The 56,516-nt window shown below is 47.9% G+C and carries 57 protein-coding genes, 1 pseudogene, 1 riboswitch and 1 other annotated feature; of the genes and pseudogenes, 51 read left to right on the top strand and 7 right to left on the bottom strand.

The window, feature by feature from the left end:
- From L696_RS0123715 to L696_RS0123665, 10 genes and pseudogenes are all read left to right on the top strand, one after another.
- Positions 1 to 781 (top strand): TlyA family RNA methyltransferase (locus L696_RS0123715; protein ID WP_049827512.1); only part of this gene is annotated, 781 nt, incomplete at its 5' end.
- Between the two features lie 154 nt (positions 782 to 935).
- Positions 936 to 1,412 carry a hypothetical protein gene (locus L696_RS0123710; protein WP_025685864.1) on the top strand — a complete coding sequence of 159 codons (477 nt, stop codon included), beginning with the start codon at positions 936 to 938 and terminating at the stop codon, positions 1,410 to 1,412.
- Positions 1,413 to 1,428: 16 nt separating this feature from the next.
- Positions 1,429 to 1,878 carry a transcriptional regulator AhrC/ArgR gene (gene ahrC, locus L696_RS0123705; protein WP_025685863.1) on the top strand — a complete coding sequence of 150 codons (450 nt, stop codon included), beginning with the start codon at positions 1,429 to 1,431 and terminating at the stop codon, positions 1,876 to 1,878.
- A gap of 58 nt (positions 1,879 to 1,936) precedes the next feature.
- Positions 1,937 to 3,655, top strand: coding sequence for a DNA repair protein RecN (gene recN / locus L696_RS0123700; protein WP_025685862.1), 1,719 nt, complete (start codon positions 1,937 to 1,939; stop codon positions 3,653 to 3,655).
- A 123-nt stretch (positions 3,656 to 3,778) separates the two neighbouring features.
- Entirely contained in the window at positions 3,779 to 4,939 is a 1,161-nt protein-coding gene (spoIVB, locus tag L696_RS0123695; protein ID WP_025685861.1) for a SpoIVB peptidase, read from the top strand.
- A 216-nt stretch (positions 4,940 to 5,155) separates the two neighbouring features.
- The gene (gene spo0A / locus L696_RS0123690; protein WP_025685860.1) at positions 5,156 to 5,959 is read left to right on the top strand and encodes a sporulation transcription factor Spo0A; all 804 of its coding nucleotides are present in this window, start codon (positions 5,156 to 5,158) and stop codon (positions 5,957 to 5,959) included.
- Between the two features lie 597 nt (positions 5,960 to 6,556).
- Positions 6,557 to 8,257 carry a methyl-accepting chemotaxis protein gene (locus tag L696_RS0123680; RefSeq protein ID WP_025685858.1) on the top strand — a complete coding sequence of 567 codons (1,701 nt, stop codon included), beginning with the start codon at positions 6,557 to 6,559 and terminating at the stop codon, positions 8,255 to 8,257.
- 660 nt (positions 8,258 to 8,917) lie between these two features.
- Positions 8,918 to 9,127, top strand: a complete 210-nt coding sequence (locus L696_RS32180; protein ID WP_025685857.1) for a hypothetical protein — start codon at positions 8,918 to 8,920, stop codon at positions 9,125 to 9,127.
- A gap of 589 nt (positions 9,128 to 9,716) precedes the next feature.
- Positions 9,717 to 9,839: pseudogene (locus L696_RS32175) on the top strand (S26 family signal peptidase); the annotation flags it as partial.
- A 66-nt stretch (positions 9,840 to 9,905) separates the two neighbouring features.
- Positions 9,906 to 10,310 (top strand): hypothetical protein, encoded by a 405-nt coding sequence (locus tag L696_RS0123665; protein WP_025685856.1) that lies wholly within the window; start codon positions 9,906 to 9,908, stop codon positions 10,308 to 10,310.
- A gap of 100 nt (positions 10,311 to 10,410) precedes the next feature.
- Here L696_RS0123665 and L696_RS0123660 read toward each other — a convergent pair whose 3' ends face one another.
- Entirely contained in the window at positions 10,411 to 11,187 is a 777-nt protein-coding gene (locus L696_RS0123660) for a sporulation protein (RefSeq protein ID WP_025685855.1), read from the bottom strand.
- A gap of 170 nt (positions 11,188 to 11,357) precedes the next feature.
- Positions 11,358 to 11,954, bottom strand: coding sequence for a thymidine kinase (locus tag L696_RS0123655; protein WP_025685854.1), 597 nt, complete (start codon positions 11,952 to 11,954; stop codon positions 11,358 to 11,360).
- 231 nt (positions 11,955 to 12,185) lie between these two features.
- On the opposite strand from L696_RS0123655, the gene L696_RS0123650 reads away from it, so the two are divergent.
- The 6 genes from L696_RS0123650 to lipB all read left to right on the top strand — a co-directional run bounded on the left by L696_RS0123650 (position 12,186) and on the right by lipB (position 18,326).
- On the top strand, positions 12,186 to 12,398 hold the full coding sequence (locus L696_RS0123650) for a hypothetical protein (protein ID WP_025685853.1): 213 nt from the start codon (positions 12,186 to 12,188) through the stop codon (positions 12,396 to 12,398).
- A gap of 127 nt (positions 12,399 to 12,525) precedes the next feature.
- Positions 12,526 to 13,947 (top strand): dihydrolipoyl dehydrogenase, encoded by a 1,422-nt coding sequence (gene lpdA / locus L696_RS0123645; protein ID WP_025685852.1) that lies wholly within the window; start codon positions 12,526 to 12,528, stop codon positions 13,945 to 13,947.
- Positions 13,948 to 14,087: 140 nt separating this feature from the next.
- Positions 14,088 to 15,116, top strand: coding sequence for a thiamine pyrophosphate-dependent dehydrogenase E1 component subunit alpha (locus L696_RS0123640; protein ID WP_025685851.1), 1,029 nt, complete (start codon positions 14,088 to 14,090; stop codon positions 15,114 to 15,116).
- Positions 15,117 to 15,118: 2 nt separating this feature from the next.
- The gene (locus L696_RS0123635) at positions 15,119 to 16,105 is read left to right on the top strand and encodes an alpha-ketoacid dehydrogenase subunit beta (protein ID WP_025685850.1); all 987 of its coding nucleotides are present in this window, start codon (positions 15,119 to 15,121) and stop codon (positions 16,103 to 16,105) included.
- Positions 16,106 to 16,193: 88 nt separating this feature from the next.
- Positions 16,194 to 17,585 carry a dihydrolipoamide acetyltransferase family protein gene (locus L696_RS0123630; protein WP_025685849.1) on the top strand — a complete coding sequence of 464 codons (1,392 nt, stop codon included), beginning with the start codon at positions 16,194 to 16,196 and terminating at the stop codon, positions 17,583 to 17,585.
- Positions 17,586 to 17,630: 45 nt separating this feature from the next.
- A complete protein-coding gene (lipB, locus tag L696_RS0123625; RefSeq protein WP_025685848.1) occupies positions 17,631 to 18,326 on the top strand; it encodes a lipoyl(octanoyl) transferase LipB in 696 nt (231 codons plus the stop codon).
- Between the two features lie 122 nt (positions 18,327 to 18,448).
- On the opposite strand, the gene prli42 is transcribed toward lipB, so the two are convergent.
- Positions 18,449 to 18,553: a stressosome-associated protein Prli42 gene (prli42, locus tag L696_RS30695; RefSeq protein ID WP_155985464.1), complete on the bottom strand. Its 105-nt coding sequence runs from the start codon at positions 18,551 to 18,553 to the stop codon at positions 18,449 to 18,451.
- An 85-nt stretch (positions 18,554 to 18,638) separates the two neighbouring features.
- Here prli42 and L696_RS0123615 point away from each other — a divergent pair, with 85 nt between their 5' ends.
- Complete coding sequence (locus L696_RS0123615) at positions 18,639 to 19,772, top strand: tripeptidase T (protein WP_025685847.1); 1,134 nt, start codon at positions 18,639 to 18,641, stop codon at positions 19,770 to 19,772.
- Positions 19,773 to 19,829: 57 nt separating this feature from the next.
- Here the strand turns inward: L696_RS0123615 and mciZ are convergent, their stop codons facing one another.
- Entirely contained in the window at positions 19,830 to 19,973 is a 144-nt protein-coding gene (gene mciZ / locus L696_RS29900) for a Z-ring formation inhibitor MciZ (protein ID WP_081750786.1), read from the bottom strand.
- 122 nt (positions 19,974 to 20,095) lie between these two features.
- Between mciZ and L696_RS0123605 the strand changes: the two genes are divergently transcribed.
- The 7 genes from L696_RS0123605 to L696_RS0123575 all read left to right on the top strand — a co-directional run bounded on the left by L696_RS0123605 (position 20,096) and on the right by L696_RS0123575 (position 25,713).
- Positions 20,096 to 20,707, top strand: coding sequence for an NUDIX domain-containing protein (locus tag L696_RS0123605; protein WP_025685846.1), 612 nt, complete (start codon positions 20,096 to 20,098; stop codon positions 20,705 to 20,707).
- A gap of 5 nt (positions 20,708 to 20,712) precedes the next feature.
- Positions 20,713 to 21,909 (top strand): endonuclease Q family protein, encoded by a 1,197-nt coding sequence (locus L696_RS0123600; protein ID WP_025685845.1) that lies wholly within the window; start codon positions 20,713 to 20,715, stop codon positions 21,907 to 21,909.
- Between the two features lie 205 nt (positions 21,910 to 22,114).
- Positions 22,115 to 22,768, top strand: coding sequence for a stage II sporulation protein M (spoIIM, locus tag L696_RS0123595; protein WP_025685844.1), 654 nt, complete (start codon positions 22,115 to 22,117; stop codon positions 22,766 to 22,768).
- A 102-nt stretch (positions 22,769 to 22,870) separates the two neighbouring features.
- Positions 22,871 to 23,362 (top strand): ferric iron uptake transcriptional regulator, encoded by a 492-nt coding sequence (gene fur / locus L696_RS0123590; RefSeq protein WP_049827511.1) that lies wholly within the window; start codon positions 22,871 to 22,873, stop codon positions 23,360 to 23,362.
- Between the two features lie 188 nt (positions 23,363 to 23,550).
- The gene (locus L696_RS0123585; protein ID WP_025685843.1) at positions 23,551 to 23,793 is read left to right on the top strand and encodes a YqzK family protein; all 243 of its coding nucleotides are present in this window, start codon (positions 23,551 to 23,553) and stop codon (positions 23,791 to 23,793) included.
- 67 nt (positions 23,794 to 23,860) lie between these two features.
- On the top strand, positions 23,861 to 24,808 hold the full coding sequence (xerD, locus tag L696_RS0123580; protein WP_025685842.1) for a site-specific tyrosine recombinase XerD: 948 nt from the start codon (positions 23,861 to 23,863) through the stop codon (positions 24,806 to 24,808).
- Between the two features lie 80 nt (positions 24,809 to 24,888).
- A complete protein-coding gene (locus tag L696_RS0123575; protein WP_025685841.1) occupies positions 24,889 to 25,713 on the top strand; it encodes a purine-nucleoside phosphorylase in 825 nt (274 codons plus the stop codon).
- An 88-nt stretch (positions 25,714 to 25,801) separates the two neighbouring features.
- Here the strand turns inward: L696_RS0123575 and L696_RS0123570 are convergent, their stop codons facing one another.
- Positions 25,802 to 27,013, bottom strand: coding sequence for an O-antigen ligase family protein (locus tag L696_RS0123570; protein WP_025685840.1), 1,212 nt, complete (start codon positions 27,011 to 27,013; stop codon positions 25,802 to 25,804).
- 168 nt (positions 27,014 to 27,181) lie between these two features.
- Between L696_RS0123570 and L696_RS0123565 the strand changes: the two genes are divergently transcribed.
- The 20 genes from L696_RS0123565 (at position 27,182) to ytfJ (ending at position 46,664) form a co-directional block, all read left to right on the top strand.
- Complete coding sequence (locus tag L696_RS0123565) at positions 27,182 to 28,840, top strand: glycosyl hydrolase family 28-related protein (protein WP_025685839.1); 1,659 nt, start codon at positions 27,182 to 27,184, stop codon at positions 28,838 to 28,840.
- Between the two features lie 213 nt (positions 28,841 to 29,053).
- A complete protein-coding gene (locus tag L696_RS0123560) occupies positions 29,054 to 30,247 on the top strand; it encodes a D-alanyl-D-alanine carboxypeptidase family protein (RefSeq protein WP_025685838.1) in 1,194 nt (397 codons plus the stop codon).
- Between the two features lie 96 nt (positions 30,248 to 30,343).
- Entirely contained in the window at positions 30,344 to 30,697 is a 354-nt protein-coding gene (gene spoIIAA / locus L696_RS0123555; RefSeq protein WP_014282157.1) for an anti-sigma F factor antagonist, read from the top strand.
- Complete coding sequence (gene spoIIAB, locus L696_RS0123550) at positions 30,694 to 31,149, top strand: anti-sigma F factor (protein ID WP_025685837.1); 456 nt, start codon at positions 30,694 to 30,696, stop codon at positions 31,147 to 31,149. The genes spoIIAA and spoIIAB overlap by 4 nt, the downstream gene beginning before the upstream one ends.
- Positions 31,150 to 31,160: 11 nt before the next feature.
- Positions 31,161 to 31,916 (top strand): RNA polymerase sporulation sigma factor SigF, encoded by a 756-nt coding sequence (gene sigF / locus L696_RS0123545; RefSeq protein ID WP_014282155.1) that lies wholly within the window; start codon positions 31,161 to 31,163, stop codon positions 31,914 to 31,916.
- A gap of 174 nt (positions 31,917 to 32,090) precedes the next feature.
- A complete protein-coding gene (locus L696_RS0123540; protein ID WP_025685836.1) occupies positions 32,091 to 32,744 on the top strand; it encodes a stage V sporulation protein AA in 654 nt (217 codons plus the stop codon).
- Entirely contained in the window at positions 32,744 to 33,166 is a 423-nt protein-coding gene (locus tag L696_RS0123535; protein ID WP_025685835.1) for a stage V sporulation protein AB, read from the top strand. Before L696_RS0123540 ends, L696_RS0123535 begins: the two co-directional genes overlap by 1 nt.
- A 26-nt stretch (positions 33,167 to 33,192) precedes the next feature.
- Positions 33,193 to 34,878, top strand: coding sequence for a spore germination protein (locus tag L696_RS0123530; RefSeq protein ID WP_025685834.1), 1,686 nt, complete (start codon positions 33,193 to 33,195; stop codon positions 34,876 to 34,878).
- A gap of 110 nt (positions 34,879 to 34,988) precedes the next feature.
- Positions 34,989 to 36,356, top strand: coding sequence for a diaminopimelate decarboxylase (gene lysA / locus L696_RS0123525; protein WP_025685833.1), 1,368 nt, complete (start codon positions 34,989 to 34,991; stop codon positions 36,354 to 36,356).
- A 163-nt stretch (positions 36,357 to 36,519) separates the two neighbouring features.
- Positions 36,520 to 36,954 (top strand): peptidylprolyl isomerase, encoded by a 435-nt coding sequence (locus L696_RS0123520; protein ID WP_014282150.1) that lies wholly within the window; start codon positions 36,520 to 36,522, stop codon positions 36,952 to 36,954.
- Between the two features lie 247 nt (positions 36,955 to 37,201).
- On the top strand, positions 37,202 to 38,215 hold the full coding sequence (locus L696_RS0123515; RefSeq protein WP_025685832.1) for a 2-oxoacid:acceptor oxidoreductase family protein: 1,014 nt from the start codon (positions 37,202 to 37,204) through the stop codon (positions 38,213 to 38,215).
- Positions 38,215 to 40,503: a thiamine pyrophosphate-dependent enzyme gene (locus L696_RS0123510; RefSeq protein ID WP_025685831.1), complete on the top strand. Its 2,289-nt coding sequence runs from the start codon at positions 38,215 to 38,217 to the stop codon at positions 40,501 to 40,503. Before L696_RS0123515 ends, L696_RS0123510 begins: the two co-directional genes overlap by 1 nt.
- 215 nt (positions 40,504 to 40,718) lie before the next feature.
- Positions 40,719 to 41,186: an IDEAL domain-containing protein gene (locus tag L696_RS0123505; protein ID WP_025685830.1), complete on the top strand. Its 468-nt coding sequence runs from the start codon at positions 40,719 to 40,721 to the stop codon at positions 41,184 to 41,186.
- Between the two features lie 67 nt (positions 41,187 to 41,253).
- Positions 41,254 to 41,427, top strand: a riboswitch (FMN riboswitch).
- Between the two features lie 335 nt (positions 41,428 to 41,762).
- Positions 41,763 to 42,428 (top strand): riboflavin synthase, encoded by a 666-nt coding sequence (gene ribE / locus L696_RS0123500; protein ID WP_025685829.1) that lies wholly within the window; start codon positions 41,763 to 41,765, stop codon positions 42,426 to 42,428.
- Between the two features lie 27 nt (positions 42,429 to 42,455).
- The gene (gene ribB, locus L696_RS0123495) at positions 42,456 to 43,148 is read left to right on the top strand and encodes a 3,4-dihydroxy-2-butanone-4-phosphate synthase (RefSeq protein ID WP_081750785.1); all 693 of its coding nucleotides are present in this window, start codon (positions 42,456 to 42,458) and stop codon (positions 43,146 to 43,148) included.
- 45 nt (positions 43,149 to 43,193) lie between these two features.
- Positions 43,194 to 43,658 carry a 6,7-dimethyl-8-ribityllumazine synthase gene (ribH, locus tag L696_RS0123490; RefSeq protein WP_025685828.1) on the top strand — a complete coding sequence of 155 codons (465 nt, stop codon included), beginning with the start codon at positions 43,194 to 43,196 and terminating at the stop codon, positions 43,656 to 43,658.
- A 173-nt stretch (positions 43,659 to 43,831) separates the two neighbouring features.
- Positions 43,832 to 44,626 (top strand): segregation and condensation protein A, encoded by a 795-nt coding sequence (locus L696_RS0123485; protein WP_025685827.1) that lies wholly within the window; start codon positions 43,832 to 43,834, stop codon positions 44,624 to 44,626.
- Complete coding sequence (scpB, locus tag L696_RS0123480; protein ID WP_025685826.1) at positions 44,595 to 45,197, top strand: SMC-Scp complex subunit ScpB; 603 nt, start codon at positions 44,595 to 44,597, stop codon at positions 45,195 to 45,197. Before L696_RS0123485 ends, scpB begins: the two co-directional genes overlap by 32 nt.
- 186 nt (positions 45,198 to 45,383) lie before the next feature.
- Positions 45,384 to 46,085, top strand: a complete 702-nt coding sequence (locus tag L696_RS0123475) for a DUF2953 domain-containing protein (RefSeq protein ID WP_025685825.1) — start codon at positions 45,384 to 45,386, stop codon at positions 46,083 to 46,085.
- 87 nt (positions 46,086 to 46,172) lie between these two features.
- Positions 46,173 to 46,664 carry a GerW family sporulation protein gene (gene ytfJ / locus L696_RS0123470; protein WP_025685824.1) on the top strand — a complete coding sequence of 164 codons (492 nt, stop codon included), beginning with the start codon at positions 46,173 to 46,175 and terminating at the stop codon, positions 46,662 to 46,664.
- Between the two features lie 99 nt (positions 46,665 to 46,763).
- Here ytfJ and L696_RS0123465 read toward each other — a convergent pair whose 3' ends face one another.
- A complete protein-coding gene (locus L696_RS0123465) occupies positions 46,764 to 47,480 on the bottom strand; it encodes a hypothetical protein (RefSeq protein WP_025685823.1) in 717 nt (238 codons plus the stop codon).
- A gap of 208 nt (positions 47,481 to 47,688) precedes the next feature.
- Between L696_RS0123465 and L696_RS0123460 the strand changes: the two genes are divergently transcribed.
- The 6 genes from L696_RS0123460 (at position 47,689) to L696_RS0123435 (ending at position 53,402) form a co-directional block, all read left to right on the top strand.
- A complete protein-coding gene (locus tag L696_RS0123460) occupies positions 47,689 to 48,951 on the top strand; it encodes a D-alanyl-D-alanine carboxypeptidase family protein (protein ID WP_025685822.1) in 1,263 nt (420 codons plus the stop codon).
- A gap of 40 nt (positions 48,952 to 48,991) precedes the next feature.
- On the top strand, positions 48,992 to 49,744 hold the full coding sequence (locus L696_RS0123455) for a nucleoside recognition domain-containing protein (protein WP_025685821.1): 753 nt from the start codon (positions 48,992 to 48,994) through the stop codon (positions 49,742 to 49,744).
- Positions 49,745 to 49,751: 7 nt separating this feature from the next.
- Positions 49,752 to 50,282: a spore maturation protein gene (locus L696_RS0123450; RefSeq protein ID WP_025685820.1), complete on the top strand. Its 531-nt coding sequence runs from the start codon at positions 49,752 to 49,754 to the stop codon at positions 50,280 to 50,282.
- 78 nt (positions 50,283 to 50,360) lie between these two features.
- Positions 50,361 to 51,119: a pseudouridine synthase gene (locus L696_RS0123445; protein ID WP_025685819.1), complete on the top strand. Its 759-nt coding sequence runs from the start codon at positions 50,361 to 50,363 to the stop codon at positions 51,117 to 51,119.
- A gap of 110 nt (positions 51,120 to 51,229) precedes the next feature.
- Positions 51,230 to 51,946, top strand: a complete 717-nt coding sequence (locus tag L696_RS0123440; protein ID WP_025685818.1) for a response regulator transcription factor — start codon at positions 51,230 to 51,232, stop codon at positions 51,944 to 51,946.
- Between the two features lies 1 nt (position 51,947).
- A complete protein-coding gene (locus tag L696_RS0123435) occupies positions 51,948 to 53,402 on the top strand; it encodes a HAMP domain-containing sensor histidine kinase (protein ID WP_025685817.1) in 1,455 nt (484 codons plus the stop codon).
- Positions 53,403 to 53,631: 229 nt separating this feature from the next.
- Here the strand turns inward: L696_RS0123435 and serA are convergent, their stop codons facing one another.
- Positions 53,632 to 55,224, bottom strand: a complete 1,593-nt coding sequence (serA, locus tag L696_RS0123430; protein ID WP_025685816.1) for a phosphoglycerate dehydrogenase — start codon at positions 55,222 to 55,224, stop codon at positions 53,632 to 53,634.
- A 263-nt stretch (positions 55,225 to 55,487) separates the two neighbouring features.
- Positions 55,488 to 55,739: a binding site (T-box leader), on the bottom strand.
- Positions 55,740 to 55,924: 185 nt separating this feature from the next.
- On the opposite strand from serA, the gene L696_RS0123425 reads away from it, so the two are divergent.
- Positions 55,925 to 56,512, top strand: coding sequence for a type II CAAX endopeptidase family protein (locus L696_RS0123425; RefSeq protein WP_025685815.1), 588 nt, complete (start codon positions 55,925 to 55,927; stop codon positions 56,510 to 56,512).
- The last annotated feature ends 4 nt before the right edge of the window (positions 56,513 to 56,516 follow it).

Genomic DNA, 56,516 nt, shown 5'->3' with positions numbered 1-56,516 from the left:
AAACCCCGCCATTATGGCAGGTCTAGTACTGGCCGACAGCGAAAGGATCGAAAAGGCGGGTATGAAGGTGCCTCGCGATAGCGAGCTTAAAGTAAAAGGCGCAGTGCATCCGTATGTAAGCCGTGGAGGATTGAAGCTGGAAAAGGCTATCCGTCAATTCGAGCTGGATATGAAGGGCAGGACGATGCTGGATATCGGGTCATCCACCGGAGGATTTACGGACTGTGCGCTCCAGCACGGAGCGGAGTATGTATATGCCATTGACGTGGGATATAATCAGCTGGACTGGTCGCTTCGTAATGACGAACGGGTATGCGTAATGGAGAAAACGAATTTCAGATATATGACGCCTGCGGATTTGAACGGTCCTGTGCCGAATTTCGCAAGTATTGATGTTTCTTTTATTTCGCTGCGAATTATATTACCTCCATTGCTTGCGTTGCTGCATCAGCCTGCTGACATTGTGGCTCTGATCAAGCCGCAATTTGAAGCCGGGCGTGAAAAGGTGGGGAAATCGGGTGTCGTTCGTGATTCCGCAACGCATAAAGAAGTGTTGCAAACCATCCTGACGTTCTCGCATGAGCTGGGACTTTCGCTGCAAGGATTGGCTTATTCCCCTATTACGGGTGGGGAAGGCAATATTGAATTTTTGGCCCATTGGCGTTTGGATAAGTCTGCTGGTGTAGACCCGCAACATGAAAATGTTGATTTCCGTCCGTTAATTGACCTTACTGTTCAGGAAGCGGGTCAGACCTTCAATAATGGTCCATCGCGTAAGTAACATTCAGGGGTTCTCAAGAGTTCTGTGAACTTAAGGGAACCTCTTTTTGGTGTGAGGGATTGATCAACGAACTCACGTTCGCATATAATGAGATATACAGGAGAAAAGGGATTTTACCTTCTGTCCTAGAATATGTCCATGAGGTGATCGATTCATGGATACGCGATATGATACGGTTATCATTATTGTGATCGGCGTAATATTAGCGGTATGGGCATTTTATGGCCTGCGCACCTGGTTAAAGGAGCCGGGACCGCTTGTGTTAAAGACGATACCGATTAACGAGGAGATGGACGAAGGGCCTGCTGTGGATTTGCTGGAAGACGCGGGTTATGAACTGGTGGGCGGAAAGATGAAAATACCGCTTGCTTTTAAAGTGAATGGACATACCGTGTATAGCCGTTTGTTTATAGACTATGTGGCTGTGCGAAAAGGTTCGACATATATGGTCAAAACGTCGCGTCGCAAGAGACCGATGGAGTGGAATGGTCCTGATTTGCGGGACAGGCTTCTGCCTTATCTACTGCTTTATCCGGGCTGTGTGGGCGTATTGTACGTTGATACGGACGATCAAAGTATCCGCCTTATTACATTGGTGGAAGACATCGAAGAAGAGGAATATGAAGAGTAATCCATAGGAGGATTTTATGAAGGGTCAACGACATATTAAAATCAGGGAAATTATTTCACAACGGGAAATTGAAACGCAGGACGATCTGGTGGAAGCTTTACGCAAGGCTGGTTTTCAGGTCACTCAAGCTACCGTATCTCGGGATATCAAGGAACTGCTGCTTATTAAAGTTCCGATGGATGATGGCAGATATAAGTATTCGATGCCCTCAGATCAGCGATATAACCCGGCGCAGAAGCTGAAACGTACATTGGTGGATAACTTTTTGCATATTGACTATACGACCAATCTGATCGTGATGAAGTGCTTGCCGGGGACGGCAAATTCGATTGCAGCATTACTGGACAACATTGAATGGTCTGAAATTATGGGCACCATTAGTGGCGATGACACCATTTTGATTATTTGCCGTTCGGAAGAGAACAGTGAGACTATTGTGAATCGTCTTATGGGCTACATTTCCTGAACACATTTCTCAGGCTTATTAGACGTTTGAATTCGTACATCATAGAGGTGAAAGAACGATGCTGGTCACTTTATCTATACGAAATTTGGCAGTCGTAGAGGCTGTCGATGTTCATTTTTATAAAGGGTTCCACGTATTGACTGGGGAAACAGGCGCGGGTAAATCGATCATTATTGATGCTCTCGGTCTGATTGCTGGAGGCAGAGGTTCCGCTGATCTGGTCCGTTATGGATGTGAAAAGGCAGAAATGGAGGCGCTGTTTGAGCTTCCTGTAAAGCATCCGGTCTGGGCAACGCTAGAAGAACAAGGAATCAAAGCGAATGCGGAAGAGCATCTATTAATTCGGCGGGAATTGACCGTACAAGGCAAAAGTTCATCACGGATTAACGGACAAATGGTTAATTTAACGATGCTGCGCGAGGTAGGAGAGCAACTCGTCAATATTCATGGTCAGCATGAGCATCAAAGTTTGCTACGCGCAGACCGCCACCTGACGTTGCTGGATACGTTCGGTGATTCGGTCATCGGTCCGGTCAAAATGCTCTACAGAGAGCGTTATAATGCTTTTGTCAAAGCGGAAAAAGAAGTGCGGGAGCTGCAAAGCTCCAGTCAAAAAGCCTACCAGCTATTGGACATGTACCGGTTCCAATTGGAGGAAATTGCTGCTGCTGAGCTTAAATTGGGAGAGGATGAATTATTGGCAGAAGAACGGGTCAAGCTATCCCATAGTGAGAAAATGATGGATGGGATATCAGGAGCCTACGAGCTGCTAAGTGGCAGAGGCGGACTGGACATGATTAATAACGTGTTGTCCAGCTTGAATGATGTCCAAGGTTACGACAGCAAAAGCCTCCAGCCCATTGCGGAGCAGATTCAATCTGCTTTTTACCAGTTAGAGGATGCGGCGTTCCAATTACGCTCATACCGTGAGGATATTGAATTTAATCCGGGCAAGCTACATGAAGTGGAGCAACGGCTAAACCAAATTACCGGATTACAGCGAAAATATGGTGATAGTATTGAGCAGATTTTGGAATACTATAGCCGTATTGAGCAGGAAACCGATATGCTGGAGAATAAGGATGAACGGCTGGAGCAGTTAATTGCCAAGCGGGATGAATTGCTTTCGGATTTGCTCCAGATTGCAGAAGAGCTTACAGAAGCGCGTGAAATTTGTGCTGAAGAGCTGGCCGAGCAGGTAGAGCAGGAGCTAAAGGATCTGCAAATGGAAAGAACGTCACTCAAGGTACGTATTGATCCGATTGAAGATCCGCGCGGATACGAATATAAAGGTCGGCGGGTACGGCCAACCAAGCAGGGCATTGATAATGCGGAGTTTCTGATTTCACCGAATCCGGGGGAGCCGCTTCGTCCACTGGGCAAGATTGCCTCTGGTGGTGAGCTGTCCCGTATCATGTTGGCGATGAAAAGTATTTTTGCCCGTCATGATCAAATTCCGGTACTCATTTTTGACGAGGTGGATACTGGGGTCAGTGGTCGTGCGGCTCAATCCATTGCGGAAAAACTGTATCGTTTGTCTTCCGTCTGTCAGGTGTTCTCCATTACTCATTTGCCGCAGGTGGCATGTATGGCGGATCATCAGTATCTCATTGAAAAAAATGTTCATGACGAACGTACAATGACGCAAATTGAGGCGTTAAACGAGGACGGACGTGTGAAGGAATTGGCGCGTATGCTGGGCGGCGTGGAAATTACCGAAAAAACTTTGCATCACGCACAGGAAATGCTGAATCTGGCGGAAGGAAAGAAAGCCTGAAAAGAGCGGCTGGCGTAATGATTAACAGTTATAAAAGCCTGGGGGCAAGGTTACCTTATAGGTACGCAATTGGCGACCACCTTTACTCGTCAAGCGAAAGAAGCAAAGGGAGCGTGACAGCCATTGAATTTTTACTCCAGGATCAAATTGCTCGGTCTTTTGCTTGTTTTTCTTATTTGTTGTATCGGTAACGCCAAGCCTGTGCATGCAGCGCTGCCTCCACAAGCTTCTCTGGAATTATTCGGTTCCCATGTAGCGAAGACGACTCAAGATAGCGTGATTCCCGACTTGAAGGTGTATCCAGGGGGTCAGACGATTGGGGTCAAAGTAAAATCTTCAGGGGTGCTTGTTGTTGGTCATCATGTCATTCAGGAAAGTATGGACCGCAAGGTGTCACCTGGAGAGACGGCCGGGATTCGTCTCGGTGACCGGATCACCCATATGAATGGAAAACCGCTGGATAGCCTGACAAGGGTAGCGGAGGCTGTAGAGGAAGCAGGCAAGAACAAAAAGCCGCTCGACATCACGCTTTGCCGAGGGGAGCAGACGATTTCCACCAAGCTGACACCAGCTTATGATCGCGATGACAAAGCTTGGCGGCTTGGACTGTATATCAGGGACTCGGCTGCGGGTGTAGGCACCTTGACCTTTTACGCACCGGATCAGGGGGTATACGGGGCCTTAGGGCACGTTATCACCGACATGAATACCCAGACCCCCATTGTTGTGGGGAGCGGGGAAATAGTACAATCCAATGTGACGTCAATTGCGAAAAGTCAAAGTGGTGAACCTGGGGAAAAACGCGCACATTTTCTCAAGGATCATCGGGTGTTAGGTAATATTGAACGAAACACGAACTTCGGGATTTTTGGGAAGATGTCAGATGAGCCGCAATATGGTTTATATTCCAAGCCGATTCCTGTGGCACTTGCAAATGAAGTAAGGGAAGGACCCGCAGAAATTTTGACTGTATTGGAAGGTCAGCAGATTCAGCGGTTTCAGGCAGAGGTCGTACACATTTCTCAACAGGATAAACCGGCAACCAAAGGACTTGTTATCCGTATCGTAGATCCAAAGCTACTGGACAAGACCGGGGGAATTGTACAAGGGATGAGCGGAAGCCCAATTATTCAAAACGGCAAGCTCATCGGGGCTGTGACGCATGTATTTGTTAATGATCCGAAATCAGGCTACGGCTGCTTTATCGAATGGATGCTACGCGATGCAGGAATCATGCAGAATAACATAAGCTTCAAATCATCCTCGAATCTTAAGGCGAGCTAGTGGCCTTAAGATTTTTTTGTCGAAAGCCCAAGAATAAGCTCGTAATAGCAAGTTAAAGAATTAATTATAATGGAAACAATAAATAAAATAAATAAAAATAATTTTCGACAGAAGGAATTCATAATTCGATGTCGAAATCATATACTCCGACAAGAAATATTTATTTGCTGTAAACTGATATCCTAACTGAAGAACACTCAATAAGGAGGAAGTACATTGCAAAAAATTGAGGTATTGTTGGCTGATGACAACCGGGAATTTACGAATCTGCTTGCCGAATATATTTCCGATCAGGAGGATATGGAAGTTACAGGAATCGCCTATAATGGTGAAGAAGTGCTCCAACACATCGCAGAATCCCGCAACGTACCTGATGTACTTATTTTAGATATTATCATGCCTCATCTGGATGGTCTCGGTGTATTGGAGCGCTTGAGAGAAATGAACCTGTCTCCACAGCCGAAAATCATTATGCTGACTGCATTCGGTCAAGAAAATATTACGCAAAGGGCCGTACAGCTCGGGGCATCTTATTATATTTTGAAGCCGTTTGACATGGAAGTGCTTGCCAACCGCGTTCGTCAATTGGTGGGGCCACAATTAGTCAGCAGCAGTCCGTTGACCATTTCTTCCATGCGTTCTAATGTGGTTCCAATGGGGAAAACTAAAAACCTAGATGCCAGTATTACGGCCATTATCCATGAAATCGGTGTGCCAGCCCACATTAAGGGTTACCAATATTTACGCGAAGCCATTACGATGGTGTACAATAATATTGAAATTTTGGGTTCTATCACCAAAACATTATATCCGGCAATCGCCGAAAAATTCAAAACGACGGCATCTCGCGTGGAACGCGCCATTCGTCATGCCATCGAGGTAGCATGGACACGTGGCAATATCGACAGTATCTCTCACTTATTTGGATATACGATTAATATTTCTAAATCCAAGCCAACGAATAGCGAATTTATTGCGATGGTAGCTGATAAGCTGCGGATTGAGAATAAAGTGTCCTGAAAGGGTTAGAATGATTGATCCGAGATTAGCTATGTTAAACTGATAAAATTATATGTAGCATATCAATTGATACCGTTATTTATTGGGATTGTGAAAAATCCAATAAATAACGGTATTTTTAATACTGGTGAAGGCTAATGTTTCATAAAAAAAAGACTGGTAAACGGCTCATCTGTATAAAGGTTAAAAGAGACCAAATGCTATATGAGCCTAACGCAGTAAATATGCCAAAAATGATTAGAACAACTAAAGGAATCACACTAAGTGTAATTCCGGCAACGGCTAGTCCGCGACCAGAAGAAGATTTTCTTGCAACCATACCAAGTTACTACGCCTACGCTATTTTAGGGATAATCATAGAAGGAGTAAATGAGGTTTTTAAGCATTCCCCTTGCTATATGGCGGAACTATTGCTCGAGATCAACATAACACGTCCACGCTGTTTATAAAACAAACCTGAATCAGCTTCACTAATCATCACAAAGTAAAATTTTCCCTTTTGGAAACAGTTCTGAAAAATCTCTTTAGTTTGATATAAATAATGTGTTGATTCTTGTCGATATAATATTTACTAAAAAGAGATTGAGGAGCGAATATATGAAATTCAACATCCGAACAAAATTGTTATTAGGTTTTCTTACGGTTATTGTTTTATTGATTCTCATAAGTACAGTGTCCATCTCAAAAATGAAAAACTTAGGTGACACATCGATGGAAATTGATAGTCATTGGATGCCGAGTGTGACTATTCTGGGAACTTTAAACGGTGATGTTTCCGATGTAGAGCGGCTCTCATTGAATATAATTGTAGAACGTGACCCTGAGGAAGTGAAAAAGGTTGAAACTGAATACAATCAGGTTTTGAAAAAGGTCGAGAACGGCCGAAAAACATACGAGAAATTAATTGCTACTCCTCAAGAACGTGAAATGTATGATGATTTCTCCAAAAAATATTCAGAGTACCTGGATAAATTGCCAGAAGTGATTGCAGCGGGCAAAGCTAACGATTATGCTCAATCAAGCATTCTTCACAAAGAGTCTTATGCGCTATGGAATAACGCAAACGATATGATTATTAAGCTCATTAAATTGAATGCAGATGGATCAAAACTGACTACGAAAGAAGCAGTTGACAACTATATTTCAGGTAGACAAATGGTCATCGTTTTAAGCGTTGCAGCAGTCGTCTTGGCGCTGGTGATTTCTATCCTCATAGCGCAATCCATATCCAAACCAATCTTGCGAATCAGTCGCGCTGCTGAGAGAATAGCAGCAGGTGATCTGACGGGCGAGGAAATAACAGTGAAGAGCAAGGACGAGATCCATGCCTTGTCACATTCTTTTAATGCAATGGTTCAAAACCTGCGCCAACTGATTCAATCGGTTAGTAAAACGTCAGAGTTGGTAACTACTTCCTCAGAGGAATTGACAGCCAGCGCAGAACAAAATAGCCAAGCTTCCGCACAAATAACCGAGACGGTGCAAGAAGTAGCTACAGGCACGGCTCAACAGGTGGATATGGTTACGAAGTCATCCCAAGCTATTGAGGAAATGTCTATCGGTGTTGAACAAATTGCCATTCGTGCGCAAAATGTATTTGCATCTGCTCAGGATGCGGCCCACAAATCAGCTGAAGGTAACCAACTGATTCAACAGGCTGTTACACAAATGAACGCAGTAAATCATTCGATGAATGGTCTGGCTGATCTTATGGCTGGATTGGGAGAGCGTTCCGACGAAATTGGCAAGATTATTGATGTGATCACCAATATTTCAAGTCAGACAAATCTTCTTGCCCTGAATGCTGCAATTGAAGCAGCCCGAGCAGGAGAACACGGTCGCGGATTTGCTGTAGTTGCGGGTGAAGTGCGCAAATTGGCTGAACAATCGGCTTATTCTGCTCAACAAATTACGGAGCTTGTTGGGTTGATTCAAAAGGACACTGCCCATGCGATCGAGGCTGTAGCGTCCAATGGAAAAGATGTCATGACAGGTCGGGAAGTCGTGCAGAATGCAGGTGCATCCTTTGAACTGATTCAGGAAACCGTTAATAAAGTAGCGAGTGAGATTGAAGAGGTATCCGCTGGATCGGAGCAAATGTCTGCAAGTACGGATGAAGTCGTTGGCTTTGTCAGACAAATTTCAGCGATTGCCGAGGAAGCCGCAGCCGGAACACAGCACGTGTCTGCTGCAACACAAGAGCAACTGGCATCGATGGAGGAAATTGCTTCAGCTGCAAGAAACCTGTCTACCATGGCAGAGGACCTGCAAGGGCAAATCGGCAAATTCAAAGTATAATTGAGATCAACATAGTTTTAGATGGAACTCAGCAGAGACAGTGTGGGTGTAATAGCCCGCTGCTGTCTCTTTTTATTTTGTGAGGGGTGGTACAAGGGGCACATTGAGTTGATTGCTCTGACCAAGAAATATACGGAAAACGGGGACTACCATGTGTCCATGAAAACAGAAGGAAGCGGGTGACCCAAGAGATTATTAAAGACTTCGGATCGTTCGCGTTGCCATTTTTTAAACCATTTGAAGATGGAGAAGTGCCGACAGAGCAAAGTTTATAAAGTAGAGAATGAATCTAACTTTGAAAAAAGTTTAGCTAGGAATTAATTCTTATTATCCAAGTCATACCAATGAAGTGTCTTAATAACGAGGTTTCATTTTAGAAATAGATGTATTCTGTTATAAGCGAAGTGTAGTATTTTAGCTTGCTCCATGATTGTTTATCTTGATGCTATCGTGGGAGATAACTGTAGTCCTCCTGATTTTCACATGTGCAAAGTGATTATATATGCCGATTTGAATGAATGTCAATTATGTCCAAAAATTGAAGAGTGTTAACCAATATCCTATCATTCCAAATTCCAGTCTAAGCATGATAGTGTAAAGCTATATTAAGCATTATAAGTATAAGTAACAACAATACATAAACAGAAAAAGGTGAGTCTTTTGAATAACGACAAACATCCTGTAACTGAATTTGGATGGGCGATTAAGCAGAAGTTGGTTGAAAGGCATATGGATCAACAGACCTTTTGCAAGACTTATCAAATTCCAGCTTCCCGCTTGTCAAATCTTATACACGGCACCCGTAAAGCCAAGCGATACAGGAGACGGGTATCTGAATTGCTCGGTATTGATGATACATTTACCAAATAGGAGTTCAAAGGTAATTCGTTCTACATATTAAAAAGAGGAGTGTTATATATGATAGAGAATCCACACAAGCTTAAAGTACGTTCCCATTCTCACCATTGCCTATTCTGTAATAGTAAAGAGTCGATTGTTCTGTATAGAGGAATTGTGATTTGTGCCGAATGTTATCTGAAAGTCACTAAAAAACCTCCTGTAGTGGAAACTCCAAAGAAAATTAAGAAGGATTGAAAAAGATAGCCCAATAACCGCAGATGTGTTAATATATTGATAATTATGGTAAATGATGAATACTTTATGAATAGGTCATCCTCTCGGGGGTGACTGTTTTTGTTTGTATTTTGCAAAATTTAAACATGGATTGGGACTATCAATGTAAGTGATGATGTAAAGTCATACTCAGTGAATGGGCCTTCGATGCAGCCTACTATGATGGTAGGGGATCATATGGCTGTGGATAAGCATTATTATAAGGAGAACGATTTCCATAGAGGGATATTATCGTTTTTCAGAAGGATGATGTACAATTTGTAAAAAGGCGACTTACCTAACATGCTTAATTTCCTACTGAGAAGGTGAGTCGGATGTTGTACCGGAGGGTATGATTTCTGTGTTGGGAGACAATCGGATGAACAGTACAGACAGTCGTGTTCTCGGATATATTTCAATGAATAAGGTTATTGCATTGAACGGGATTCCGTTAGACGAAATAAAATAAAGCTTGTATTATACGGGCAAGTGGAACTAACCCAAATGAATTTAAAGCAAAGGCGGGGATGAAGGCATGTGGAATAGTCTAACTTGGGTGATCGTCGGCGTGTTGTTGGTGGCGTTGGGTTGGATTGTTATGGCATGGCGTGGTCGCAGCAGCAACAAACAAGTGAATGAACAGCGGGGCAGTAATGTCGTTGAATTTCGTCCTCGTAAGTCTGTCCGACAATCCCGCATCGGGAACGTGTCCAAGTCTAAGGTATCTTCCGGTTCTCGCGAGAATACAGACGCAACAGAGATTCAAGTCCAATCTGGGTTTGGACTGTCTGACTCTATCCAGGGCACGGGCAAGCAAAAATGCTCCTTTTGTAAAAAAGAAGACAAATTAACCTTTTACGCAGATGACAATGGTTCTCTGTATGGGGTATGCAAGGCTTGCAAGCACAAGGCGGAACGGCAGGATATGCTGCCACTTTAGCCTATGCAGACGATACGGAATCGGTAGAGTATTTTGAAGATCATTAAAAATCCCCAACCGTGAGTTAAACGGCGGGGATTTTTTTGTTATATCTACATATTTATCGAAGCTGTCTGTCGATCAGTTCCTCCAGCGCATCTGCGATATGATCTGGTCCATAAGACAGCTCTTCCCGGCTTAAGCTCAACCAGGCATGACGCTCGTCCATATCAAAGGCAGTCTCCAGCCAGCCGGATAACCCTCTGCCTCTACGATCTACTTCGACAAGCACATGTACGCCTTCGGGCTCCAACTGCATAATCAGTTCTAGCTCCTCGATATCGCGTGCATATTCCGATCCGGGCGTAAATTCAAATTCCTGCACGTACGGAACACCGCGTCCCAGCTTGGGATGACGTTCGCAGGTGGAGGAATGGAATCGGAAGCCCAACAGGTGAACGGCCTCAAACACCGTACTCATATAGGGATGCGGCTCGATTTTGAGTGAGTCACGGTCGGTCGGGTCCAAGGCCATACCGATGTCTAATGCTGTATCCAGCCATACGGGCTGTTTGGCATGAGTGACAGGTGTTTCCAATGGCAACCAAAAAGAAAAAGGGATTTCAAGCTCCTGTCCTTGCTTTAAATGAAAGCCGTCGGATACCTTGACCCGAGCGATGCAGCAGGTGGAAGTGGTTTTCTTGTCATCGTGCTCTTCGATATATTCTGTTTTGAGTTCGATGTCAATTTTACCGATTTCCTGATCAATTTTACCGCCTTTGATACGCATGATGCCACTAAGCTCTTCGCCAGGGACATACACGGCCTGGTCCACCAATGTATCGACTTTAGCTGAACCGATTCCTGCGCTTGCCAAGATTTTGTTGAAAAAACTCATAAGTAAGCCCCCCGATAATATCATGGTCATGGTGTTCATACGAAAACTAAAAAACTTATACTGCTTAACAGAATATACGGGGCAATTGCTCGAATCGTTCCAAAAAAATACAAGAAAAAAATCCGCTGGTTATCATGCCTGTATCGCAGTCTGACGGCAAATTCTCCGTGCTAATCGCAGTTTACTTTATGGGGTGGTATGAAGCAATTACGGCAACGCGGTTCATATGCCTCAGAGTCGCCGATCATTACGATGGGCCCTACAGTGGAAGGCTTTCCGTTCACCATACGCTGGGTATATACAGCTTTCGAACTTCCACATACGGCGCAAAAGGAAGCTAGCTTTTCGATGTCATCTGCCATGGCGAGTAAACCGCCAACATATCCGAATTCCTTACCCCGGTAGTCCAAATTGAGTCCATCTGCAATCACGTGCTTGCCACAGTAGGCTAACTCCTCCACTAACATCATAATATGACGGCTGAAAAACTGTACTTCGTCAAAGGCGACCACATCGGCATCCTTCGTTTCTTCCAAAATCCGCTGAACAAGCTCATCTGTGAGCTTTTTCGGAATGGAGATGGCGGGCAGCCGATATCCGATGCGGCTTACAATTTCATCCTTGGCGTAGCGGTTATCTTCAGCTGGTTTGTAAGCGACCACCTTACGGTGCCCGTATTGAATTAATTTTTGACAGCGGCGAATCAGTTCGCCGGATTTTTCGCTAAACATGGGGCCTGTAATGATCGTAATTCGTCCTGTAGGCAACGCGAATTCCCCTCTCTGTAACATGCGCATAACGCTGTGAATCTATTATTCCCGAAAGAAAAGGCCATTATAGATTACCATAATGTGCAGCAAACAGACTAGAGAAAATATATTGTTTTTCGACATGTTATTGTATATCTATTCTTTGAGCGTAAATGTGGACGTCATTGCCCTGTTGCCGTGAGCATGATATGGTGAAGTATAGTGGAATAGAGGGAAGAGGGGACAGGCATGAACCAAAATGATACGGATTATAGTGCCAAAATAGAAGCATTACTGGAGCAAGGGCTGGTAAGCCAAGAGGCACAGGAGTTGATGACGGAGCTGGAGACAGAGCTGGACCTTCTGCGCAAGCAAAATGAATCCTTTCGCAAAGCGCTACGGGCCAAAACAGCTCAAACTCCAAGAATGTCTACCAAGTTACGGGACGCTTTGTATGAGTAATTTACAGTAGATGCCGGGAACGGGTTGTTAGACGGCCTATAGTCTATGCATAAACACTATATTTTGTACAGAGAAATAAAGAGAGTACAATAAGCTATATATAATCAATGTTAAATGGAGGAGAAGCATGACTATACATTGTGATGTCGCTATTTTGGGCGGAGGAACCGGAGGGTATGTTGCAGCGATTCGCGCTGCCCAGCTCGGCAAGGAAGTCGTTATTATCGAAAAGGACAAGCTAGGTGGAACCTGTCTGCACCGTGGATGTATCCCAAGCAAGGCTTTGCTGCGCAGTGCGGAAGTGTATGCGACGATTAAGGAAAGTGCGCAATACGGCATTGAGACCTCGGGAGCGCAGCTTGTTTTTCCCAAGGTACAAGAGCGGAAGGAAGCCGTTGTAGAGCAGTTACATCAGGGCGTGCAATTTTTGATGCGTAAAAATAAAATCACGGTGCTGAGCGGCAAAGGGCGCGTGATTGGACCGTCGATTTTTTCTCCAAAAAGCGGCGCAGTTGCCGTGGAGCTGGAAGATGGCGAGATGGAGACGATTGTTCCCGCCCATCTCATTATTGCAACGGGATCACGCCCGCGTGTGCTACCCGGATTGGAGCCGGATGGCGAATTTATTTTGAGTAGTGACGAAGCGTTGACGATGGAAGAATTACCAGCCTCGCTGATTATCGTAGGTGGTGGCGTTATTGGCGTGGAATGGGCTTCCATGCTGAACGATTTTGGCGTGGAGGTTACGGTGGTCGAGGCGGCGAATCGGCTTATTCCAACCGAGGACGAGGATGTTTCGCGTGAAATGCAGCGCCTCTTAACCAAGCGTGGTGTCAAGGTGCTGACAGGCTCGCAAGTGCTGGCTGAAACGTACGGCAAGGATGAGGAAAGCGTACAGATTGACGTGCAAAAAGGGGACGAAACCGAAACACTCAGCGCTTCCAAGCTGCTCATTTCGGTAGGTCGTCAGGCGAATGTGGAAAATATCGGACTGGAAAATACGGATATCCGCGTAGAGCGTGGCTTTATCTCGGTTAATGAGCATTTGCAGACGAATGAGCCGCATATTTATGCGATCGGGGATTGCATCGGAGGCTTACAACTGGCGCACGCGGCGAGTCATGAAGGGCTACTGGCAGTCCATCATCTGGCGGGCGAAGTGGTTCACAGCGTACCGAATCATCTGATTCCGCGTTGTATTTATACACGTCCTGAGGCAGCTAGTGTTGGCCTGACAGAGCAAGAAGCCCGTGAGCGTGGACATCAGGTGAAGACAGGGAAGTTCCCTTTTCAGGCTATCGGAAAATCGCTGGTGTATGGCAGTCGGGACGGCTTCGTCAAAGTGGTTGCTGATGAGGAAACAAATGATATTCTCGGTGTACATATGATCGGTACACATGTGACGGACCTTATTAGCGAGGCGGCTCTTGCGCAGCTGTTGGATGCTACGCCGTGGGAAGTCGGACAGCTTATTCATCCACATCCGACATTGTCGGAGATTTTGGGAGAAGCGATGCTGGCGGTTGATGGACAGGCGATAGGGATATAATTTATCTTAATAAATCGGTGCTTTTCTTTTTGGGGAGAAAAGGATTATAATGGGGTTAGCCAGAGTTTAGTACCAGGTTTTAAGACAAGATGGTACTAGGTGATGGTAGTAGGATGTTTGATTCTTAAGGAGGTGCCTCAATGAGTTCAAAAGGCGCTGTAGACGCTGGCTTCAGACATGAACAGCTGGGACTTACTAACGGACAAGTTATTGACATGTACAGATATATGCTGCTCGCAAGAAGATTTGACGAGCGCAACATGCTCCTGCAACGGGCAGGGAAAATTAATTTTCACGTTTCCGGCATTGGACAGGAGGCGGCACAAGTAGGTGCGGCTTTCGGGCTGGATCGGGAGAAGGACTATTTTCTTCCCTATTACCGGGATTACGGATTCGTGCTTGCGGTTGGTATGACGCCACGCGAACTGATGCTGTCGGCATTCGCCAAGGCGGACGATCCCAATAGCGGTGGTCGGCAGATGCCGGGTCATTTTGGCAGTAAACGGCTGCGTATTGTGACAGGCTCCAGCCCGGTGACGACGCAGGTTCCACACGCAGTAGGTGTAGCGCTGGCTGCCAAGATGCAGAAGAAGGATTTTGTATCGTTCGTTACATTTGGGGAAGGCTCCAGCAACCAGGGAGATTTTCACGAAGGCTGTAACTTTGCAGGCGTACAGAAGCTGCCAGTCATCATTATGTGTGAAAACAATCAATATGCGATATCGGTTCCGGTTCATAAGCAAATGGCGGGCAAGGTGAGCGACCGTGCTTTGGGATACGGATTCCCTGGAATTCGGGTCGATGGTAACGATGCGCTGGAAGTGTATGCAGCCGTCAAGGAAGCGCGTGAACGTGCTATTCGTGGCGAGGGGCCAACGCTTATTGAAGCGATGATGTACCGCCTGTCTCCTCACTCCACCTCGGATAACGATCTGGCTTACCGGACCAAAGAAGAAGTGGATGAGAACTGGGCCAAGGACGGCGTAGCCCGTATGAAAAATTATTTGCTGGAATGCGGCATTTGGGATGAGGCCAAGGACGCGGATTTGTCGGCTGAGCTGCTGCTCGAGGTCAAGGAAGCGATTGAATATGCGGATAATGCGCCTTTTCCGAAGCCCGAAGATACGCTACTGCATGTATATGCTGACAGCGATGGGGAGGGCCGGTAATTATGGCGGTTATGGAATATATTGATGCGATTCGTCTTGCCATGAAGGAAGAGATGGAGCAGGATGAAACGGTTTTTGTGTTAGGTGAGGATGTTGGTGTTAAGGGTGGTGTCTTTACGACCACCAAGGGTCTTATGGATCAATTCGGTGAGCAGCGTGTCTTGGATACGCCATTGGCAGAGTCGGCTATTGCCGGAGTTGCGATTGGTGCGGCCATGTACGGAATGAAGCCGATTGCCGAAATGCAATATTCTGACTTCATGCTCCCGGCAACCAATCAGATTATTAGTGAAGCAGCTAAAATTCGCTATCGCTCTAATAACGACTGGAGCTGTCCTGTTGTGATACGTGCGCCTATTGGTGGCGGTATTTTTGGCGGCTTGTATCATTCACAGTGTCCGGAATCTATCTTTTTTGGTACACCGGGTCTGAAAATTGTAGCTCCTTTTACCGCGTATGATGCCAAGGGACTGCTGAAAGCAGCGATCCGCGACCCTGATCCGGTGCTGTATTTTGAGAACAAAAAGTGCTACAAGCTGATCAAGGGTGAAGTACCTGAGGACGATTACATTGTTCCAATTGGCAAAGCCAATTTGCTGCGTGAAGGTGACGATATTACAGTCATCGGATACAGCCAGCCGCTGCATTTTGTCATGCAGGCTGCTGAGGAGCTGGAGAAGGAAGAGGGCATTACTGCACACGTTGTGGACTTGCGCACACTCCAGCCGCTGGATCGTCAGGCCATCATTGAAGCTGCAAAGCATACGGGCAAGGTACTCATCGTGCATGAAGACAACAAAACGGGTGGCATCGGTGCCGAGGTATCCGCAATTATTAATGAGGAATGTCTGTTCGAGCTGGATGCGCCGATTGAGCGTCTGTGCGCTCCAGACGTGCCTGCAATGCCGATCAGCCCGCCGATGGAGAAGTTTTATATGTTAAACAAGGATAAGGTTAAGGAAGCGATGCGCCGTCTTGCAATGTATTAATATGGAGCGGATTAGACGAAAGCATTCCAAAAGTGTAGCGGGGGCAGCGGTACAACGCGCCCTCCTATGATGTTAAGGAGTTGAAAAAATGTCAGACCAAACACAATGGACCGACGTGACCATGCCCCAATTGGCAGAGTCGCTTGTATCGGCGACAATTGCAAAATGGTTGAAACAACCTGGCGAAACGGTGGAGCAATTCGAGCCGATTTGCGAGGTCATTACAGATAAAGTGAACGCGGAAATTCCATCGACATTGGATGGTATTATGGGTGATCTGTTAGCAGAGGAAGGTCAGACGGTAGCTGTTGGAGAATTGATTTGCCGTATTCAGACGAAGTCAGCTACACCTGCTGCATCAACTGGGGCGACATCCGCTGCACCGGTACCTCAGGGCAACGCACAAGCACAATTCCAGCAGGGTACTGCTTCGGATCAATCCATGCGAGGACGGTTTTCCCCGGCGGTGCAAACACTGGCTGCTCAGCACAGTATAGACTTGAATCAGGTGACAGGCACGGGCATGGGCGGACGAATTACCCGTAAAGATGTGCTGAATTATGTACAACTGGGGGGATCTACTCAGGCGGGAGTGTCTGAACAGCCGACTGCGACGACATCAGGACAAGGCTCTCCTTTTGCCGGAAGACAGCAGTCCACCGCTCAGCATAGTATACCAATTCAAAATATGGACCCTGCTATTCCGGTTCGTAACAGTGGCATTCATTTGACGGAGGCTCCAAAAGCTCCTGTGATCGAAGTTGAGGGTAGCAACAATAACAGATCGGAGTATTTTATCGATGTTACACCGATTCGCAGTGCGATTGCCCGCAATATGCGGCAAAGCGTCTCGGAAATTCCACATGCCTGGACGACGATTGAGGTGGATGTGACCAACCTGGTGATGCTCCGCAACAAGATCAAAAACGAGTTCAAGCAAAAAGAAGGCATCAATATTACGTATCTGGCTTTCCTCATGAAAGCAGTCGTGAATGCCATCAAGGAATATCCGATCATGAACTCGGTGTGGGCTGTGGACAAAATTATCGTCAAAAGAGACATCAATATTTCATTGGCCGTGGGTACTGAGGATTCCGTTCTTACCCCTGTTATTAAAAAAGCGGACCAGAAAAATATTGCTGGATTGGCTCGTGAAATTGACGATTTGGCACGTAAAACCCGGGAAGGCACGCTCAAACTGGACGACATGCAAGGCGGAACGTTCACTGTAAACAACACAGGCTCCTTTGGTTCAATTTTATCTTATCCGGTGATTAACTATCCGCAGGCTGCAATTCTTACCTTTGAATCCATTGTCAAAAGACCAGTGGTTATTGATGATATGATTGCGGTTCGCTCGATGGCTAATCTGTGCTTGTCGCTGGATCATCGCATTTTGGATGGAGTGATTTGCGGACGATTCCTGCAACGGGTTAAAGAAAATCTTGAAGGCTACACCTTGGATACGAAGCTTTACTAATCATCCGAACAGTTGGGTAAATGGACGGAGAGGAAGTGACAGGCCGTGAACAGACGACCGCTTGATGTAACCTATACGAATAGGGTGGAGTATGCACATGCATGGGATGTCCAGAAAGATATTGTAGGGAAGGTGGATGCGGGAGAGGTGAGGGAAACGCTTATGCTTCTCCAGCACCCGCCGACCTACACGATTGGCTCTCAGCAACATCCTGAGCATCTGCTTCTCACACCGGAGCAGTTGAAAGCTCAGGGAATCAGTGTCTTTCAGATTGACCGCGGAGGAGACATTACATATCATGGACCGGGGCAACTGGTCGGATATCCTCTGATTATGCTCGGCAACCGGGAGGCGCTTGACCTGCACGGATACCTCCGGAGTCTGGAAGAGGTGATCATTCGGTTGCTGGCGTCCCATGGTATTGAAGGAAGCCGCAAGCCAAAATACACAGGGGTATGGGTCGGGAATCTTAAAATCGCGGCTATAGGAGTCAAATTTAACAAATGTAAGCACCGTCGCGGCTTTGTGACCAGTCATGGTTTTGCCTTCAATATCAAATCAGGGATACAGCATGAGGGCTTTCAAGGTATCGTTCCATGCGGAATTCAGGAATACGGAGTGACTTCATTGGAGGATTGCACACAGCAGACCTTTTCAGTGGAGCAGATTGCGAAGGAGATTGTACCTTACTTTGAGGAGCAATTTTCATTTGCGGCGGAATGGCAAAGTCATTCCCTCTAATAAAGCAAAGGCGGGCTATTCTGTGATTACACGGAAGCCCGCTGTTTTCTTGCGCCACAACTTGTCCGCCTACAGCCTCCATGGAGCATGGGGACGGCAGAATATCTTGAGAGCGCAATTCATTATAGTGGCATAATCAACGGCTCAATCACCATGAACAGCGTAGAGCCAATCATCGCAGCGAGCATAATGTAGATGAAAAAACGAACCCATTTTTTGTTCGGCATGTGTAACTCCTTTAGGATAGGTTTAAGTCAGATATAAGACTATCTATCCGTATTGTAGCGTAAACGGGAAAGAGAGGGAAGTTCAATGACAGCAAAAGTAGTGAAAGAACGCATCGTGCAAGAATTTATAGAACTCGTACAGGTCGATAGCGAAACCAAGCACGAGCAGGAAATATCGCGTGTTCTGAAAGAAAAATTCAATGCACTCGGGCTGGAGGTAACAGAAGACGATTCCCGCGAAAGAACCGGACATGGTTCGGGTAATCTGATCGTAACCTGGAAGGCGGAAGGCGCGGAGCAAGCACCTAAATTGTTTTTTACCTGCCACATGGATACCGTTACACCAGGCAAAGGCATTAAGCCGCAACTAGGTGAGGATGGATGGATTCGCAGTGACGGTTCAACCATTTTGGGGGCAGACGATAAGGCAGGGATTGCCGCTTTGTTCGAGGCGATTCGTGTCGTGCGTGAGCAGAAAATTCCCCATGGACAAATTCAGTTTGTGATTACGGCAGGTGAGGAGTCCGGTCTGTTCGGCGCGCGGGCAATGAAACCGGAATTGCTGGATGCGGACTTTGGGTATGCATTGGATTCCAATGGTGAAGTAGGCTCCATTTGTGTGGCTGCGCCAACGCAGGCTCGTATTGAAATGAAAATTACAGGCAAGTCCGCTCATGCAGGTGTAAATCCCGAAGATGGCATCAGTGCCATTCAAGTAGCCTCCAAGGCCATTTCCAAGATGAAGCTGGGACGGATTGATAAGGAAACGACCGCTAACATAGGCAGCTTCGAGGGCGGCGGAGCAACGAATGTGGTATGCGATTTTGTACTGATCCGGGCGGAAGCACGCAGTATTGTGCAGGAGAAGGTGGATCATCAAATCCAGCATATGCGTGAAGCACTGGAAACTACCGCGCGTGAATTTGGTGCACAAGGCGAGTTCCGGAGCGAAGTTATTTATCCGGCATTCAGCTTTACGGAGCATGATGAAATTGTGCAGGTTGCTCAGCGTGCTATACAAGGGCTGGGGCTGGCAACGCCGATCTTCCATTCCGGTGGTGGCTCGGATGCCAATGTATTCAACGGACTGGGAATTCCAACGGTGAATTTGGCTGTTGGCTACCAGAACATTCATACGACACAGGAAAAAATCAAGGCAGATGATCTGGTGAAGGTTGCCGAAGTGGTCGTAGCCCTTATTCAAGAGGCGACGAAGTAAGACTCGCACGATACACATAAGGTTCAGGCTAAAGACAGGAACAGCGTTCCCTTGTCTTTAGACCTGAACCTTTTTTGGAACCACGAGCGAGGCGATCGTGGTAGTGGAGCCGTGTTCCTTTTGCCATTGCCGCAGGAGGGCTTGAATCTGCCAGGCTTTGCCGACAATATGGAGAGTGGTTTCGGTACGGTAGCTTTTCATTGGCGAATCTCCTTTGAACAGGGGAATTTGTTATAATACCACCATATGCTCGAAGTGGACAAGTTATACTAAAGTTGGCGATAGTTAATGAAAAGATAGATGACGAAGGAGGAAACATACTGATGAACAATCAACAGAACGATCCAGTGAACGATCTATTGAACAATCCAGACCGCAAGCCTTATTCCAATCCTGCGTTGGAGGAAAAAACGGTATCCACGCAGCCCATTTTTGAAGGAAAAGTGATTACGTTGCAGGTGGACACGGTAGAGCTTCCAGACGGCTCCACGGGTAAGCGTGAAATCGTGAAGCATCCGGGGGCGGTGGCCGTGTTGGCGCTGCATGAGGGGAAAATGCTGGTTGTGGATCAGTACAGACAGGCGATGGGCCGCTGTGAGGTGGAAATCCCGGCAGGTAAGCTTGAGCGGGGAGAGGACCCGATGGAAGCAGCGGGACGCGAGCTGAGAGAGGAGACAGGCTATACTGCCAAGTCGCTGAAGCTGCTGCACTCCTTTTATACTTCCCCCGGATTTGCGGATGAAATCATTCATCTTTATGTGGCCGAAGAGCTGGAGTTGGGAGAAATGGAACTGGATGAGGATGAATTTCTAGAGCTGTTCGAGGTGACGCTGGAGGAAGCACAGGCGCTCATTCGTGAAGGTCGGATTAGTGACGCCAAAACGATTCTGGCTGTCTATGCGTGGCAGCTTTACCAACACACAGGGAGCTTTTAAGCGGTATGAACGGAAATACGGTGAAAATTACAGATTGCTATGCTGACCTCCATATTCATATCGGAAGAACGGAAAAGGGAGCTCCGGTCAAAATTAGTGGCAGTCGTGACCTGACCTTTGCCAACATTGCCAAGGAGTCATCCGGTCGCAAGGGCATCGGACTGATCGGGATCATTGACTGCCACGCACCGAACGTACAGGAGGATATCCACGCTTATTTGCATACGGGTGAAATGACGGAAATCAGCGGTGGTGGTATCGCGTACCGGGATACGGTTGTGCTGCTGGGAACGGAGCTGGAGATTCGGGCTGAGGGTCGTCCCGAGGCGCACATCCTGGCCTATTTTCCCCATTTGGCGGCGATGGAGGATTTTACGCAATGGATAGCTCGGCACATGAAAAATGTCAATCTCAGCTCGCAGCGTATCTATGCCCCGCCACGCGAGCTACAGCAGCAAATTTACGGTCGTGGAGGCATTATGGTGCCAGCGCATGTGTTCACCCCTCATAAGGGCATATACGGAAGTTCTGCGGCCCGTATGGAGGAACTGCTGGATATGCAGCTCATTAGCGGAGTGGAGCTGGGGTTAAGTGCGGATTCGTCTATGGCCGGATTGATCTCGGAGCTGGATCGTTTCAGCTTCCTGACCAATTCCGATGCCCATTCGCTCGGCAAAATTGGACGGGAGTACAACAAATTATCCATGGCAAGGCCATGCTTTGATGAATTCCGAATGGCTTTGGAGCGTCAGGAAGGACGACGGGTGTCTGCCAACTACGGATTAAATCCAAAGCTGGGCAAGTACCATCGTTCCTACTGTCAAAGCTGCGGTACGATTATGGATGAGCAGCAGATGGCGGATGAACGCTGTCCTGCCTGTGGTCATACCAAGCTGGTACGGGGCGTACTGGATCGGATATGGAGTATTGCCGATCGTGAGCAGCCCGTGATTCCATCACATCGGCCGCCATACATTTACCAGATTCCACTGGAATTTATCCCCGGTCTGGGCAAAGCCAAGCTGAACCACCTGCTGAATGCGTTCGGAACAGAAATGAATATTTTACATGAAGTCACACAGGAGGAACTGGCGGCGGTTGTCGGAGACGCGTTGGCAGAGCAAATTGTCCTTTCCCGGGAGGGACGGCTTTCCCTCGTATCCGGTGGTGGCGGGACATACGGCAAAATAGCCAGGTCCTAATAAAGTCTTGTCCCGATAAAGTCATGTCCTATTAAAGTCATATCGGGGTCTGCTTGTTCATAACCATTAAATATCTATGCCGTTGGCTTGGCACATCACTCGTGAATCTTCTTTTGCAGCGCAAGCTGCCCTGAACCCTAGCCATCAGCCGTCGGATTACGGTTGTTTTTTGGACAAACAAGCAGATGAAAGGGGCAGGACGTCGATGCAGTGGTTTCGTCATACGTTAAAGGATCAGACGCCGTATTATCTTTTTTTGGCCGTGCTGTTTCTGGTAGGAGTCGTTTTTGGTGCACTGATGGTGAACGCGCTCTCGCTGGAGCAGCTACAGGATTTGTCGCGTTACCTAAAGGATTTTTTTGTGACGGTCAATCAAAATGAGCAGGGCTTTACTGGTTCGCAAGCGACCTCAACCTTTTGGGATAGTGTGTCTCTACATCTAAAATGGGTCGGTTTAATCTGGGTATGCGGTCTTTCAGTCATCGGTCTTCCTGGCATTCTTGTACTGAATTTCCTCAAGGGTGTGTTGATCGGATTTTCCGTAGGCTATATGGTGGGGCAATATTCGTGGAAAGGGCTGTTATTTTCCCTCGTCTCCGTGGCTCCCCACAATTTAATCGTCATTCCGGTGCTGCTCGTGTGCAGTGTGGCTGCGATGACCTTTTCCATTCATATGATCAAAACTAAAATACTCGCTACACGGACATCTGTTGGCATGCTTCGTCCTTTGCTGTCCTACGCAGGGCTGACCGCTGCAATGATGTTGCTCCTCGTTGGTAGCGCGTCCTTTGAAACTTGGGTCACTCCAGTCATGATGCAGTGGGTTACTCCCATGCTGACTGCCTCCGTGTCTCCCTGACCCCGTTTCAAAATGTTTGACTTTATTTGTATAGACCCCCTATAATAATAGGAGTGAAAAAAAGTGCAGTGGGCAGTAGCTTTTGCAGGGGGAGGGAGACACATGGAAGCACGGATCGAAAAAATTAAGCAGCAGCTGCAATCCCAGGGCTACAAACTAACGCCTCAGCGGGAAGCCACCGTCAGAGTTTTACTTGAGAACGAAGATGATCATCTGAGTGCGGAAGATGTATTTATGCTCGTTAAAGAGAAAGCTCCCGAAATCGGTCTGGCAACCGTATACCGTACCCTAGAACTGCTAAGTGAACTGCACGTCGTGGAGAAAATCAATTTTGGTGATGGCGTTGCGCGTTATGACCTGCGCGGCGATACGACCAAGCATCACCACCACCATTTGATATGTGTGCAGTGCGGCAGTGTGGATGAAATACTGGAGGATTGGCTTGGACCGCTGGAAGAGCGTCTGGAACGGGAATATAATTTTACCGTAGTGGACCACCGTTTGGACTTTCACGGCATTTGTTATCGTTGCAAGACGAAGAACGATACGACAGCCCAGAAATTTTTGGGTAAAACCAAGAAAAACAAATCTTAGGATTAATAAGCTGACAACCCAAGCTCTCACCGACGAAGACGCGTTCGGGGAGAGCTTTTTTAGTTGGGGACTTTTTTGGTTCGGGATCTGCTATACGACATTAAGCGGTATAAAAAGGAACAGCTTGTCATACCCTTCCATAGAGAGCCTTAACAAGGCCTATAATCTGGAAAAGGCGGCTGATTCATATGGTACTATCGTTGCGGAGAGGACTAAAATGGCTGCGTCTGTTCATACTGTTCGGGGTTTTGGCATGTATGTTCTACTATAGCCTCGGGTTGTTTAGGGATTGGATTACACCTGTGGATCATTACCGGATACCGGAAGGACATGCAGTCAAGGTATTCGGCGGGCAGGAATTATCCGACGTACCCGAGTATAAGACGGCGGTGTCGGAGCGTCTGCGTTTCTTTTACTGGTATGGAGAATAGTCCATGTAGACGCTGAGACTGATCCGATTGAACCGTTGTATGCAGGACAAGGAGACTTCTGGAACTCATGAAAATGTATATTCAACCTTTTGTTCGATATATGGAAGAGGAAAAGGGCTTGTCGCCCAGCACATTGGAAGCGTATCATCGGGACGTACAGCAGTTTGTCGAGTTCGCTGAAAGCTGCGACATCGAGCAGCCGGACCATGTTCAACGCTCTCATCTGGTGCTTTATTTGGGACGCTTGAAGGAACAGGGAAAAGCCGCGGCGACGATTTCGCGCAGCGTAGCCTCTATCCGCTCCTTTTTCCATTTTCTCATTCGGGAGGGGATTACGGGTCATGACCCGTCTGTCTTGCTGGAGCTGCCGAAGGCCAACAAAAAGAAGCCTTCAGTGCTCACGCAGGATGAGATAGAACGTCTGCTGGCAGCGCCGAATGTTTCCACCCCGCAAGGGGGACGGGACAAGGCGATGCTGGAACTGCTGTATGCGACAGGAATTCGCGTATCCGAGCTGATCGCCCTGAACATACGTGATGTACGCACCGATATGCGCTTCGTTCACTGTGGCGGTGAGGCGGGTAAGGAGCGTGTCGTGCCGATCAGCCGTGAGGCATCGCAGTGGGCACAAGCGTATATGGACGAGCAGCGTGCGTTGTTGCTGCGATCCGGGCAGAATGAGGAATCTCGGGTAGTAGAACAGGAAGCCTTGTTCCTCAATGTATCCGGTCAGCGTCTCAGCAGACAGGGCTTTTGGAAAATGATCAAGAAGTACGGTCAGGAAGCAGGCATAAGCGGGGATATTACACCGCATACCCTGCGGCATTCTTTTGCGGTACATATGCTGGAGGGCGGAGCGGATTTGCGCTCCGTACAGGAGATGCTGGGCCATGCCGATCTGTCCACGACGCAGGTTTATGCGCAGACAGCCAAGCGAAGTATGAAGGAAGTCTACGAAAAGCATCATCCGCACGGCGGCAATCGTCCGTCCAGCGACAGCAAGGATCGCATGTGACGACGATTTACCATAGTCATCACTGTAGTAACGATCACAGCAACTATAACTAACGATTGTACAAGACAGGAGAGATATTGATGTCAACAGCCAACCAAGCAACGATTCAGGAAGCAGCAGATTATATCCGTGCCAAGAGCGGAATCCGTCCGGAAATTGGCCTTATTTTAGGCTCGGGTCTCGGCATTCTGGCCGATTTGATTCAGGATGGAATTAGTATTCCTTATCAGGATATTCCCCATTTTCCCGTATCGACGGTAGAAGGTCATGAAGGAGAATTGCTGCTAGGTACCATTGAAGGTCGCGCTGTAGTTATGATGAAGGGCCGCTTCCATATGTATGAGGGCTATGGCCCGCAGCTTACGGCTTTCCCGGTTCGGGTCATGAAGCAATTGGGTATTCAAAGTCTGCTGGTGACAAATGCGGCAGGCGGTGTCAATACGTCTTATGAGGCAGGCGATCTGATGGTTATCTCGGATCATCTCAATCTGACCGGACAAAATCCGCTGATCGGACCGAACGATGCAGCTCTGGGCGTTCGCTTCCCTGACATGTCGGAGGCATACAGCCGTCGCTTGCGCGAGATTGCCAAGCAAACCGCTGCTCAGCAGGGCTTCAGCTTGCAGGAAGGCGTATATGCCGGATTGCTGGGTCCAAACTATGAAACGCCTGCTGAAATCGTTATGCTGCGCACACTGGGTGCAGACGCGGTGGGTATGTCCACGGTGTCCGAGGTTATCGTAGCCCGTCATGCAGGCATTGAGGTGCTGGGCTTCTCCTGCATCACGAATATGGCGGCAGGCATCTTGGATCAGCCCCTGTCCCACGATGAAGTAATGGATACAGCAGAGAAGGTACGTGAGAAATTTTTAAATCTCGTTTTGGCGATCATTCCACAAATGTAGATCGTTATATCCCAAGTACCCCGTTTCCGAACGCCATCTAAGGCCGTAGGAAAACGGGGTTTTTTGCGTACTAATCGTTTGGTAGCCCCTAATGTTGCGGGGGTGTGCTGCATACTGTCGTGTTCGCCTTTTCTGCTATTAATAGTCTATGCCGTTCCTGTACCTTAATCACAATAACGATGAATATGATCCAGTAGATGGCCAGAGAATTTAGGAAGCGGCTGTCTGTAATGTTGTTTAACACGATGAATAAGAAGAATACGGCTGCTGTCAGCCATGTATACATATCGGTTTTACCGATTCTGAATTTAAATAAAGTGGCTATGACGAGTGTAATGGTTGCCAACAGTCCCGTAAGGCCGATATCGATCCACAGATCCCGAAATCCGCTGTGGCTGCTTGTCAGATCAAATCGGATTCCATTGGCATAGATGCTAGGCCGGTTTGCCCAGAAGGAACCGTAGCCATGACCAAACCAGTAGTGACTTTCAATGGCGCCTGCAATTCCCTGCCAGATTTCTGTTCTTCCAGTCAAGGTTGTTGTCTTGCCAAATTCCGATGCAATCGCATCCCCGTAACTTAAAGCGAACACGAGACTCAAAAGCACAAGCAGGCAGGAACTGCTAATGAAGAAACCACGCAGCGCAACGCTTCGGATTCTTTTGAATAGCAGTATAAAAAGGATGAACATGAACAGGGAAGAAGTCAGCAACAACGAAGTAGTGGATTGGCATTTGATGAGCAGTAAGGCATTCAGCAAAATAAAGCCAACATGCAAAGTTTTGCGTGTTCCCCTGAAAAAATAAATGACATGTGAAACAAAACATAGCAGAGAGAGCGTTCCCAGTGTGTTTTTATGACCGGAAATGCCTTTCCACAGCCCTGTATGTTCGACGCCCCCATGAATGGCAAAAGAGGGAACGAGCAATACCGCCAGTAGATTGAGTATGCTCAAAATACTTAACGTAATGACCAACAGGCGGATGCAGCCTTGCGTCGTATAATGGGTAACCAGATAAAGCCCAAAGGTGGAAAAAGCAACGAATTTAAGCACCATCAGCATGGATGAGGTCTGTTCCTGTTCAGCCCATAAACAGGAGGCAGTTATGTATATCATGAGTAAGGTCAGCAACGGATTATCAGCCAAGGTTGCAATTAGCGGCTTTAGCGAGGGCAGCAGCATCAGATAGCTAAACAGCAGGATGAGCAGAGAAATTGCGATCACTCTCGGAGACAAGCCCTGACAGGCATAAGGAATTGAAAAAGCCAGTAAACCGGTCACTGTAAGGACAGTCTTCACACATTCACCACCTAGATACGATATGTATCTATTTTATACAAAACGTATCATTTTGTACAATAATAAAAATGTATTCGCATATACTCAATCCATATTCAGAGAATAGAATGTTTCAGCCCTGTCTGAAAGAAGATATTTTCGTTGTTTTCAAAAAGTGGAGGTGTTGGGGTGGCGGATCAGTATACAGATCATTTGAAATTGAACTTGAGTAGCTTGGGTGGTGTAAGCTTGAACCAACGGCAACTGGAAGAAAATTTTAAAAAGATTGATAAAGAATTCAATCAACGTAGTGTGAATGTCAGTTGGTTTGGAGCCGCAGGTGACGGTGTTCAGGACGACACGGCCGCTTTGCAGCAAATGATCGATAGCACGCCTGACTACTCCATGCTTCGCATTCCTGGTGGTCGCTATAAAATAACGTCTACCTTGCATATCCGCAAACAGGGTATCCGCTTTTTTGGTACGCATAAGGGCAGATATCGACAGGGTAAGGGGGTTACTTCCATTGAATACTATGGCACGGGTCCATGTTTTCAAATTGGGGATGAGAGCCTCCCTACATTCAGTGGCTTTCAAAATGTACAATTCCACGATTTGTCGATCCGATACGAGGGTGCCGTAAGAACCGCATTAAATAATCCGTTTTCCCAGGCGGCGAAGCGTGGCTATTATGGCAAAGGTACTTCGGGGATTCAGGACTGGAAGGGCGGGGGAGTTGTACTGGATAATGTCTTGATCGAGCATTTCGAGACTGGTTTTTGGGGTTATGAAAGTGATGTGGATTTTTTGGTGAACGCGGAAATTAACTATAATAAAAGAGGAATTCATCTGGAAAACAGAAGCTCGCAGTTTACGAGTCTTGGGCTATTAACCATGGGCAATGATACAGCGCTCGATCTGAATAGCTCCAACGGGGCCAGATTTTTGGCCAGCCAGCACATAAAGGACGGAAGCTCAAGTGATATTCCTATTCGAATTGATGATTTTATGAATGCCGAATTTATAGGCTGCTGGTTTGAGGGGCTAAGCTTAGAACATAGGGTGACGGTTCCGTCTTTTATTCAAATTGGTGCCACGAAGGAGACGAAGAATGTTGCTCTTCGCGACTCCATTTTGGCCATCGCGGACAAATGGACGGACAAATACGATAATCACCTGTCTGTGTGCAATAATTTTGTTGATGTGGTTATTGGTAAAAAAATTTTACTGGATGAGGTGGGCGGGTATCCACGTAATTTGAGGCATCTGGTATCCTTTTCCGGCAGTTCATCCACACAGCAAGTGATGCTTCGCTCCCATTTGGATTTCAGCTACAGTGATAATCTCTATTATGAGAACAACGGGACAGGGCAGGCATTACTGCTGGGAGAGAAATATTCCGATGAGGGAATTGAACAACTGGAAGCAACCTTTTTCAAAGCATATATAGATACAAGACAAAACATTTCTGCGGGCAATTGGCAGAAGGTGAACTTCAATCAGATTACAAATGATGAGGTGACGGAATTTGATGTGAATAATAGACATTGGCGAGCCAAACGATCTGGAAAATATAGAATACAAGTCTACGTTTCGACCGATCCTCAAGTGGATGGTAATCGCACAAGACTGGCTCTCCATGTGAATGATGAACAAGCCACTGGAGGCTCGGCTTATGCTTATCTTGACGATCGGGTGATAGGCGGGCTGAATTCCGGCGCTTTGAGCGGAACGATTGAACTGAAGCTGAAAGCCGGGTCTTTTATTGATATACGAGTATTCAGCCAAAACAAAACGGATATTCTGCCGGGCGGAGGTATTACGTATCTTATCATCAGCCGAATTTAAATCGTTTTAACAAAGCATTGCATATCCCTTCCTTTATTTCATATTTGAAAATCTGCACCAGGCTGACTCAGCTTGGTGCTATTTGACGTTTTTAAACGTATGGAATATTTTTCTTCCATTCTGACGACAATGGTTAGCAGCACGCGAATAGGCTGGAGGACTACATAACGGGCTCCGGTGCTTTACGCCAATATGTTGAGGAGGGAACCGATTGTGAAGAAAAAAGTGGTAGCGTTCATCCTGGCTTGTCTGGTGGCCTTGACTGCTGTCCCCGTCGGCGGTTGGGCCGAGGAAAGCAAACCTGAAAGCAAGCCCAAGGAGGGTTCTGCGGCTGAGCTTGCTCCCGAGGCTCTCTCGGCGATCCTAATGGATGCGGATACGGGTACTGTTATCTATGAAAAAAATAGCCGTGAAAAGCTTCCTCCGGCGAGTATTACTAAAATTATGACCATGCTGCTGACAATGGAGGCTATTCAAGATGGCAAACTCAAGCTGACCGACAAAGTACGGGCCAGCGAATATGCGGCTTCGATGGGCGGATCGCAAATTTTTCTGGAGCCGGGAGAAGAAATGACGGTCGATGAGATGCTTAAAGGAGTCGCGATGGCTTCCGGCAACGATGCTTCTGTGGCGATGGCTGAGAAAATTGCCGGCTCTGAGCAGGCCTTTGTCGAATTGATGAATGCCAAGGCGCAGCAGCTTGGTTTAAAGGATACCCATTTTGCCAATTGCAACGGTTTGCCGGTAAAAAATCACTATTCTTCTGCGCATGATATTGCGGTCATGAGCCGTGAACTGTTGAAATATCCCCAAATTACGAAATATACAGGAGCGTATCAGGACTATTTACGCAAATCCTCGGCCAAGCCGTTTTGGCTGGTGAATACGAATAAGCTGGTTCGCTTTTATACTGGAGCGGACGGGCTGAAAACAGGCTACACAGGGGAAGCGAAATTTTGCCTTTCCGCTACGGCCAAGCGTGATGGTATGCGTGTAGTCGCTGTCGTACTTGGCGAACCGAATACCAAAACACGTAACAATGAAGTATCCTCCATGTTCGATTATGCATTTTCCCAATACACGATGAAATCAGTGTACAAGCCGGGTGACCTGCTGGGAAGCGTAAAAGTCGAGAAGGGTGTACTGCCGGAGCTGAAAATTCAGGCAGATCGTTCCTACAGTGTGCTGGTGAAAAAGGGTGGAACGAAGGATACGCTGCGCCATGAGCTGCAACTCGCTCCAAGTCTGAAAGCTCCTGTCCGTGCAGGTGATCCGGTTGGCAAGCTGGTTGTCTATCAGGATGGTAAACGGCTCAAGGAGTTTAATATAACCTCACCCGTGGCGGTGGAGAAGGCTGGATGGTGGAAATTGTTTAAACGCACCATGTCGAACCTGTTTTCTTTGTAGATTTTAAGGGGTTTTCTTCTAGTTTTGTCGGAGGGCAGGAATCGTCTGCGGCTGCGTAGAAATCCTTGTCCAAGACCGGGAGGAGAGTGAGTAAGCATGAACCTGCAAATTGAAATGGAGCATCATCGGGGAGTGTTGATTGTAAGACTGTCCGGTGAGCTTGATCACCATACGTCGGACATGGTCCGTATGCAAATGGATGAGGCGATTCAGCGCCGTCAATGCGAGCATATCGTGCTCAGCCTGAAAAATCTCCAGTTTATGGACAGCTCCGGCCTTGGCGTTATCTTGGGACGTTACAAGCTGATTAAACAAAAGGGTGGCAAGATGGCTGTCTGTGATGTCAATCCGCCGGTACACCGACTGCTGGATATGTCAGGCTTGTTTAAAATCATGCCTGTATATGAAAACGAGGGAAATGCGCTCACGGAATTGGAGGTGGTGTCATGAGGGAAAGTACGGGAAACAATTTCATGAGCTTGCAATTTGCCGCCAAATCCGAGAATGAAGCGTTTGCCCGCGTCGCTGTCGCTGCCTTTATTTCCCGGCTTGATCCGACGATGGACGAGCTGAGCGATCTGAAAACCGTGGTGTCCGAGGCGGTAACGAACAGTATTATTCACGGCTATGACAGCGATCCGTCCGGAGTCGTGACCATCAAGGTCGGGATTGAAATGGACGTGGTTACACTGGTGATTGAAGATGCAGGAAGAGGGATCGAGGATCTGGAGCTGGCGAAGCAGCCACTGTATACCTCCAAGCCTGAACTGGAACGCTCGGGCATGGGTTTTACCATTATGGAAAATTTCATGGATGAGTTTGAAGCACTCAGTGAGCCGGGCGGAGGCACGTCGGTCCGGATGAAGAAAAGGATTGAATCCAAGAAAGCTTTATATAATTAGGGGTTGATCCTATGGAAGCAGGAGGAAAAAAAACTTCGAACAGCTATTTGGAGGATGCAGAAGTCAAACGGCTCATTGCACTGAGTCAATCCGGTGATAATGATGCCCGTGAGACGCTGGTCAATAGTAATATCCGGCTCGTATGGTCTGTCGTGCAGCGCTTTATGAACCGGGGATATGAACCTGACGATCTTTTTCAGATCGGCTGCATCGGTTTGTTAAAATCGGTGGACAAATTCGATCTAAGCTATGAAGTCAAATTTTCAACGTATGCGGTCCCGATGATTATTGGGGAAATTCAACGTTTTCTGCGCGATGACGGCACGCTTAAGGTAAGCCGCTCCCTCAAGGAGACGGCCAATAAAGTCCGCAAAATGAAGGACGAGCTGTCCAAACGGCTAAACCGTTTACCTACGATCAAGGAAGTCGCAGATGAACTGGGAGTTACACCAGAGGATGTTGTTTTTGCTCAGGAGGCTAACAAGCCGCCAACCTCGATTCACGAAACGGTGTTCGAAAATGACGGCGACCCGATTACGCTCATGGATCAGATTGCAGATGAATCGCAGGAGCGATGGTTTGACAAGCTGGCGCTGAATGAGGCTATCGGCGGGCTGACTGAGCGGGAACGGCTCATTGTATATCTGCGTTATTATCGCGATCAGACCCAATCAGAGGTCGCAAGCCGGCTTGGTATTTCCCAGGTGCAGGTATCGCGGCTGGAAAAAAAGATTTTGCAGTCGATTCGCGATCAGATTGCTCAATAATATCGGTGAGGATTTTTGCTAAATCCTCATGCTGCGTAATTCAAAAGGGTATTCCCAAGCCATGTTAATGGTCAGGGGTACCCTTTTTGCGTGGAGAAACAGAAAGTGCACGGAATATGTTTCTCGGCTTCGCCTCATACTAACCAGTAATTACGAGGATAAGGAGGGGATCGGATGACTCATAATCCGGCTCCTACAGTGGCTCCCATAGTCTATTTACGTCTCCGCAGTCGTGTACGCATGTTACAGGGGCATGACTTGCATTTGGGGGATGTAGCCCATCTGCTGACAGATCCCGAATGGGAAAACGAGCTGCTGGAGCTAGTTCTCAAGCGGCCACAGCAGCAGGACGGCAATCTGATACTGGTGGACATGCTGCAAATCATTTCGAAAATTAGAGAACGCATTCCAGATGTCGTCGTGGAATCTCTCGGCAAGCCGCATGTGCTTGTGGAAATCGTGGAAAAGCCGCGTAAGCCGTCCAAAATATTGTTTGTTCTGGTATGGGTGCTTCTGTTCTTTGGCTCTGCGCTCACGATTATGAATTTCCACGCTGACGTCAGCATGATGGAGGTGCAGGTGCGGATTGTTGAGATGATCACTGGACACAAGGATGAGCATCCATATCTGTTCCAGATTGCGTATTCGATCGGTATCGGCTTCGGCATGATTGTATTCTTTAATCATTTATTCAAAAAAAAATGGAACGAGGAGCCGACGCCGCTGGAAGTGGAAATGTATCTGTATCAGGAAAATGTGGATCAGTACGTTGTGGCGGAGGAATATGAAAAGATGGCCCGCATGCATACGAAGGATAAGCGCCGATGATGATGTATGTACAGGGTGCACTTCAGATCATTTTAGGCATCGCCGGAGGCGTTGCGGTGGGTGGTGGCGTGATCGCACTTTTTATTGTGCTGGATATGATTCCCCGGCTTGCACAGCTTACCCGCACCTATAACAAATCACGAGCATACGAAAAATCTATGATTTTGGGTTCAGTGGTCGGAACGGTGTCCGATTTTTGGAATATATGCTTACCGTTGCCGGGCGTACTTACGTGGATTCCGGGGTTGTTTTGCGGAGTGTTTATCGGTTTACTCGCCGCAGCACTGACGGAGGTACTGAATCTCTTGCCTATACTCGCCAAGCGGCTCCATATGACCGTGTATATGTTTGGCTTGCTGATGGCGATGGTGCTGGGTAAGGTGACGGGTTCGTTTTTTGACTGGTTCGTATACAACCGATAACGAGGAAAGTGAAGGGGGCAAGAGATATGGAGCATAGACCGGATCAAGAACATCAGGAGGACGGAGCCATCGGGAATGAAGGTTATACTGCTGGCAAGGAAGAAATGAGCCCGTGGAGAAAAAGGCTGGCACAGGAGTCAGAACGTTTTAAGCATAAAAAAGAGAGTGAGCGTTCTGATAACGTAGAGGAATCCGTCCGCTATTGGCAGGGTAAGGATGATATATCGCCAAGGATGAAGGATAATCGGGAAACGCTTAAAGCAGTAATCGGTCTGGGAGAGACCTTTGACGTCGTATTCAGGGAGATGACACTAGGTGGGCGTCATATCGGCTATCTGTTTCTGAATACCTTTGCCAAGGACCAAGTCATGGTTGAAGTGCTGAAGCGGCTCACCTATCTAACACCGGATGATCTGTCTACAGACGGACTGCAATCGTATTTTGAAAATTATATTCCGCATATTCAGGTGGAAAAGAGCGAAAAAATGTCGGTTGTCATCAACAAGGTGCTGACAGGCTATAGCGCCTTCTTTATGGAAGGTGAGCGCTTTTCGGTCATTTTGGATACCCGTAATTACCCGGTACGCAATCCCGAGGAGCCGTCACTGGAGCGCGTCGTACGCGGTGCCCGTGACGGCTTTACAGAGACGATGCTGACAAATGTGGGTCTGGTTCGCCGCCGCTTGCGGGACCCTGGGCTTAAATTTGAGGCGATGCAGGTTGGTCGCCGCACCCGGACCGACGTATGCTTGGGCTATATTGATGATATCGTGGATAAAGTGATGGTGGACACGGTACGCGATAAAATTAAAAACGTTAATCTGGACGGCATCCCGCTGGCGGATAAGCAATTAGAGGAGACGATTATTAATAAAGGCTGGAATCCATATCCATTAGTGCGATATTCGGAGCGACCAGATGTTGTGGCTTCGCATATTATGGAAGGGCGACTCGTTATTTTCGTTGATACCTCACCCAGTGTGATGATTTTGCCTACCACCTTTTTTGACCTTTGTCAGCATGCAGAAGAGAATCGGCAAACGGCTTTTATGGGGAGCTATTTGCGCTGGGTTCGCTTTATAGGGATTTTTGCTTCCATGTTTTTGCTTCCAATGTGGCTGCTTATGGTCATCAATCCTGAGCTAAAACCGGCGTTTCTCGATTTTATTGGTCCTCAAAAGGAAGCCCATCTCTCGCTGATTACCCAGTTTATCATTGTGGAGCTGGGGGTCGATCTCATGCGCATGGCGGCTGTCCATACACCGACACCACTGGCTTCCGCGATGGGCTTGATCGCCGCCATTTTGGTCGGGGATATTGCGGTTAAAACGGGACTTTTCGTCAACGAAGTTGTGCTGTATATGGCTGTGGCTGCTATCGGGATGTTCGCAACGCCGAGCTATGAATTGGGATTGGCAAATCGGCTAATCCGGCTGGTTTTGCTGATCTCTGTGGCTATTTTCCACGTTCCTGGCTTTGTTGTAGGCACGACACTGATCATTTTAATGCTGACGCTGCACCGGTCATACAATTCTTCCTACCTGTGGCCGTTCATTCCTTTTAATGCCAAGGCGATGGCTTCCATCTTGTTCCGTATGCCTGTACTGAATGCACCTAACCGTCCGTCATCCAACAAAACGCGGGACAATACACGCATGCCGGGTACGGATGCAAGCACGGATTCGAACTCTGGCAACGGGCAGGAACATTAATATAAATGATCTGCATAAAAATCCATTCTTGTTGATGCTTTTTTTGATATACTGGTGTTAACATTCGATGGAATATGACTTGCTTGTTCCAGAAAGAGAGGCGCCAGAACATGTATTTGCATGGAAGCAGTAAAATTAACAGCACTGGACATTTGGAGATTGGCGGCTGCGATACGATCCTTCTGAAGGAGCGTTTTGGAACACCGCTATATATTGTAGATGAACAGTTAGTACGCCAGCGTTGTCGGGAATTTATAGAAGCTTTTCATGAAACCGGGTTGAAGTTTCAAGTCGCTTATGCAAGCAAAGCATTTTGCGTAATGGCGATGTGTGCTTTGGCTGCAGAAGAAGGAATGTCGCTCGACGTCGTTTCCAGTGGAGAGCTGTTCACCGCGCTGCAAGCTGGATTTCCGGCAGAGCGAATCCATTTTCACGGCAACAACAAAACACTGGAAGAAATTGAAATGGCGTTAGATGCGAAAATTGGTTGCTTCGTGGTCGACAGCGAGATGGAACTGCATTTGCTTCAGGCCCTTGCCTCCGAGCGGAAACAGCAGGTAAATATTTTATTGCGGGTTACACCGGGGGTTGAAGCGCATACGCACGAATATATGGCCACAGGCCAAGAGGATTCAAAGTTCGGTTTTGACATTGCGAACGGTACAGCACGCCATGTGGTGGAGCAAGCTATCAGACTAGATCATCTGAACCTGCTGGGGGTACATTCCCATATCGGATCGCAAATTTTTGAAGTTAACGGCTTCCAAATGGCTGCCGAACGGGTTGCCGCTTTTTCCAGGGAAATCAAGGAACAGCTTCAGTTTTCTTTCAAGGTTATTAATCTGGGTGGGGGATTTGGCATTCGTTACACAGAAGAGGACACGCCACTGAAAATTTCCACCTATGTACAGGCTATCGGTGAAGCCGTAAAAACTCATTTTTCCGGGCTTTATGATGAGCTTCCAGAAGTCTGGATTGAGCCGGGACGCAGTATTGTGGGCGATTCAGGCACAACCTTGTATACAGTAGGCAGCGTCAAGGATATCCCACAGGTGCGCAAGTATGTCTCGGTGGACGGCGGAATGACGGATAATCCGCGTCCAGCGCTATATCAGGCGAAGTATGAAGCCATGCTGGCTAACCGGGCGTATGATGCAAACGAGGAGACGGTATCCATTGCGGGCAAATGCTGTGAAAGCGGCGATATGCTTATTTGGGATGTGGAGCTGCCGCGTCCGACCAGCGGGGATTTGCTCGCTGTTGCTTCAACCGGAGCCTACAATTATTCCATGGCGAGTAATTATAACCGGTTACGTCGACCAGCGGTTGTATTTGTAAACAATGGTGAGGCTGAGCTGGTGGTGCGCCGGGAAAGCTATGAGGATATCGTTCGGAATGATGTCGTGCCACAGCGCCTGGTCCGTGACCAAGCTGGTTCATCGGTTCATCCCAACGCCAAGATTACGGTTTCTTCCTGATTTTTGATACGCGTGACGAAGTAGACCATTTAGCCGGAAGTGATATACTGGGGATAATGGTCTCTTTTTTTTGGACAAGGCTTTGCTAAGCGCGGCAATTCATAGTAAACTGGAACTTGATGCTATTTAGCTTTCAAAACAGGTTGAAAAGGAGCTACAAACAATGAAAAAAGGTAGAATAGATCTTGAAAACGGCGGTATCGTCGAAATTGATTTTTTTCCAGAAGAAGCGCCAAACACGGTTGCTAACTTCGAAAAGCTGGCAAACAGCGGTTATTACAACGGTTTGAGCTTTCACCGTGTAATTCCAGGCTTTGTTGCCCAAGGTGGTTGTCCTAATGGAACAGGCACAGGCGGCCCTGGCTACACGATCGACTGCGAAACAGCTACGAACACAACGAAGCATGCCAAAGGCGTTCTGTCCATGGCGCATGCAGGCCGTAACACAGGCGGAAGCCAATTCTTCATCTGCTACGCTCCACAGCCGCATTTGGATGGAGTACATACTGTATTTGGTCAAGTGACCAAAGGTATGGAATTCATTGATGCTGTAAAACAAGGCGACAAAATGAAAGAGGTCAAAGTATTTGACGCGTAATATACCGTTAAATGCATGATCTTTTTCTATAACGTTAGACCTAAGCCGTTCTGTCCTTGGACAGGGCGGCTTTTTGTTGTCTTTTGTTTGACAGTTTGCTGATTTTCGCATTCACGCAGGTCTTAAAGTGAAGAAGATCACATTCGAAAAGTAAGTGTTGTGATAGCCTTTTCATAAGAATGCATTTTCCTGTTTTATATGAGTATTCAAGCTTAGTAAGGGTTGCAAAAGAAGGGGGTTTATCACATTGTCTATTTTAACGAGCACAAATCGACTCGGATTTTTTGAAATCCGGCTGGAGTCCATTGGTGGACTCGGCGCTAATCTGGCTGGTAAAATGCTGGCCGAAACGGGCGTGCTTGGTCTGGGGCTAAATGCTTCAAATTTTTCGTCCTATGGTTCGGAAAAGAAGGGAACCCCGGTCAAAAGCTTTGTCCGTTTTTGTGATCCCGGGGTGGATATCCGCGATCACAGTCCGATCGAGCAACCGCATGTGGTGGGCATTTTTCATGAAACATTGTACAAAACGGTAAATGTCATCAGCGGACTTCCAGCGGACGGGATCGTTGTGGTCAATTCCACGCGTCCAGCAGAGGAAATACGGGCTGATTTGGGACTGGTATCCGGTACGCTGGCGGTGGTGGATGCGATGGGCATCGCCCTGGAGGAGCGGACCAAGCTGAATACGTCCATGCTGGGTGCGCTGTTCCGCGTCTGTGATTTTTTAGATCCGGAGGCGATGAGATCGGTTATTCGCAGTACCTTTGAGAAGAAAAATCCACAGTTGGTGGAGCCTAATTTGCGTACGTTTAACCGTGGTTTTGAAGAAATGGAACTGCACGTATATCCGGTTACTGATGACGCGCAGGATCGGGTTTTTGAACGTCCGCAGCCCTTGCTGGGGTACGAAACGCAGCCATCGGGGGGCGTTATTGCGACTCAGGGGAACAGCATGACGAGAGATGTTAGTGGTTCACGTCAGGGTTATGTGCCTGAATATGAAGCTGATAAATGTACGCATTGTGCCAAGTGTGATTCGATTTGCCCGGATTACTGTTTCGTATGGGAAGAGCAAGCAGACAAACGCGGAAGAATGCAGCCATTTTTGCAAGGGATTGATTACCAGTATTGCAAAGGTTGTCTGAAATGCGTAGATATTTGCCCATCGGGGGCATTAAGCTCGCGCCGTGAGCAATGGGGATGGGCAGAGCAGCATCGGGTTGCCCACCAATTTCCGGCATATGAAGGAGGTAGCGTGTAATGGCGAAACTGGAGGAGGAACTCAAGCAGACAGGCGCCGCGCAGGTAACGACGTTCGAATCCGGCAATGAAATGGCGGCTACAGCGGCTGCGCAGATCAATTATCATATGATGGGATATTTTCCGATCACACCATCGACCGAGGTGGCGCAGTATCTGGATCAAATGAGAACGAGAGGCCAGCATGACATTAAGCTGGTCGCAGCAGACGGTGAGCATGGATCGGCAGGGATATGCTATGGTGCTGCGGCAGCGGGAGCGAGGGTTGTGAACGCAACAAGTTCGCAAGGCTTCCTGTATATGCTGGAGCAGTTGCCTGTGCAGTCCGGCACTCGTTTTCCTATGGTTATGAATCTGGTGACCCGGGCTATCAGTGGCCCGCTGGATATCCGTGGGGATCATTCGGACTTGTACTATGGTTTGAATACGGGCTGGGTGATTTTGACCGCAAGCACGCCGCAGGCTGTGTATGATATGAATATCATGGCGCTGAAAATTGCAGAGCACAGCGATGTTCGGTTGCCTGTGATGGTCGCGTATGACGGTTTTTACACGTCCCATCAGAAGCGTAAAGTGCAATATTTTGCCGATGCCGAAACCGTGCGCAATTTTGTGGGTCCTAACCCGAATCTAAATTATCCGAATATTTCGGATTTCGACCATCCGGTCACGGTGGGTGCGCATATGAACGGCGATGATCTGACGAATAATCATGCTCAGTTATCCAAGGCATTAAAGCTGTCAGAAGGAGTATATGAGCAGGTAGCTGCAGAATATGCCGCACTATCGGGTCGGGAATATCCGATTTTGGATCTCTATCATATGGAGGATGCCGAGGTTGCGGTATTCTTGCTGAATTCGGCAGCTGAATCGGCCAAGGATGTAGCTGACCAGCTCCGCGCGCGCGGCATTAAGGCCGGTGTAATTCGTCCGAATATCATTCGGCCGTTTCCTGCCGAGCAGCTGCGTGAGGCATTGCGCCATGTCAAGGCGCTGCTGGTGGGTGAACGTGCGGATTCGTACGGCGCCGATGGCGGTAATTTGACGCACGAAATCAAGGCGGCCTTGCAGGAGGACCCGCTGAACCGGACGCTCGTATTGTGTCGCATCTTTGGCTTGGGCGGCAAGGATTTTTATGCGGAAGACGCTGAGGCATTCTTCCAGCTTGCTATTGAGACGGCGGAAACCGGGCGGATTGAGCAGCCTTTTGATTATTACGGGCTTAATCCGGGCTCCCCGGACAAGGTCATGCCGCAGGTCATGCAGCCGCCACGGGGCGATGCGTACCGTACGGGTCTCATTCAGGTTACGCCGGATGAGGTGACCGGGAAGCTCAAGGTCAAGGTACCGCCGCTGCGTTCGCTGACGACCAAACCACGCCGTCTTACGCCGGGTCACGGGGCGTGTCCAGGCTGTGGAGCGCTGTCTGCGCTGGAGCTATTTTTCAAAGGCATCGAGGGAGATATCGTCGTGCTGTTCCAGACTGGTTGTGTATACGTGGTGACAACAGGTTATCCGTATACGTCACACAAGCAGCCGATGATTCATAATCTTTTTCAAAATGGGGCTGCTACGCTCTCTGGAGCGCTGGAGGCTTACATGGAGATGAAGCGCCGCAATGAAATTAAGATGGCGGATGATCCGACCTTTATCATGATCAGTGGGGACGGCGGGATGGATATTGGTATGGGTTCTGCAATTGGTGCGGCTCTTCGTAATCATAAGCTGATCATGCTGGAATATGATAACGAGGGGTACATGAATACAGGCTCGCAGCAATCGTACTCGACTCCGGTCGGCCATATGACGAGCACGTCAGGTGTAGGGAGGATGCAAAAAGGCAAGCAGGGCCATCACAAGGATACAGTGCAAATTATGGCTGCCTGCAATATTCCATATGCCTTCACGGCAGCCGAAAGCCATCCGCAGGATATGCTACGCAAAGCGGCCAAAGCACAATGGTATGCAAATAACGTGGGGACCGCCTATGGTAAAATCCTGTGCGCCTGTCCACTGAACTGGAAATCCGAGGATAGGCTGGGTACCAGCATTGTGGGGGCTGCTGTGGAGTCTTGCTTCTTCCCGCTGTACGAGATTGAGCAAGGCAGTACGACGATTACGTACAATCCGGAGGACAAGGGAAAACGGATTCCAGCCGCAGAATGGCTCAAATTAATGGGCAAAACAAAACATCTTCTTAAGGAGGAAGCCACGCTGGCTACCTTTGAGCAGGAGATTGAACGCCGCTGGAATATTCTGAAAAAGAAACATGAAATTTCGGAGCTATAATCCATTTTTTGCATAATACAATTTGAACATTGTTATAAGATGTTGCGGTACCGGTTCGATCAAGATTCTTTGCGCTTGTTGCGCGAAGAATCTTTTTTGTCGTTTATGGGATGAAGCATAAAAAATCAGGTAATGATTTCCGATATAGGAGTGGAGGCCTACGTGATGTTGAATTAGTGCTTTCTCTGAATTTTAAGATGCAATGAGGTGCAGGTATGATTAAGCTGAATACAGTTGAGATAATCGAAATTATAAAGAAGCAAATACCCAAGGTCATGAAAATCACGCCAGTGGAATTGAAATTTACGGATGACTTTGGACGGACTTCCCTGACAGCGACGGATCACAAATTTACGCTGACGAACCAGCATTATTCAGCCAAGGTGATGGATTGTGTGCTGGAAACGCAGGTGCGTCCCATTTTAATGTGCGAGATTATTTATTTTCTGAAATGCGAGTTTATCGACGGGCATGTTGATGTACGGCTGGATTACGATATATGCGTGGAGGGTAGCCGCGGACCAACCGCTTCAGCGGTCATTACGTTCGATCATGCTACGCAGCTTGGAATCGAAGAACTGGCCGATCTGATTGATCTGGCGCTTCACATGAATGATAGAGCCTGGTTTGAAGAGCTTTCCAGCCAATATGTCAAAACAAAAGCAGAAGCGTTTATCAGATAACTTGCTTTTTTTAGAAGTCGGTGCTAATATACGTAACAAGTTTAATGCTAATTCAATTGAATAAAGCAAGATCCTTCGGGGCGGGGCGCAATTCCCCACCGGCGGTGATGACGTGTCTGTAAATCGCTTCTGCGATGAACAGCGCGGCTTAGTCCGTGACCCGGATGCTGAGCGATCAGCAGAAGGTGGACCTGGTGCAATTCCGGGACCGACAGTATAGTCTGGATGGGAGAAGGATACGAAGCGCATGTGCATGACATGACATGTGCCGATTTTTAGCATACGTAATGGTACTTACGGCTTATTTCGTTGCAGGTAGCAAACGGAAGATTGCTTGTTCTACAAGCTTTCATTTTCGCACGCGCTCTGAGCGTATTTGGTTGTATGGTCAGTCATGCTTTCTATTGGCAAACTTATCATTCATGTGGTCTCAGGATGTATATGGACTGCGCTTGTATACTGAAAATTTGGCTCTCATCACCCCCCATGACGGATATTATCCGGACTGGGGGGTTTTTGCGCTTACGCCTGATGAATTAGGGATAAACTGAACTTTAGATGGGAAGGAGTGAAGGCATGTTTACCGGATTGGTCGAGGAAGTGGGACGCATTCAGCAGATTTCCAGAAGCGGAGAAGCGATGGTGCTGGGCATTGCGGGTTCTGTGGTATTGGGCGATTTGAAAATAGGAGACAGTGTTTCCGTGAATGGTGTTTGTCTGACCGCAACACAGGTGGGTACTAAGGATTTTAAGGTTGATGTGATGCCTGAAACCTTTCGCAGCAGCAATCTGAAAGAGTTGAAATCCGGTAGCCGGGTCAATCTGGAACGGGCTATGGCGGCGAACAACAGGTTTGGAGGGCATATCGTGCAAGGACATGTGGATGGAACGGGCACGATTCGTCGGGTGACATCAGACCAGAATGCGGTTGTGTACGAAGTTGCACCTACAGATCAGGCAATATTCAAATATATTCTTCTCAAAGGCTCGATTACACTCGACGGCATCAGCTTGACGGTTGCCCAGCGCACAGGAGATACCTTTGCCGTATCTATCATCCCCCATACCTTATCTGAGACGGCCTTGCAGGCCAAACGTGAGGGAGACACCGTCAATATTGAATGCGACATTTTAGGTAAATATGTGGAGCAGCTTTTGAATTACGGAAGATCAGCGGCGACGGAGGAAACGGAGAAAGCTCCTATGAGTCTGGATTATTTGGCGAAACACGGCTTTGCCTGATCCACAAGAAATAAGGAGGAAAGCGTAATGGAAAGCGGAAGCAGTGAGAGCCATTCAAATATAGTGGCTGACGTAGTGGAATATGGTGTGTTGGAGGAGGAAGTGGAAATTCGTCTAGATTCCATTGAAGAAGCGCTGGAGGATCTGAAAAACGGTAAAGTCGTGATCGTGGTGGATGATGAGCAACGGGAAAACGAAGGCGATTTTATCGCTCTGGCTGAAAAAGCGTCCCCCGAGGTTATTAATTTCATGATTACCGAAGGCCGCGGGTTGGTCTGCGTACCGATTACAGGGCAGAGAGCCGAGGCACTGGAATTGCAGCCGATGGTGGAGCAAAATACAGATTTCCACGGCACAGCCTTTACGGTGTCGGTAGATCATAGAGAGACGACAACGGGGATTTCAGCAGCCGAACGTTCTTTGACCGTGCGTGCGCTGACCGACGAGACAGCCACAGGGCTCGATTTTCGCAAGCCAGGTCACATGTTTCCGCTGATCGCCCGCGATGGGGGTGTTTTGCAGCGTGCGGGTCATACTGAGGCGGCTGTCGATCTGGCCCGACTCTGCGGCTCCAAACCCGCCGGGGTCATTTGCGAAATTATAAAGGAAGATGGGTCTATGGCCAGGATACAAGATTTGGCAGTGATCGCCAAGCGTCATCATTTGAAGCTGATCAGTATTCAGGATTTGATTGATTATCGTCGTCGTATGTCATTGTAAGTACAGTTTTGTAACTCATTATTTTAAAAAGAGAGGTTGATTTATATGGCACGTTTTCTGGAAGGTAATCTCGTATCGGATGGTTTGAAGTATGGTATTGTGGTGGGCAGATTTAATGAGTTTATTACAAGTAAGCTGTTAAGCGGTGCAATCGATGCGCTTCAACGGCATGGAGTGAAGGAGGATGAGATTGATGTAGCCTGGGTGCCAGGTGCTTTTGAAATTTCACTGATTGCTCAAAAAATGGCTGCAAGCGGTAAATACGATGCCGTTATTACGCTGGGTACGGTGATCCGTGGTTCTACCTCGCATTATGATATCGTCTGCAATGAAGTGGCCAAGGGTGTGGCGGCAAGCAGTCTGAAAACAGGTGTGCCTGTTATTTTCGGTGTAGTGACGACGGAAAACATTGAGCAGGCTATTGAGCGTGCAGGTACGAAGGCTGGTAATAAAGGCTGGGATTCTGCACTGGCTGCGATTGAGATGGCGAATCTGGGCAAGCAGTTTTAATTTTGCGAATACCTGAATAGAACGACATAACTATAGCCGGAAAAAGGGATTGGATTGTTAAGCAAGGCGATGACGTATATACTACAGAAAGAGGGATTGATAAAGTCGAGCATAAGTGCTAACGGGGAAAGGTATTGTTGAATGATGATTGGAGTAAGGCAGGGGGAAGCACATTGACAGTCGTAAATTACAAGCTGGAAACATTCGAGGGTCCGCTGGACCTGCTGTTGCATCTGATTGATAAGGCCGAGATCGATATTCAGGATATCCCGATTAGTGATATTACCGATCAGTATATGGCTTTTTTGCACAGTATGCAGGAGCTGGAGCTGGACATTACGAGCGAGTTTCTGGTGATGGCGGCGACGCTCTTATCCATCAAGAGTAAATTGCTGCTTCCCAAGCCACCTGTAATGGAATATGATGATTTGGATTTTTATGAAGAAGAAGATTATGATCCGCGGGATGAACTGGTTCGCAAGCTGGTGGAGTATCGTAAATATAAAGGGATTGCTCGCCATCTGAGTGAGCGCGAATGGGAACGAAGTCTGATCTATGGCAAGGAGCCGGAGGATTTGAGCGCATACCTGCCTACCGAACCCGCCAATCCGGTGCATGGGCTGCATGCAAGCGATTTGGTCGCGGCTTTTCAGCGTGCGCTGCGCAAAGCAGAACGACGTACGACGGTAACCCGTATTCACCGGGATGAGATTTCGGTCAAGGACCGTATTCGGCAGGTCATCGGGGCGTTGGAGATGGTAGGAACGGGGGGACGGCTTCTGTTCTCCAAGCTGATGCATGAGGATATGTATCGGCATGAAGTGGTAGTCACCTTTTTGGCTATCCTCGAACTGATGAAAATGAAGCAGATTTTCTGCTATCAGGAGAAGCTTTTCGATGATATTGTAATGGAGTGGAGAGGGGATTTACGGGTTAATGGATTATCTGAAGCTGAAATCAATTATTGAGGGACTGCTGTTTCTCGCGGGAGAGGAAGGGTTGTCCGCCAAGCAGATCGCCGACATTGTAGAGCAGCAGCAAGAGCTGGTTGAAAAGGGTCTGGAGGATATGAAGCAGGACATGGAGCAGGGAGGAAGAGGTCTGCAAATTGTCCGTATCGCCGGGCACTATCAGCTTGCAACCTTATCCGAACATGCACCTTATTTTGAAAAGCTCGCCTACTCTCCGGCACGTGCCTCGCTGTCGCAAGCGGCCTTGGAGACACTTGCCATTGTGGCCTATCGCCAGCCCATTACAAGAGTTGAAATCGAAGATATTCGCGGTGTCAAATCTGAGCGGGCCATACATACTCTGGTCAACAAGGAGCTCATTGAGGAAAAAGGTCGGGCTGAGGCTATCGGACGGCCGATTTTGTACGGTACGACGAAGTCATTTCTGGATTATTTTGGTCTGGGCTCCTTGGCGGATTTGCCGCAGCCTGAGCTGTTTGAGGACTCGGATAATTTGGAGGAAGAGACACAATTGTTGTTCGAACGTTTGGAGAGTAATCACCCGGATATGAACGATACAGAATCTTGATGCCTAACAGGAGCCTGTTTTACAGGTTTCTCTTCATTGTTAAAGGTTCGAAATTTAGAAAACAGCCAGTCCTTGCGTAATGGGGCTGGCTGTTTTCCGTTTCAGGATGCATGTTTTCCGGGTGAAGGGTCATACTATTTTTGCCATGGTATATCTATGTAGAAAAAAGGAAGGGAGGACTCGCCAGTGTGGAAATGGATCGGTATCGCCATCATCGTCGTCTTGTTACTTGTGCTGGCTGTTCTGCTCTCCCGTATCCGATTGAAGCTGGATATTGCCAAGCATGATAATGATGACCGGGCGCATCTGGAGATCAGATTTGTGTACGGGTGGATTAAAATAAATTATGACATTCCGGCTATTTTGCTGGCAAATTTGCAGAAAGGGCTACTCTATCGACTCGATCGCAACAAAAACATACATAAAACCAATGCTTCTATTGACAGCGGCACCATCGATAAAGAGAAAATCAAGCGATTTATATACGATGTTCGGATTCTGCTGAAAGGAACGCGTTCCCTTCAGCGATGGATACGTCATACGCTATCCCATGTGAAAATGTCGAAAATGGAATGGTCCACCAATATCAGTCTTGCTGACGCTGCTTATACGGCTACCTCTACCGGTATTCTCTGGGGACTGAAAACGTCACTGATCGGTTTTGCCTCCAGCTTTGTTCGTATGAACTGCACGCCCAAGCTGTTTGTTGTGTCCTATTGGGTGGATCGCCTGCGTTTTACTACCACTTTAACCTGTGAGGCAAGTATTTCACTAGGCTATGTGGTTTATTCGATGCTCATGTTGGCTTACCGCATATGGCGCGTACCGGGCGGTCCAGAGGCATGGAAGCGCGTATTCTCCAAGAAACCAGTAAAGCATGAGGAATAATGAGCCATACATATTTCCTTGAACCCCTGCGCACACTAGCGAAAGAAAAGGCAGTCTACGCTTGAACAAAGCAGAGGAGGAATAATCATGTCAGATCACCCGATTCAAGGGCTCATGCAAACCGCGATGGAGAACATCAAAGCCATGGTGGATGTGAATACGATTGTGGGAGAGGCGGTAGAAACACCCGATGGTTCCGTTATTTTGCCAATCAGTAAGGTAGGATTTGGTTTCGCAGCCGGGGGAAGTGATTTTAACGTAGATGAAGAGGCGCTTCATACTTCCTCGGCGTCGGGTAATCATAGCGGGAAGGAAGGACATCCTTTTGGTGGCGGTAGCGGTGGTGGTGTATCTATTCAACCGATTGCTTTTCTGGTTGTCGGCAAACAGGGGGCACAAATCGTTCCATTGGACAATCAAACGCATCTGATTGAGAAACTCATCGACTCCACACCATACCTGATTGATAAGGTTCAGTCTATCTTCCGGAATGCAGGCGGCGACTTGCATACTCCACCCTCAAAGGTACCTGTAGATGTCACTACTGATCAGAGTCACTCTGGCCCAGCTTATTTGTAACTGTTATTGAATAGGATTATTTGCACAGGAGGGTATTCCAAAGTTAGCTATTGGCTAAAGAACACCCTCTTTTTTTACATACGCCCAGCCATAATAATTTTATGCACGAATATACTGTCTTCCACCGATGCTCGCATGTATACGAGGAGTGTGCACGTGTGTTGGGCTCGGCTCAAGTTCTTCTTCCCGGTTTCCCTCAGGGGCAAACTGTGACAGATAGACAAAATCGGGGTAGATCACTTCATTTGTCAAATAAGCAGAAATGATGGCCCCCGGTCGCCGATAACGATTGAGGGAGTCGATGATGCCTTCCGCTGTGTGGATGCCAATCCCGTGACCATAAAACGAGTTTTCCCTTAGCTTGACAACGTTTTCTCCTTTCCACTCCGGCGTTTTGGGTGATACATCGGGATTGTTAAAATACAGAATATCACCAGGAACGGCCTTGTGAATCCCCTGCTCCTGTATGAGTCTGAGATCACTGTCATAGTGCCAATCATACAGCAGCATATTGGAAAAAATTAGGTTAAATTCACTTTCCAGAATGGAATCCAGCACTCCTTTGTAGAGCACAATGACCATGGCTGTCGCGCACTCGAAGGCATATTTATGTCCATTTACAAAAATATCCCTGATCCCCTGCGCTGGTGTAACACCTGCTTTAATTTGAAATCCGCCTTTCTCCGTCAACTCCCAAAATTGCGCGTTGCTGCGCGCGGTATCAAAGGTGGCAAAGGATACACCGCTTCGATTCAAGGCTTCCGCTGCCTCGACAATTCGGCTTCTTAAGATCGTTTCAAACTGTTGCCGCTGCATGTAGTACCTCCATTCATTCATCATGTTTAGTAACTATTATATATATGTAAGCAGGAGTGCAAGTTGCCTAGTTTACTCCAAAAAGTATGCGGAAAAGAGGGACGATACACCATATCCCTAGAGGGATTTTCTGCTATAAAGGTGGACATACTTTGAACAGCTTGGACATAGAATGGTACAAGACTTGCTCAAAACCGGAGGAATCCAAATGTTCAAAAGAAAGCCAAAAATCTACGCGGGATACGGCAAGCTTTTGCCCAAGATACGCGCATTTGTTTTGCTGCTGGCACTGCTGCTCGTTCTGACATTGCCGCTCACAATGCTGAGTCCGCAGGCTGCTTGGGGAGCAGTGAAGAAGGAGGAAGTCCCACCAGCTTTGACTACACATGCTCAGGCTTCCTCTCTTATTGATGTCACATCAGGAAGAATCATATATTCCGCCGAGGGTGACCGGGAGCTTCGCATCGCCAGTCTAACCAAAATCATGACCGCGATCGTAGCCATTGAACATGGACGCTTGCAGGACCGGGTAAAGGTGAGCCCGACGGCTTATGCCAAAGAGGGTTCCTCGCTTTTTCTCCAAAAGGGTGAACAAATGACACTGGAAAATATGCTGTACGGCTTGATGCTTCGTTCCGGTAACGATGCGGCCTCCGCCATTGCGGAGCATGTGGGAGGGACGGAAGAAGGATTTGTTCATTTGATGAATGAGAAGGCGGTTCAGCTTGGACTAAGCCATTCTCACTTTGCTAATCCGCACGGACTGGATGCCGAGAGACACTATTCCTCTGCCAATGATATGGCCCGGCTTACCGCTTATGCACTGCATAATCCAACCTTTGCCCGCATTGTGAAAACAGAGTTGAAAAAAGCACCCAATCCGAATGAATCTTGGGATTATTCATGGCATAACAAGAACAAGATGCTGAGGCTCTATGAGGGAGCTGATGGTGTGAAAACGGGTTTTACGAAAAAAGCGTTTCGCTGTCTGGTCAGCTCAGCCACACGGGACGGTCGCCAGCTTGCTGCTGTTACCTTGAATGACGGAGACGACTGGAATGACCATGCCCGCATGCTTGACTATGGTTTCCGATACTATCCGCTCATTCCGATTACGGACAATCAACAGCCGATTGATGGTTACCCGCTGCTTACAGGCGCAAGCTTTGCCTATCCTTTGCATGATGGGGAGAAGGTGCAGCTGCACAAAAGACTGGTCCTGTATAAAAAGTCCAAGCCTAACAGAGCCGACGCATCCTTCGGTTTGCGGGGACGTGTCGAGTTCCTGCTGGAGGGTAAGCTTATTGGCTCCGTTCCTGTGTATGAAAAAGGCAGCAAGCTGCCCGCCCGGAGCACAGTACAGCCACAACAGGAAATTCCTACGGCACAAGCTCCTGCAAGCGGGGGCATCCAAGAGCGCACCTGGGCGAGCGGATGGAACGATATTTTAAGAAATCTGTTCAGAGCATAGGGATTGCGTCACATTCATCGGTGAAAGGGAGGGATCGGTCTTGATTCATCTCATATGGGTGGCCCTGATTTGTATTGGATTTGTGTTTGCCGCCGCACAGGGAAATATTGAAGTGGTGACCAAGGCGGCATTTGACGGGGCGGCTACGGGTGTCACGGTATGCTTTGGACTGATTAGTGTGCTTGTGTTCTGGATGGGCATGATGAAGCTGGCGGAAGATGGGGGGCTTTTGCAGAAAATATCTAAACTGCTCGCTCCGTTAGTTGCTTTTCTGTTTCCTGATGTGCCGCGTAATCATCCGGCTATGGGGTATATCTTGTCCAATATGAGCGCTAATCTGCTTGGCTTGGGAAATGCAGCGACCCCCATGGGCATCAAGGCGATGCAAGAGCTGCAATCGCTCAATCCCGACAAGCAGACCGCTACGCCCGCTATGTGTACGCTGCTTGCGTTGAACACGGCCAGCATTACGCTTATTCCGACCACCCTGATCGCGATCCGGCTCAATTACCATTCCGCCAATCCGACCGAAATCGTTGGCACGACGCTGGTGGCGACTGCGATAGCCACCTTTGCCGCGATTGCGGCGGATCGCTGGTACCGTAGTCGGGAGCTGCGTCGCCCTCCAGCCAGTCCACCTTCCACATCATCATTGCCTCCACAGAAAACACAGGCACCACAGGGCATACCGTTTTCTGCGTCCTCTCCGGCTACGCCGTCCGTTTCTTCACCTGCCGTTCCGCGATCAGGAATGACGGCTGCCAAGGGCAGAGACACCACTTGGAAAGGATGAGGGAGGCATGCTTTATTTCATTAACCTTGTATCGACTTGGGCCATTCCGGTTATTCTTGCCTTTATTCCTTTATATGCTTATGCCAAAAAGGTACCAGTCTACGATTCCTTTGTGGATGGAGCCAAAGACGGCTTCTCCACGGCCATCAGTATCATTCCTCACCTCGTAGGTATGATGGTGGCTATCAGCATTTTTCGAGCGTCCGGCGCTCTGGATTACTTGATATCCTGGGTAACGCCCTGGATCAAAAGCTGGGGCGTACCCGGTGAGGTACTGCCATTAGGACTGTTGCGCCCGTTGACGGGCACCGGCTCGCTTGCGTTTACGACGGATCTGATCCGCACGTATGGTCCGGATTCCATGATCGGCCGTATTGCTTCGACGATTCAGGGCAGCACAGATACGACACTCTATGTGCTGACTGTATATTTTGGCGCGGTAGGTATTCGAAATGGACGTTATGCCTTGAAGGTGGGGCTGTTTTCAGACGTGGTCGGTTTTGTGGCAGCCATTGCGATTTGCCTGCTTGTATTTTAATTCCTGTATTGATTTGTGAACGGGGCTTGTGATTTTGTTCATGGATGGGTATCATTAGCATGAGGTGAATTAGCGAACATGGAAAGATTGCAGAAAATATTGGCTCAGGCTGGCGTAGCTTCCCGACGTAAATGTGAGGAGCTTATTCAGGCGGGCAGCGTGGAAGTGAACGGGGTTACCGTAACAGAGCTGGGAACGAAGGCAGACCCTGATCAGGATATAATTACGGTAAAGGGCAGACCGATCAAAACCGAAAAAAAAATCTACTTAATGATGAACAAGCCTAAAGGCGTAATTACGAGTGCTTCCGATCCGGAGGGCCGTAAAATCGTGTCCGACTATCTGAAAGGCGTTAAGGAACGCGTATATCCAGTAGGTCGTCTTGATTACGATACCGAAGGACTGTTGTTGCTCACTAATGACGGCGAATTCGCCAATCTGCTCACACATCCGAAGCATCATGTACCCAAGACGTATGTGGCGACAGTCAAAGGCGTTCCACACGGAACCGAGCTGGACAAGCTGAAAAAAGGGATCGTGCTGGAGGATGGCATTACCGCACCCGCTGAGGTAGAATACAAGGATGTGGACCCGAACGGCAAGGAGTCTGTGATCCAGATTACCATTTATGAAGGCAGAAACCGTCAGGTCAGACGGATGTTTGAGGCCATTTCCCATCCGGTCATCAAGCTTAAACGGATTGCCTTCGGTGATCTTTTACTGCAAAACCTGAAGCGTGGTCTGACGAGACCCCTTACCAAAGACGAAATCAACCGTCTCATTCAACTTGCACAGTCAGACAACACGAAAAAGAAACGGACAGGACGGGGGTCATAACCCCGGCCTTTTTGGTGTAAAGAGAGCTGAATGAACAGAGTAAGGTTTGACCGGACACGGGAAAATAGTAAAATAGAGAGAATGCTTTTTTTAGCGAAGGGGCTGGGAATATGTCAGAACATAGCAACCGCATATTAATTGTAGATGATGAAGAACGCATTCGCCGCCTTCTGCGGATGTACCTGGAAAAAGAAGGATATGAAATTGATGAAGCTGAGGATGGCGAAATTGCACTTCAAAAAGCGACTGCAAGCGATTACAGTATTATTCTGCTCGATGTGATGTTACCGGGCATGGATGGAATTGAAGTTTGCACACGTCTGCGTCAGACCAAAGCTACACCTGTGATCATGCTGACTGCCAAAGGTGAGGAAGTGAACCGCGTACAGGGCTTTGAAGTCGGGGCCGATGATTATGTGGTCAAGCCCTTTAGCCCGCGTGAGGTGATTTATCGGGTGAAGGCGATTTTGCGCCGTTCGTCGGAAACTGCTTTTTTGACCAAGGAGACGGTGCCGAGCAACAGCATTGTTTTTCCGAATCTTATTATTGAGCATGATGCTCACCGCGTAAGCGCAGGTGGGATCGAAATCAGTCTCACTCCTAAAGAGTACGAGCTGCTGCATTATTTGGCTGTATCGCCGGACAAGGTATTTTCGCGCGAAGAGCTGCTGAAAGATGTATGGAATTATGAATTTTTTGGTGATCTACGCACGGTGGATACGCATGTCAAACGGCTTCGTGAAAAGCTGAACAAAGTATCGCCGGAGGCAGCCGCTATGATTACGACGGTTTGGGGCGTCGGCTACAAGCTGGAGGTTCCAAAATAACGTGAGCTTCTGGAGATCGCTGGTAGGCAAGCTATGGATCACCATCATTTGTCTTGTAGGCTCTGTGCTTATTTTTCTGGGACTTTTTTTGTTGCCGTACATCAACAGGAATTTCGCGGCTTATGAATCAACGGAGATCAAACATTTGTTCACCTATACATGCATTGTCGGATTTTTACTGACGACTTTTTTTGCTCTGTTTCTTTTTACTAAAATTACGCAGCCTATGCAACTGTTGATTCAGGCGGCGAATGCGATCCGTGAGGGAAGGTATGATACGCGGCTTTCGCTGGTAACGAGTGACGAGATTGGCGAACTGGCGAAAACTTTCAATCATATGTCTACGGAGCTGGAGGCGACGATCCGCAGTCTGAATGAGGAGAAGAATCATCTGTCCAGCGTGCTGAGAAGCATGTCTGATGCTGTAATGACCTTCGACAGAAGCGGACAAATCATTTTGACGAATCCGCCTGCGCAAAGTCTGCTGGATAGATGGGAATATCTGGAGTGGCAAGAGCGCGGCCAGGAGGAATTCGGAGTGTCTGTACCCGGGCCATTGCTGCCGTTGTTCCATACCGTTATGGACAGGGGAGAGGACGTCGGAGACTATATTCATGTAAAACAGGGCTCCTGGTCGGTGCAGATGGCACCGTTGTACACAGATAATGTAATTCGTGGCGCTGTGGCTGTGCTCAGAGACATCACGGAGGAAGTCAAGCTGGAGAAGATGCGGAGCGATTTTGTGGCCAATGTATCCCATGAAATCCGTACACCGCTTTCCATGATGCAGGGCTACAGCGAGGCCTTGCTCGATGGAATGGCTGGCTCACCGGAAGAATCCGAGGAACTGGTACGCGTCATCCATGATGAATCGTTGCGTATGGGAAGGCTGGTCAAGGATCTGCTTGATCTGGCTCGAATGGAGGCAGGTCATACAGACATGCATCGTCAGGAAGTGGATGTGAATGAACTGATCGAGCGTGTTCATCGTAAATTTACGGTGCGCTCAAAGGAACAGGGGCTGACGCTCGATTATCATGAGCAAGGCCAGCATTTACTGCTGTCCGAAGCAGATGAAGACCGATTGGAACAGGTACTGACCAATTTGCTGGATAATGCGTTCAGGCATACGCCCGGTGGAAAAAGTGTTACCATTAGTGCCGATCGGATTTTGGGGGAACGGCATCAGCTGATCCGCATTCGGATTAAGGATGAAGGTGTGGGCATTGCCAGCGAGGATCTGCCTTATATTTTTGACCGCTTTTACAAGGCAGACAAGGCCAGAGTGCGAGGCGTGGACAAAGGAACCGGGCTGGGGCTTGCGATTGTCAAAAATATTGTGGAGGCTCACGGAGGCTCTGTCACTGCTGCCAGCGTATTGGGAGAAGGGACAGAGTTCACTATTTTGCTGCCGATCTCCAAAAAACAAAGTCGGGCTCTGCAACAGGGCTTATAAGCCAACAGCAGAATATACCCCGGTTCGCAGGCATCCTCGGAAGAGGGTGCTTTTTGTTGAAAAATCAACATTTATCTTGTTCAACGTGGAACATTCAGCTTCTCAGAACAGGTAGGTCCAATGCTGGTCACGGATATGGGGCGTGGATATATAAAAAAAGACGCCCGGTTCGCCGGACGCCTCTCTGATTAGGCAAAGCTTGTTAACATTATTCAGCACTGCTGACAGCTTAATCGAGTACCACTTCTTGAGCAGTATTCAGTTCCGGCAAGCCAACCAGTTGGACCAGCACGTCTTTAGGAACGGCTTTATCAACAGTCAGAATCATGATGGCTTCACCGCCGACAATTTTACGTCCTACCTGCATGGAGGCGATATTCACGCCGTTCTCCCCGAGCAGAGTGCCGACACGGCCAATAATGCCGGGTTTGTCATTGTGGGAGATGAGCAGGAAATGCGCTTCTGGTGCCACGTCCACCGGGAACTGGTTCAACCGGACGATACGTTCGCCGTAGCCTGCGAGTAGGGTACCCGCTACACGTTGCTCCTCGCCGCTTTGCGTTTTGAGCGTGACGGTAATCAGGTTGGTAAAGCCCTTGGTAGCCGGAGCCTGAGACACGACAAGATGGATGTCGCGTGTTTTGGCAAGGTGAACCGAGTTTACGATGTTAACATCGCTACCCAGATGGCGACTGAGCACACCTTTCAAAATATAACGTGTCAGCGGCTGTGTATCTACAGAAGACAGATCACCTGCGTAATCCACCTGGATTTCACATACAGCCTGATTTGTCACTTGAGCGGCAAAGCTACCCAGCTTCTCGCCAAGCGAGAAATACGGCTGCAATTGCGTCATCACGTTGGATGGCACCGGAGGCATGTTGACCGCATTTTTGAACGGCTCATCACGCAAAATGTGCAGCACCTGCTCGGATACGTCGATCGCTACATTCTCCTGAGCCTCTACTGTGGATGCACCCAGATGCGGTGTAACGATAATTTTCGGATGGCTCAGGAAAGGGTGATCCTGTGCTGGCGGCTCCGATTCGAATACGTCAAAGGCTGCGCCGGCAACGATGCCTTCATCAATGGCTTCAACGAGAGCCATTTCATCGACAACGCCGCCGCGGGCACAGTTGATGATACGCATCCCTTTTTTCATCACTTCAAACTGCGGACGGGCAATCATATGCTTCGTTTCCGGTGTTAATGGTGTGTGTACTGTCATGAAATCCGCGTTGCGGATAATTTCGTCCACACTTGCCAGCTTGATGCCCAACTTCTCAGCGCGCTCTTCCGTCAGAAACGGATCATAGCCGAGAATGCTCATGCCGAAGGCTTTGGCACGTTTGGCTACCTCGCTGCCGATGCGTCCCATACCGAGTACGCCAAGCGTTTTGTTACGAAGCTCAACACCGAGGAACGTTTTACGATCCCATGTACCGCCGATGGTTTTAGCATACGCCTGTGGAATATGACGCGCTAGAGCCATCATCATGGCAAAAGTATGCTCACATGTCGTAATTGTGTTGCCGTCAGGGGCGTTAATGACGATAATTCCGCGTTGTGTTGCTGCTTCCAGGTCGATGTTATCCACTCCGACACCGGCACGTCCGACAACCTTGAGGTTCTTACCTGCTGTCATGATACGTTCGGTTACCCGGGTTTGGCTACGAACGAGCAGTGCATCATAGTCACCAATAATTTGAACCAATTCGTCCTCGCTGAGACCTGTGTTCTTGTCCACCGTGACATCGTCTGCATCCATCAGTTGCTGGATGCCCAGGTCGCTGATCGGATCGGATACTAACACTTTAAACATTTTGGTTTCCTCCTCAAAGTTAACTTCTTTTATGGACAGGATGTACTTCAAACTGAAATACATTCCATAAAGAACGTGGAAAAACTTGAAATGCTTCTGAAAAAACAGAAGATCGCGGACAGCACTAACGTGATAACGCATTGACGCAGAAAAGGAATCAAATAGCATTATGCACCAAACTGACGGTTAAAAAGGTCATATGCAGAACCGCTTGGCGGTTTCCGGGCATCAAAAAAACTCCCGAATCACATACTATCTCCATAGTAAGGGACGAGAGTTTATCGTGGTACCACCCTAATTCGCAGCCGTTTCGCAACGGACTGCCTTCAGCGGTCATAAATATGACCGAAAGGATAACGGTTTTCTGCCGATTGCATCTAATGCCGGGATATCATCCCAAGGCTTCGGTGCAATAACTCAGGAGCGCTGAAAGTAGCTACTTCGCCACCGGCTTCCACCCAAGCACCGGCTCTCTGAGGACGAAATCAATACCTTTTCTCCATCATTGTTGTTGTCGCTAATAATTTTTTCATAATGTATCATGGCTTACATGGACATGTCAATAGGACAAGTAACAGGTGTGGACACCAGGCTAGATACATAGCTACAGAATGCGGAAAATTAAGATTTAAGTCTTCTTGAATCCGTCCGACTTTTTGGCTATGATGCTTAAGAAGACTATGCAGAGGACTAACTAACTATGAAAAAGCTTAAAGTGAAATGGAAAAGAGCGCAAATTCATGAATTGAATGACCGCTTGCTGCTTTACAATTTGTATCTAACCCAGGGGCTGACCCTGTTGGTCGGCGCCATCTGGATTATTTTTCAGAAAAGAAATGTGCTGGAACTGTTTGCGTGGCCGAACAGTTTACATGTTTTATGGTGGGGGTTGGGACTGGCTGCGGCTATGCTGCTGGTGGACCTGCTCCTGTCGCGGGTGATGCCCGAGGATGCTATGGATGACGGGGGCATTAACCAGATGCTGTTTCAAAACCGCCCGATCTGGCATATTGTATGTATAGCAGCCATCGTTTCAATCTGTGAAGAACTATTGTTCAGAGGGGCGATTCAGTACAGCTTTGGGCCTTACTGGACAAGTATCTTGTTTGCGGTCATTCATATCCGGTATTTGCGGCATTGGATTCCGACAGGCTGGGTTTTTCTGAGCAGTTACGGTTTGGGTTACATATACGTGCAGACCGGTAGTCTGTGGGCGCCGATCATTTGTCATTTTGTGATCGACCTCATATCCGGTTTAGCGCTACGTTTTCGGAGGTATGAAGCATGAATCA

Source organism: Paenibacillus maysiensis (assembly GCF_000520815.1).
GTDB classification, from domain to species: Bacteria; Bacillota; Bacilli; order Paenibacillales; family Paenibacillaceae; genus Paenibacillus; species Paenibacillus maysiensis.
The sequence above is the reverse complement of the archived record's forward strand: the minus strand, read 5'-3'. Positions and strand labels throughout refer to the sequence as shown.

Excerpts from the sequence above, each read along its gene's own strand:
- L696_RS0123710 (WP_025685864.1), top strand. The coding sequence starts at position 936 with ATGGATACGCGATATGATACGGTTATCATTATTGTGATCGGCGTAATA.
- ahrC (WP_025685863.1), top strand. The coding sequence starts at position 1,429 with ATGAAGGGTCAACGACATATTAAAATCAGGGAAATTATTTCACAACGG.
- recN (WP_025685862.1), top strand. The coding sequence starts at position 1,937 with ATGCTGGTCACTTTATCTATACGAAATTTGGCAGTCGTAGAGGCTGTC.
- L696_RS0123680 (WP_025685858.1), top strand. The coding sequence starts at position 6,557 with ATGAAATTCAACATCCGAACAAAATTGTTATTAGGTTTTCTTACGGTT.
- L696_RS0123665 (WP_025685856.1), top strand. The coding sequence starts at position 9,906 with ATGTGGAATAGTCTAACTTGGGTGATCGTCGGCGTGTTGTTGGTGGCG.
- L696_RS0123660 (WP_025685855.1), bottom strand. The coding sequence starts at position 11,187 with ATGAGTTTTTTCAACAAAATCTTGGCAAGCGCAGGAATCGGTTCAGCT.
- L696_RS0123650 (WP_025685853.1), top strand. The coding sequence starts at position 12,186 with ATGAACCAAAATGATACGGATTATAGTGCCAAAATAGAAGCATTACTG.
- lpdA (WP_025685852.1), top strand. The coding sequence starts at position 12,526 with ATGACTATACATTGTGATGTCGCTATTTTGGGCGGAGGAACCGGAGGG.
- L696_RS0123640 (WP_025685851.1), top strand. The coding sequence starts at position 14,088 with ATGAGTTCAAAAGGCGCTGTAGACGCTGGCTTCAGACATGAACAGCTG.
- L696_RS0123635 (WP_025685850.1), top strand. The coding sequence starts at position 15,119 with ATGGCGGTTATGGAATATATTGATGCGATTCGTCTTGCCATGAAGGAA.
- L696_RS0123630 (WP_025685849.1), top strand. The coding sequence starts at position 16,194 with ATGTCAGACCAAACACAATGGACCGACGTGACCATGCCCCAATTGGCA.
- prli42 (WP_155985464.1), bottom strand. The coding sequence starts at position 18,553 with ATGCCGAACAAAAAATGGGTTCGTTTTTTCATCTACATTATGCTCGCT.
- L696_RS0123615 (WP_025685847.1), top strand. The coding sequence starts at position 18,639 with ATGACAGCAAAAGTAGTGAAAGAACGCATCGTGCAAGAATTTATAGAA.
- mciZ (WP_081750786.1), bottom strand. The coding sequence starts at position 19,973 with ATGAAAAGCTACCGTACCGAAACCACTCTCCATATTGTCGGCAAAGCC.
- L696_RS0123605 (WP_025685846.1), top strand. The coding sequence starts at position 20,096 with ATGAACAATCAACAGAACGATCCAGTGAACGATCTATTGAACAATCCA.
- L696_RS0123600 (WP_025685845.1), top strand. The coding sequence starts at position 20,713 with ATGAACGGAAATACGGTGAAAATTACAGATTGCTATGCTGACCTCCAT.
- spoIIM (WP_025685844.1), top strand. The coding sequence starts at position 22,115 with ATGCAGTGGTTTCGTCATACGTTAAAGGATCAGACGCCGTATTATCTT.
- fur (WP_049827511.1), top strand. The coding sequence starts at position 22,871 with ATGGAAGCACGGATCGAAAAAATTAAGCAGCAGCTGCAATCCCAGGGC.
- L696_RS0123585 (WP_025685843.1), top strand. The coding sequence starts at position 23,551 with ATGGTACTATCGTTGCGGAGAGGACTAAAATGGCTGCGTCTGTTCATA.
- xerD (WP_025685842.1), top strand. The coding sequence starts at position 23,861 with ATGAAAATGTATATTCAACCTTTTGTTCGATATATGGAAGAGGAAAAG.
- L696_RS0123575 (WP_025685841.1), top strand. The coding sequence starts at position 24,889 with ATGTCAACAGCCAACCAAGCAACGATTCAGGAAGCAGCAGATTATATC.
- spoIIAA (WP_014282157.1), top strand. The coding sequence starts at position 30,344 with ATGAACCTGCAAATTGAAATGGAGCATCATCGGGGAGTGTTGATTGTA.
- spoIIAB (WP_025685837.1), top strand. The coding sequence starts at position 30,694 with ATGAGGGAAAGTACGGGAAACAATTTCATGAGCTTGCAATTTGCCGCC.
- sigF (WP_014282155.1), top strand. The coding sequence starts at position 31,161 with ATGGAAGCAGGAGGAAAAAAAACTTCGAACAGCTATTTGGAGGATGCA.
- L696_RS0123540 (WP_025685836.1), top strand. The coding sequence starts at position 32,091 with ATGACTCATAATCCGGCTCCTACAGTGGCTCCCATAGTCTATTTACGT.
- L696_RS0123535 (WP_025685835.1), top strand. The coding sequence starts at position 32,744 with ATGATGTATGTACAGGGTGCACTTCAGATCATTTTAGGCATCGCCGGA.
- L696_RS0123530 (WP_025685834.1), top strand. The coding sequence starts at position 33,193 with ATGGAGCATAGACCGGATCAAGAACATCAGGAGGACGGAGCCATCGGG.
- lysA (WP_025685833.1), top strand. The coding sequence starts at position 34,989 with ATGTATTTGCATGGAAGCAGTAAAATTAACAGCACTGGACATTTGGAG.
- L696_RS0123520 (WP_014282150.1), top strand. The coding sequence starts at position 36,520 with ATGAAAAAAGGTAGAATAGATCTTGAAAACGGCGGTATCGTCGAAATT.
- L696_RS0123510 (WP_025685831.1), top strand. The coding sequence starts at position 38,215 with ATGGCGAAACTGGAGGAGGAACTCAAGCAGACAGGCGCCGCGCAGGTA.
- L696_RS0123505 (WP_025685830.1), top strand. The coding sequence starts at position 40,719 with ATGATTAAGCTGAATACAGTTGAGATAATCGAAATTATAAAGAAGCAA.
- ribE (WP_025685829.1), top strand. The coding sequence starts at position 41,763 with ATGTTTACCGGATTGGTCGAGGAAGTGGGACGCATTCAGCAGATTTCC.
- ribB (WP_081750785.1), top strand. The coding sequence starts at position 42,456 with ATGGAAAGCGGAAGCAGTGAGAGCCATTCAAATATAGTGGCTGACGTA.
- ribH (WP_025685828.1), top strand. The coding sequence starts at position 43,194 with ATGGCACGTTTTCTGGAAGGTAATCTCGTATCGGATGGTTTGAAGTAT.
- scpB (WP_025685826.1), top strand. The coding sequence starts at position 44,595 with ATGGATTATCTGAAGCTGAAATCAATTATTGAGGGACTGCTGTTTCTC.
- ytfJ (WP_025685824.1), top strand. The coding sequence starts at position 46,173 with ATGTCAGATCACCCGATTCAAGGGCTCATGCAAACCGCGATGGAGAAC.
- L696_RS0123465 (WP_025685823.1), bottom strand. The coding sequence starts at position 47,480 with ATGCAGCGGCAACAGTTTGAAACGATCTTAAGAAGCCGAATTGTCGAG.
- L696_RS0123460 (WP_025685822.1), top strand. The coding sequence starts at position 47,689 with ATGTTCAAAAGAAAGCCAAAAATCTACGCGGGATACGGCAAGCTTTTG.
- L696_RS0123450 (WP_025685820.1), top strand. The coding sequence starts at position 49,752 with ATGCTTTATTTCATTAACCTTGTATCGACTTGGGCCATTCCGGTTATT.
- L696_RS0123445 (WP_025685819.1), top strand. The coding sequence starts at position 50,361 with ATGGAAAGATTGCAGAAAATATTGGCTCAGGCTGGCGTAGCTTCCCGA.
- L696_RS0123440 (WP_025685818.1), top strand. The coding sequence starts at position 51,230 with ATGTCAGAACATAGCAACCGCATATTAATTGTAGATGATGAAGAACGC.
- serA (WP_025685816.1), bottom strand. The coding sequence starts at position 55,224 with ATGTTTAAAGTGTTAGTATCCGATCCGATCAGCGACCTGGGCATCCAG.
- L696_RS0123425 (WP_025685815.1), top strand. The coding sequence starts at position 55,925 with ATGAAAAAGCTTAAAGTGAAATGGAAAAGAGCGCAAATTCATGAATTG.